The following is a 57311-nucleotide window of genomic DNA, read 5'->3' as shown; positions in this document are numbered from 1 at the left end:
GAAGTCGTCCACCTGGGTCGTGTTGATCCACACACCACCGTCGTTGTACGTGAACTCGTACCAGTCGTAGCGCACGCCGATATTCGGATCGGTCCCGTTGAGCGGATTGGGGCCGGCGAAACCGACGTTGCCATTGGCATCCGTCAACGTCGTCATGTACAGCGGTTCGCCGAGCGAGATAAAGATGCGGCCGGAATCCATCTCGGGCAACTTCATCAGCTTCGCTTGCGCCAACGTAAAGGCGTAGTTCGGATAGTTCTGGCCGTTCTTGGTCAGATGACCGGATGCGTTGTTGTCGGCAGCGGACATGTGCGTGAACGTACCGTCCGGCTTCAGCCACGAGAACACGTGCGTAGCCGGATCCTGCGCGATGACTTCCACGTAGATTTGGTCGTCCGTGTAAGCGCCGTGCGTGTTGTTCACCAGCGTCGTGCCGATGAAGCCCGGGTACACCGTGTAGTCCGGCGTCTGGCCCGAACCGCTGTCACCACCGCTGCCTGTGCCCGGATCGGTGCCGCCCGGCTGACCCGGCTGGGTCGGTGCCGTGCTGCCGTCACCGTAGATCTCCATCTCCCACAACGAGTAGCCGTACTGCGTATTGCGCTTGGTGCCGTACATGCGCACGTAGCGGGCGGAGGTGGACGGGAAGGTCACGGTTTCGATGCCGCCCTGCCCGTTCGGCTGGTCGGATGCAACGGCCCAGTTCTGCTCGTCCGTGGAGACCTGGATCTGATACGCCGTGGCGTGAGCATTTTCCCAATTGAGCACCACGCGATTGACCGACTGCACCGAGCCGAGATCGATCTCGACCCACTGCGGATCGGCGAAGGCCGACGACCAGCGCGTGCCGGTGTCGCCATCGTTGACGTTGGCGCCCTTGAAGGCGACATCGTTTTCGGTGCCCGACACCTTCACCGGCATGTTGAGTGCCAGGTTGGTGCCTGCCGGCTGCTGGCCACCTGTGCTGCCGGTGCCCGTACTGCCGCTACCACCCGTGCTGCCACTACCGTTGTTGCTGCCGGCGTTGCTGCCACCGGTGTTGTTGGTCCCCGTGTTGTTGGTTCCAGTGTTGCTTGCTGCCGTCACGGTGAGCGTAGCCGGCTGACTCGTAGCCGTGTTGCCGTTGCCATCGGTGATGACCACGTCGAACGAGGCGCCGGAATCGGCCTGCGCAGTGACAAAGCCATACGTGGCCTGCGTGGCACCATTGATGGCGGTACCGCCGCGACGCCACTGATAGGTCAATTGACCGGCAGCCTGCACGCCCACACTGAACTGCACACTCTGACCGGCCACGACAGACTGCGTCTGCGGCTGCGTGGTAACGACCGGACCAGCCGTCGCGTAGACCTCGAACTCATACAGCGAGACGCCGTACTGCGAGGAACGAGCGAAGCTGTGCATGCGTACATAACGCGCCGTCTGCGGAGCGAAGCTGATGCGCTCGGTACCACCCAGGCCCGGATTCTCCGAGTAGAACGGCGTCTTGGTGTTCCAGGTGATGCCGTCGACCGAGGTCTCCAACTGGTAGTTGGTCGAGAACGCACGTTCCCAACGCAGGACCGCGTGGTCGAAGGTATGCACCGCACCCAGATCCACCGCAATCCACGTCTCGTCCTCGAACTCCGAGGACCAGCGCGTGTTGGTGAAATCACCGTCGAACGCCTGCGCGGAATCCAGATAGCCGGCGTCCGCACCGTTGTTGCCGCTCTCGCTGCCGCTTGCACTGGCGGTCTTGCCCAGCGCGAGGTTCACGCCGTTGTGGCCGTCACCCGGGGTGTTGTCGTTGTTCTGACCACCGCCCGTGTTACCGCCACCGTTGTTGCCACCGCCGTTATTGCCGCCACCATTGTCACCGCCCGGATTGCTGGCGTTGTTGTTATTGGTGTCGGGCGCAGGCACGTTGCCGTTGGTGGAGTTGTCCACCGCCACGGTAGCCGCGGTACTGGCCACGGTCAGGCCCTGGGCACTCGTCACCTGGACCACGTAGCTGTCGTTGGCACCGAGCACGCCGGCGGGCGTGTCGTAGAACGCGTCGGCCGTAACGAACACCGACTTGCCATTGCGGAACCACTCGTAGCTGAGCGGACCGGTGCCGGTAGCGGCCACGGTCAGATGCGCACTGCGACCCGCACCCACAGTCTGCGACACCGGCGAGTTCACGACCACCGGCGGCAATACCTGCGCACCGCTGACACACATCGCCTGACCGGGGAAGTTGGTGGCCACTTCGGTATTGACGATACCCGCCGACGACACCACCAGACCGTTGTTGGCGTTGTTCGGATCGGTTTCCGACGTCCACGTATTCCACTGCGACGGGAAGGCGCAGGTCACAGCGTTGGCACCGCTGATCGCCTGGGCTTCGGCCACGCTGGGCAGACGTGCACCGATACCGGCACAGTACTGAGCCGCCTTGTCCTGGGTCAGCTGTGCCGAGACGTCCGCCGGGATGTGCGGCGTGCGTGTCCAGATCAGCTGGCTCAGGTTATCGGTGGCCGTTTCCGTGTCGTTGACCGTGAAGCGCTCGTTCGTCGTGCCCGCGGCACCGCAATTGGCACCGTCGTACACCTGCATCTCGAGCAACGAATAGCCGTACGCGGTACCGCGCTTGATGCCCTGCATGCGCACATAACGAGCCTGCACGCTCGGGAAGGTCTTGTCTTCGGTACCGCCCGTGCCGACGGAATCGCAGTTGGCGCCGTCGCCTTCGCAGAACGCATCCGTCCAGGTCTGGCGATCGTTGGAGTACTGCAGCTTATAGGCCGAGCCGTAGGCCGCTTCCCATTCCAACACCACGCGATTGAAGGTACGCACCGAACCGAGGTCGATATCGAGGTACTGGTTATCCGGGTCGGCAACATTGTTGAACGCCGAACCCCAGCGCGTGATCGGCGTGCCGTTCTGACCGTCCTGGCCGTCGTTGGCATACTCGCCGCGCGTACCGCCGACACCCGTGTTTTCTTCACTGGAGTCGAAGGTCTTCTTGTTGAGCGCAAGGTTGGCGCCCGGAGGTGCCAGCTTGAGCGTCGCCGGCTTGCTGACCGCGGTCTGGCCGGTGATGTTGGTCACCGAGACCTGGTAGCTGCCGGTGTCGCTGGGTGCGACCTTGGCGATCGTCAGCGTCGACGAGTCGTCACCGACAATCACGCCATCCTTGGACCACTGGTAATGGAACGGCGCCGAACCATTCACAGCCACGCTGAAGGTAGCGGGCTGGCCCGGGTTGGAGACGACACTGGCCGGATCTTGCGTCACCACCGGCGGACGCGCCGCATTGACGGTCAACGTGACCGGCGTAGTGGTGATCTGATTGACCGGGTTGGTGACGGTTACCGAGTAGCTGGCGTTGTCCGTGGTGGCGAGCACCCCGGTATCGAACGTCGGACTCTGCGCACCAGCAATGGCCTGATTGTTCTTCAGCCACTGATAGCTGACCGTCGGCGAGCCGGTGGCCACCACCGCGAAGTGAGCCGACTGGCCCGCATCCACGTTGACCGCCTGCGGCGCCTGCTGGATCACCACCGGTGCCGGAGCGAAGACGTGCAAGACCGCCTGCGACGAGAGCTGATCGCCCAGCCCGTTGACCACGTCTACCGTGTAGATCGCGCCATCGTCGGCCTGGGTGGTCGGATCCGTCGTCAGTACTGCGGTGTTTCCGCCCACCGGCTGGTTGTTCTTGAACCAGTGGAAGCTCATCGGCTGCGCACCCGATGCGGCCACGCTGAACTGCGCCGGCTGACCGGAGGTGACGTCCTGCTCGATCGGCTGCGCGATGATCGACGGCTTGCCCAGCGTCACGACCGGATTGGGAACCGGGTCGATGTTGAAGCTGATCTGCGTCGAACCCAGACCCGGCGCACTTGCCGTGACGGTCACCGGACCGGTCTGGAACAAGGTACGCATCGCGATCTTGGTCAGACCACCTTCGGTCTGCAGCTCATGATCGCCCGGGGCGTGATAGTTCAAGCCCTGGCCAGGCGTCACCAACTGCTCGGAGCCACCGTGATACTCGACCGGGCCGTCCACCGCAAAGGTGACGTTGACGTTGGAGCCGTCGCCGGTCATGACGAGGTTGTTCTGCGCATCGGCGATACCGACGACGACAAAGGCCGCGTCCGAACCGTTGGCAGTCAACTGGAACGAGGTGCCATCCGGGCGCACCAGTTCGTCGACTACTTTCAGCACGATATGATCGGCCTTGCCCGACGTGCTCAGCGTATCGGACGCCTGCACGGCGCCCGTGTCGTCAAGACACTGCGCGGTGATCTTGCCGGGCTGGAAGGTCGTGTCCCAGAACACCTGACCCGGCAGCTTGGTCGTCTGCTGGGCCTGCTGCACATCGGCCGGAACCGGCGCCCGCGTCGGATTGCCTTCCAGATCTGTACCCGCCTGCGCGGTGCCGACCAGGCCGTTATCGGCGGTGGTATCCGAATCCCAGCTATTGGGCGTCTTTGGACCTTGGAACGGCGTGCCATTGATCAACAACTGCACCGAGGGGCAGTTACTGAAGGCGTTGATGCGCGTCGCGCCCGCCGGGCGGTTCCAGGTACCGGCCAGCTTGATCGACTTGATCTGCGGGTAGTTCGACCAGTTCGCCTGATAGATGTAATAGAGCAACCGCGGGAAGCGATTCATGTCGACCATCGACTGGCCCATCGAACGCACCAGCGTCTGATCGGTGCCGTCGACGAATTCGAAGATCTCACCCGGACTATCGGCAAAGTACCACTGCGTCATGCCGAAGGTGTTCGCCTTGCGGCCCTGCATCCAGGGCGTCAGGTACTGCAACGCGAACGCTAGTTCGTAGTCGTACGACGTACGCTGCACACCCCAGTTGGACCAGTACTCCGCACCGTAGGTCGGCTTGCTGGCTGCATCGTGCTGATGCAGGTTCACTTCGCAACCGGCACCGTCGCAGGAGATCACGTCGCCGTTGTTGACGTCCGGCGTGCGATCGGTCTGCGCGCGGCTGTTGATCGAATCCCACTGCAGCGAGATCTGCTTGAGCCCCGCGGCGAAATCCTCGTGCATGGTGCCGTTATTGGCTTCCCAGGCGAGGATCGACGGATGGCTACGATCGCGAATGATCATGTCGCGATGCAGTTCCTTCTTCAGCGTTTCCTTGTCCACGCACTGCTGGACATTGTCCGTGCCGGGACACGGGTTGGCGAAACCGTTCTCGCCATCGCCCGAGGGCTGCACAATGAACACGCCGTACGCGTCGGCAGCCGCGACAAACTCGGGACTGGCCGACGAATGACCCGGACGCCACAGGTTGCCACCCGCGGCAGCCAGCTGCGCGAGGTCGCGCCACTGTTGTTCTTCCGGCACCGACGAGGCGAGGCCCGGATAGTCGTAGCGACCGGCCGCGCCCCACAAGTAGTGCTTGTGACCATTGATATACGGGAAATCCTTGTCCCAGGTAATGACGCGGATACCCAGCGTGCTCTGCTTGGCGTCGATCACCTGGCCATTGATGCTGACCGTGTGGAACACCTTGTAGAGATAGGGTTTGCCCCAGGTGCTGTTGTTCGGATACCAGAGCGTCGGCTTGGTCACCGTCAGCGTCTGGTCGAACACCGGTGTCTCGTCGGTACCGGGGATCGAATGCGCCGGCAGGCTCTTCTGATCCTGCTGGGTCGCCACGACCTTGCCGCTGGCGTCCACGATCTGCGTGGTCAACGTGGCGGTAACCGTCGCGTCGGACTCGTTGGCGACATTGGTCTGAACGCGCACCGTCGCCTGATCGTCGCTGGCAGCGACGGTAGCGACATAGGTGCCCCACGACTTCTGGCCGGAATAGACGTTCTCCGGGATGTAGACCTTGTCGGTCACATGCAGACGCACCGGACGGAAGATGCCGGTATCGGACTGGCCGAAGCGGAACGAGCCGGAGATCTGCGGATCCTCGAAGAAGTCGCCATTGCGGGCGACCTTGACCGCCACCGTGTCGGTGCCGTCGAAATGCAGATATGGCGTCAGGTCGACGATGAACGGCAGGAAGCCGTTCACGTGGGTCGCCGTCGCATCCTTGGCCACCGCACTGGTGGTCGGGACGAACGTGCCGTTGACGTAGACCTGGGCACCCATATGGGCACCCTCGAACTCGACGGTGACTTTCTTGCCGACGTAGTTCGCCGAGTCGGTCAGCTTGGTGCGGTACCAGCCGATGGTCCCGTGCAGTTCGCCGTCACCGCCACCGGACTTCTCGTTGATGAAGGTGGTGAACTGGGTGGTCGAGTAAGGCAGGCCGACGCTCTGCCAGCCCGAATCATTGAAGTTGACTGCCGCCGCGGGCGGAGGCGCCGAGGCGTTGTTGCCGTCGACTGCGTTGTTTCCGTTGTCCTCGGAAAGGAACTTCCAAGGTTGCGCGCCGAGATTGATCTCGGTGCGGTGCGAGGGGGCCAGCGTCACCGCGTCCGCGAAAGCGGGAACGGTACTGGCCATAGCCAACGCGGCACTGACGATGGCGCCCAAATGGCGCCATCGCCTGCCACGCAGCCGATTTGCGACTACGACAGGGTAGTTCATGGAGAGCCCCTAATGCCCAGGGAGTGGGTGCGCGGATCATCCGCGTTGCATATGAACGTAGCAATGCACGAAACGAACTTGCGCACGCAAAAACCGGGCGACTTTTTGATATTGCGATGCGGTTGGTGTTTTGACTGACTTATTGATAGGGCAAACTGATCACAGCGATAGACCGAACAAATTCCAACGGCAACTAAATAGACGGCTATACGCCCATTCAAGACTTAGACGTTTTATTGGAAACATAAAAATCGTCCAAAGCCGTTACATTCGATTACTTTCGAATGAATAAGCAAACTAATGAAAGTTGTTATAGCAGGATGAACGATTAAGCAAACCGACAGCTGTTTTTCACCCGAGGTTGATCCCCACCAGCGAAAACTTTCAGCTCCACGTAAGTTTGAGAGGTATCCCATGAAAAAGATCGCTCCTTTGATCGTTGCGCTGGCACTGGGGGTTGCCGGGGTTGCCGTGGCGCAGGACGCGTTGACGGAGCGCCAGGTACGCGTACAGCTGGAACAGCAGGGCTACACCAAGGTGCACGACCTCAAATTCCGCGACGGCATGTGGAAAGCCTATGCCCGTAGCGGTGACGGCACCAAGGTCACCGTGCGCATCGACCCGAAGACTGGCCAGGCCTTTCCGGATGCCCAGGTATCGCGCCTGAGTGAACGCGACGTACGTGCCTCGCTTTCCTCCGAAGGCTATACCCACGTGCACGACGTCGATTACCGCGATGGTATGTGGCGTGCCCGCGCCGAGAACAACGCCGGCAAGGACGTCAAGCTACAGATCGATGCCGAATCGGGACGTGTGGTCGGAACCGATTGACCTGTTCATCACAGTTATTTGCGATAACCTCGACATGGCTCAATTCGACGTCGGACCGAGCCATGGTGAGGTTGCCACAACTGTCTGATACCTCACGAAAATCAGGCATGGGGACATGCTAACCTCGGGGTAAGCCAGGTTCAGCAGCCGCGATATCTGGGGGATGGATGGATTCGTCACTCGAACTCAAGCGCACCGAACGCAGGGCATTCCTGCTGCTGACTATCGCGCTTTTTCCCATGCTGGCCATCGCCATCGTGGTGACCTACGGTTTTATCGTCTGGTTCTGGCAGATGTTCATTAGCGGGCCACCGGGAGTTTGACGGTGGCCGCTCGCGCTCCCGATCCCTTGCGTCGAGCACTGCTGCGAGGGAGAGCACAGCCGAGCACGGTGATCCGGCCGCCATGGGCATTGGCTGAACCCGAATTTCTCGATGCGTGCAGCCGATGCAACGACTGCATCGACCGCTGCCCTGAGCAGGTGCTTGCGCCGGGGTCGGGCGGCTACCCGGCATTCGATCCCTTGCGCGGCGAATGTACCTTCTGTGGCGAATGTGCGAGTGCCTGCTCTACCAAGGCTCTCGATCGCCAGGCTATACACCCTCCGTGGCATTGGATCGCCGACATCAGCGGTGACAGCTGCCTCGCCCAACGAGGCGTGGTCTGCGCCAGTTGCCAGGATGGGTGCGGTGAACGCGCCGTTCGATTTCAGCCCGCGCTCGGCGCCGTGCCCACCCCCATCATCGATGCCATGCGCTGCACCGGCTGCGGCGCCTGCGTCGGGCTGTGCCCGACACAGGCGATCACCCTGAAGAGTAAGCCCTGGAAGGAATCGAGCGATGCCACGTGAACTGCATATCTCCAGCCTGCTCATCCAGCACCGTCACGATGCCCTGCCCCGACTGCAGGCCTTGATCGATCGACACGCCGAGCTCGAGATCGCACTGCAGGAGGCGTGCCGCTGCGTCGTGTTGTGCGAGACCGATGACCAGCGCGGCTTGATGGACCACATCGACGCCATGCAGGACTTGAGCGGCGTACTGAGCGTATCGCTGATCTATCACCACGCCGAACCTCGCGCGGAACTGGAAAAGCCGTTGCATGAGGTGTCCGCAGCAGGAGCCAATGTATGACGATGACGCGACGGGAATTCATCCGCAATACGGCCGTTGCCACCGCGGCGAGCGCCGCCGGCATGACCTTGCCGGCCAACGCCACCAACGTGCTGCTCGAAGGCGACCAGACCCAGCTCAAATGGGACAAGGCACCTTGCCGCTTCTGCGGCACCGGCTGTGGCGTCAATGTTGCGGTCAAGGACGGACGCGTAGTTGCCACGCATGGCGACGTGCATGCCGAGGTCAATCGCGGCATCAACTGCGTCAAGGGTTATTTCCTGTCCAAGATCATGTACGGAACCGATCGCCTGACCCAGCCGATGCTGCGCAAGCGCAACGGCGTCTACGCCAAGGACGGCGAGTTCGAAGCTGTCTCGTGGGACGAGGCGTTCGACGTGATGGCCGCACAATTCAAGCGCGTTCTCAAGGATAAGGGCGCGGACGCTATCGGCATGTTCGGCTCCGGCCAATGGACCGTGTGGGAAGGCTACGCCGCCAACAAATTGATGAAGGCAGGTTTTCGCAGCAACCACATCGATCCCAATGCACGCCATTGCATGGCGTCGGCGGTGATGGGCTTCATGCGTTCTTTCGGTATGGACGAGCCGATGGGTTGCTATGACGATATCGAAGCGGCCGATGCCTTTGTGCTGTGGGGTTCGAACATGGCCGAGATGCATCCGATCCTGTGGACGCGCGTCACCGATCGACGCCTTTCCAATCCCAAGGTCAAGGTCGCGGTGCTATCGACCTACGAACACCGCAGCTTCGAGCTGGCCGATATCCCGATCGTCTTCACACCGCAGACCGATCTGGTGATTCTCAACTACATCGCCAACCACATCATCAAGAGCGGACGTGTCAACAAGGACTTCGTCGACAAGCACACCGTGTTCAAGCAGGGCGTGAACGATATCGGCTACGGCCTGCGCCCGGACAATCCGCTGGAAGTCAACGCCAAGCACGCCAAGAACCCGGGCGACTCGCGCCCGATCGATTTTGCTCAGTTCGCGGCCTTTGTCGAACCGTACACGTTGGAAAAAACCATCGAGATGACCGGCGTGGACCGCGGCTGGCTCGAACAGCTCGCGGAGTTGTATGCGGACCCGAACATCAAGGTCATGTCGTTCTGGACCATGGGTTTCAATCAACACACGCGCGGCGTGTGGGCCAACAATATGGTCTACAACCTGCATCTGCTGACCGGCAAGATCTCCACGCCCGGCAATAGCCCGTTCTCGCTGACCGGACAACCTTCTGCCTGCGGTACGGCGCGCGAAGTGGGCACCTTCAGCCACCGCTTGCCGGCCGACATGGTGGTTACCAACCCCGAACACCGCAAGCACGCCGAAGAGATCTGGAAGATCCCCCACGGCATCATCGTGGAGAAACCGGGTTATCACGCGGTCGAACAGAACCGGGCATTGCGCGATGGCAAGCTCAACGCGTACTGGGTCATGGTCAACAACAATATGCAGGCCGGCGCGAACCTGCTTGAAGAGACGTATCCGGGCTACCGGCGCCCCGGCAACTTCATTGTTGTTTCCGACGTGTACCCGACCGTGACCGCGCAGGCTGCCGACCTGATTCTTCCGGCGGCCATGTGGGTGGAAAAGGAAGGCGCCTACGGCAACGCCGAGCGGCGCACGCAGTTCTGGCACCAGCTGGTCAAGGCGCCCAACGATGCGCGTTCGGATTTGTGGCAGCTGATGGAATTTTCCAAACGCTTCACGACCGACGAATGCTGGCCCGCTTCGATCCTTGCGGCCAATCCCGCATTCAAGGGGAAAACGCTCTACGAGGTGCTGTACAAAAACGGCAAGGTGGATCGCTTCCCGGTATCGGACATCGAGGCGGGCTATCTCAACGACGAAGCCGCGGCGTTCGGCTTTTATCCGCAGAAGGGTCTGTTCGAGGAATACGCCGAGTTCGGTCGCGGACACGGACACGACCTGGACAACTTCGATGCCTACCATCGCGCACGCGGTATTCGCTGGCCGGTGGTCAAGGGCAAGGAAACACTCTGGCGTTATCGCGAAGGCTCCGACCCCTATGTCAAGGCCGGTAGCGGCTTCGAGTTCTATGGCAATCCGGATGGACGCGCGGTGATATGGGCCTTGCCATATGAGCCACCCGCCGAGTCGCCCAACGACGAATACGATCTTTGGCTGGCGACCGGCCGCGTGCTCGAACACTGGCACTCCGGTTCGATGACGATGCGTGTACCGGAGCTCTATCGCGCCGTTCCCGCAGCCGTGGTGTTCATGCATCCCGATGACGCGGTGGCACGTGGGCTCAAACGCGGCGACGAAGTGCGCGTGGTGTCGCGACGCGGCGAAATGCTCTCGCGTATCGAAACGCGCGGGCGCAACCGGATGCCGCGTGGCGTGGTTTTCGTGCCCTGGTTCGATGCCGGCCAATTGATCAACAAGGTGACCTTGGACGCGACCGATCCGATCTCCAAGCAGACCGACTACAAGAAGTGTGCCGTCAAGGTCCTGGCCGTCTAGGAGCACAGCCATGAACAACAAACCCCTGATCGTTGGCGGCCTGTTGATCGTGCTGGTTTCGGCCTTCGTCGTCGGACTGATCGCTGGCCGGACCTCCGAACTGCACTCGGGCATGCCCGCACCCGAACCGGCGCAGGTACCGCCGTTGCCTGCGGTAGCGATCGTGCCCGGGCCGGCCAGCCAGCAGATCGACGCTATTCGCCGCGGCGTGCCGATCGACCAGGAAGCCGCACCACCGGCCATGGCACGAGTGGAAAACACGGATATCAAGCGCAATCGCGCGTACCCGATGCAGCCGCCGACCATTCCGCACAGCATCGACAATTACCAGGTCGACAAGAACTCCAATCGCTGCCTGCTCTGCCATTCGCGCGCCAACGCGGACAAGTTCCAGGCGCCGCCGATCAGTGTGACGCATTACATGGATCGCGACGATCAGTTCCTCGCGACGATTTCGCCACGACGTTATTTCTGCAACCAATGTCATGTCGTGCAAACCGGCGCCAAGCCGCTGGTCGAAAACGGCTTCCAGGACATCGACACCGTGTTGTCCCACGGAAAGGCCAACTGACATGTGGCGGCGACTCAAGGCATGGCTGCTTTCGTTCTGGCACACGCTGCGCCGGCCCAGCGTGCATTACAGCCTGGGTTTTCTCACCCTTGGGGGATTTATCGCAGGCGTGATTTTCTGGGGTGCGTTCAATACCGGCCTCGAGGCCACCAATACCGAAGCCTTCTGCACCGGTTGCCACGAAATGCGCGACAACGTTTTCCAGGAACTGAAGACCACGATTCACTACAGTAACCGTTCGGGCGTGCGTGCCACCTGCCCCGACTGCCATGTCCCGCATAAGTGGACCGACAAGATCGCCCGCAAGATGCAGGCGTCCAAGGAGGTATGGGCGAAAGTATTCGGTACGGTCGATACGCGCGAAAAGTTTCTCGATCACCGGCTGGTGCTCGCCGAACACGAATGGGCGCGATTGAAAGCCAACGATTCGCTCGAATGTCGAAACTGCCACAACTACGCATCGATGGACCTCACCCGGCAATCGCCTCGCGCGGCGCAGATCCACAAGCTCTGGTTGGGGACGGGCGAAAAGACCTGTATCGACTGCCACAAAGGCATTGCCCACCACTTGCCCAATATGGCTGGGATACCGCAGGGTTGAGAAAAGTCGCCCCACACCATGTAAAGGACACTTGACAGGCAAGGAGCGGAAGCCTAGCCTGCGCATGTCAAGCGACCTTGACACACAAGGAGACCCAAATGCGTAGCTTCGCCCGCCTTATCCATGTAGTCGGCAGTGCCCTGCTTGTCGCGTCCTTCCTCGTCGGCGCAAACGCTTTTGCCGCCGGCTCACCGCAAACCACTACCGTAGGAAGTTTGAAGATCGAGCGCCACGGCAACCACGGCAGCCCGATCGTGCTGATTCCCGGGCTGGGAGGCGGGCCTTGGGTCTGGCAGAACACCATCGGCAACCTTGAAAAAAATCATGTCGTCTATGCGCTCACCCTGGCCGGCTTCGACGGTACACCGATGCCCAAGCAGGGCGGCAACCTGTTCGACCTCGCCGACCAGTCGCTCGGCAACTGGCTGCAGAGCGCGCATATCGGCAAACCCATCCTGGTCGGTCACAGCCTGGGCGCCACGCTTGCGCTGCGCTTTGCCAGCGAGCATCCGGAACTGATCGCCGGTGTTGTCGCCGTCGACGGCCTGCCGCTGTTCCCCGGCATGGATCGCATCAGCGAAGAACAACGCAAGACCATGGCGACCAAGATGCAGGAACATATGACGTCGTTCACGCCCGGGCAGTTCAAGGCGGAACAGCTCACCTATATGCGGCAGACCGGCATGATCGATCAGGAGCAGGCCGAGCACTATGCGTTCTTGAATGCACGCAGCGACATACAGGCAACCGCGCAGTACATGGCCGAGGACCTCGCCAGCGATCTGCGCCCTGGCCTGAAGAACGCCACGGTGCCGATTTTGGAAATCTCGCCTTACAAAGAGTCCGATTTCAGCACGGGCCCGATGAAAATGAGCGAACAGCAGAAAGCTGACTACTACAAGAGCCTGTTGGCCAATGCGCCTAATGCCAAGGTCGTTTCGATTTCGCCGGCGCGGCATTTTGTGATGCTCGATCAGCCGGTGAAGTTTCAGCAGGTGTTGGATGAATTTATCGCGTCGGTGCATTGATGGGCTACGGTTACGCCACGGGTGGTCGCGACTGAAGCCGCTCCTACAAAATAGGGAAGGCCTGGCTAGCTTGCAGGAGCGACTTCAGGGAACCTCGAAAGATCTCCTACTCGTCATTCCGGCGTAGGCCGGAACCCAGTGGCCTTGCGAACGGTTATCGCGATAGCCTGAAAACGTCAGCTCTATCGCGAGAACCGAAAACTGATGCCACTGGGTCCCGGCCTGCGCCGGGATGACGATAAGAAAATCTGAGGTTATTAGAGGCTCCCTTCAGTCGCGACCATCCGAAGCGGATGGATGTCGCTCCTACAATTACCTTCCACAGGTGCTTTACTATCGGCAGGTAACCCCACAGAGGTAGCCGACAGTGCAACGACTCGCCTTAACCCTGCTTGCCTTCTCCATCGTCTCGGCCGTGTACGCCGCCGACGCACCGACCATCGATCCCCAGCGTCTGTCGTCGGACGTCAAAACGCTTTCCTCCGATGCGTTCGAAGGTCGCGGTCCGGATACGGCCGGTGAGACCAAAACCATCGACTTCGTCGTCTCCCAGTTCAAGGCCGAAGGCATCCAGCCCGGCGGCGACCTGAAAAACGGCAAGCGCGAATGGACCCAGGCGGTGCCGCTGCTGCGCACCGAGATCGTCGGCACGCCGGCGCTCAGCTTCAACCTGGCAGGCAAGACACAGGCCCTGACGCAGGGCGAGCAGATTGCCTTGCGCGCGCCGCTGGACGGCAGCAAGAGCGTATCGATCAAGGATGCGCCACTGGTCTTCGTCGGCTACGGCGTCAGTGCGCCGGAACGCAAGTGGGACGACTTCAAGGGCGTGGATCTGCACGGCAAGATCGCCGTGGTGCTGATCAACGACCCCGATTTCGAAACCGGCCAGGGCGATTTCGGCGGCAAGGCCATGACCTATTACGGCCGCTGGACCTACAAGTTCGAAGAAGCCGCGCGTCTGGGCGCGCTCGGCGTGATGGTGGTGCACGAAACCGCACCGGCATCGTACGGCTGGGCCACGGTGAAAAACTCCAACACCAATGCGATGTTCGACATCGTGCGCGACAAGCCGCCGAGCGTGCATCCGCAGATCGAATCGTGGATCCAGCGCGATCAGGCCATCGCCATGTTCAAGGATGCCGGGCTGGATTTCGAAGCCTTGAAAAAGCTGGCGCAAACGCGTGACTTCAAGCCGGTGGTGCTCAAGGGCGAAAGCTTCTCCGCGTCGTTCAAGGTCGATTCGAAAGTGATCACCTCGCACAATATCGTCGGCCGCATCGAAGGCAGCAAGTATCCCGATCAGACGGTGATCTACAGCGCGCACTGGGATCATCTCGGCGTCGGCGCGCCGGATGCCAAGGGCGACCGTATCTACAACGGCGCGGTCGACAACGGCACCGGCACCGCTTCGCTGATCGAATTGGCGCGTGCATTCGCCAAGGCGCCCAAGCCGGAACGATCGATCGTGTTTCTCAATGTCACCGCCGAGGAAAAGGGCCTGCTCGGCTCGGAGTACTACGCGAACAAGCCGCTCTATTCGCTGGGCAAGACCGTGGCGGTGATCAATATGGACGCGCTCAGTCCGAACGGCCCGGCGCGCAACTTCGCCATCTCCGGCAATGCCAAGCTGGATCTGCTGGACCAGCTCACCGCGACCGCCAAGCGCTGGAACCTGACCTACTCGCCCGATCCACGCCCCGAGGCCGGCGGCTTCTTCCGCTCCGATCACTTCTCGTTCGCCAAGCGCGGCGTGCCCGCCTTGTCGTTCGAATCGGGTGACGACTGGGTCGATGGCGGCGTAGCGGCCGGCAAGAAGGCAGCGGAGGAATACACCACCAACCACTATCACCAGCCCTCGGACGAATGGCAGGCAAGCTGGTCGTTCACCGGCATGGCGCGCGATCTGCAGATTCTCTACACGCTGGGTAGCGATCTGGCCAATTCGAACGCCTGGCCGAACTGGAGCTCCGATTCGGAGTTCCGCGCGGCGCGTGACGCGTCCGCGGCGGATCGGAAGTAAACGGCGCTGCAAGGCGGGGCGGTCAGACGCCTCGCCTTGTTTCCGGGGCCACCAACACCGGCCACTCGCCTAGCCCGCGCCACAGCACTGTAACCTCCCCCCGCCACCCTGCCGGCATCCTTTCGACGGATTGCCCGCGTGCCCGGCTCACTGTTCCGCCTGCGACACCACCCACTCGCCACCAGCCTGCTGGCCGGCGCCGCGGCGTTTCTTGCCTACGCGTCGATGTATGCGTTTCGCAAGCCGTTCACCGCCGCCTCCTTCGACGGCATGCACTTCGCCGGTGTCGACTACAAAGTCTGGCTGGTGATCGCACAAGTGTTCGGCTACATGCTTAGCAAGTTTCGCGGGATTACCTGGATCGCCCAGATGCAGCGCGAAAGCCGCGCGCTGGCGCTGGCCAAACTCATCGGCGTGGCATGGCTCGCCCTGCTCGGCTTCGCCTTGACGCCTGCACCATGGAATATCGCCTTTCTGTTCTTGAATGGCCTTCCGCTAGGCATGGTATGGGGCGTGATCTTTGGCTATCTCGAAGGCCGCCGCGGGACCGAGCTGATGGCAGCCTGCATGTGCGCGAGCTTTATCGTCGCCTCGGGCGTCGTCAAATCGGTGGCCATGTGGTTGATGGTGTCGCATGGCGTAAGTGAGTTCTGGATGCCGTTTGCTACCGGCATGCTGTTCGTACCACCGCTGTGCCTCGCCACGTGGTTGCTCGAACGGTTGCCGGCCCCGGATGCGCGCGATATCGCCGAACGCCATGTGCGCGTGCCGATGGATGCCGCGGCGCGGCGCGCGTTCCTGGCACGCTTTCTGCCTGGCGTGGCCATGATCGTGGTGGCGTATATCGCGCTGACAGTGGCGCGTGATTTCCGTGACAACTTTGCCGCCGAAATATGGGCCGATCTCGGCTACGGCGGCGACGCATCGATCTTCAGCAAGACGGAAATTCCCATCGCCATCGCCGTGCTGCTGATCACCGCCGCGACCATGGCGGTGCGCGACAACTTCAAGGCGCTGATGCTCAACCATGTGCTGATCTTCAGCGGCTTTGCCATCGCCATTCTCAGCACGTGGCTGCACAGCCATCGCCTGATCAGCCCGCTGCTGTGGGTCGGTGGCAGCGGCTTCGGCCTGTATCTGGCGTATGTGCCTTATAACGCCACGTTCTTCGAACGCATGCTGGCCAGCTTCAAGGTCGCCGGCAATGTGGGTTTCGTGATGTATATCGCCGATGCCAGCGGCTACCTGGGCAGCGTCGCCGTGGTACTGCTCAAGCAGTTCAGTGGCCTGCAGCTTTCCTGGGCCACGTTCTACGCACAGACCGTCATGGTGCTGTCGAGCCTGGGCCTGCTGGTGACCTTGGCGTCGATGCTCTATTTCAGGGCAAAGGCGCGCAGCGCCACCGCGGCCCTGCCGCTGCCTGCCGCCGCCTGACCGTTAGCGCCGCGGCGCTACCGGTACATCAGGGCAGCTGTAAGACCTCTCCTATTCGTCATTCCGGCGCAGGCCGGAACCCAGTGGCTTCGGTTCGCGGTCTTCGCGATAGAGCAAATCCTTGATGGCGCTCGCGACAACCGGCCACCAAGTCACTGGGTCCCGGCCTACGCCGGGATGACGATGGGAAAAACTGAGGTTATTCGAGGTGCCTTTCAGCTAGCGTGACGCATCCGTATCGTATCGAGCAGCAAGGATCCCGCATGGGCCAGGCTGCCGTCGTTCTGGATTACCAGCGCCCCCGGCGGTACCGCATAGGCCGCGCTACGCGCCACACGTGCGTCGATCTCCGCCTGGCTCTCGCGGCCTCGTGCGCCAAGACGCGCGGCGAGGGTCTCTACATTGGCGGTAATCACTACCGGCTGCAGATTCGGAAAGCGCTTCAGCGCGTCGGCAAACGCGCCGCGTGAGCCATTCACCAGGACGTCCGCTCCGCGGTTCATCCAGTGCTCGATTTCGCGGCCGATGCCATAGCGCAGGCCATGTGCCGTCCACGTCAGTACGAACAGGCCGCGTTGCTCGCGCGCGGCAAATTCCTGTTCGCTGAGCGCGACGTGATTCTCGCCGCCGGCCAGGGCCGGACGGGTGATGTAACGATGCGCGCACACCACGCCCAATGGCACGCCATGTTCGCGTACCCAGCCCAACACGCTGTCCTTGCCGGCGCCGGAGGGGCCCATCACATAGTAGAGACGTCCGTTTGTCATGCCGCTTCCTTGATGACCAGGGGTATCTGTTCCAGCTCTTCGAAATCCGCGCCCGGAAAAGGTTCGCAACAAATCGCCAATGCATCGATATGCGCTATCGCAGCGTCCATGCCATGGCCGGCGATGGCGACACGCAAGGCACGCTCTTCTGGCGGAGACGCGGGTGCGGCCAACGTCATGTGGAAGCGGTAGCGGTCCAGCACATAGGGGTAACCGTAACGACGCAGCAATTCGCGTTCGACCGGATCCAGGCCATGCGCACGCCGACGACGCGTCTCCTCGTCCAGCGGCGCACACAGCGGATGCAGGGCATGCAGGCAGGTGGCCGCCAGCGCCTCGATGCGCCCGCTGGCGCTCTCCGGCCGCAAGGCGAGAAAACCAGCGAGCGAGTCCAGGCGCAGCGGCAAGTCGAACGCATGCATGGTGTTGGCGATCGACACCACCACGCGCCGCAGATCATCGAACGTGTGACCGGTCATGAGGCTGAAAGGCGCACGAATCGTCGCATGCCAGCCATAACGGCGTGCATCGCGCAGAAGTTCGTCCAGGCGCTGCGGCGCGATGCTGGCAACTCTGGCATGGGCGCTCAGCCACGCCTGGCCCATGCTCGCCAACGCGGTCCCGGCTTGCGGACAGTAGTAGATCGCGTAGCGCATCAGTCGTCGGCCATCAGTACCAGTTGCACCCAGTCTCCGGAAAAGCGCGTCACGCCGTATTGCACCGGCATGCCGCGAGTGTCGGCATTGATCGACTGCACATGGAGCACCGGGCGGCCGATCGGCTGCTTCATCAATTTGGCTGCGTGTGCATCGGGCAGGCGAGCACAGACGCGGGTGTGCTTGCGCACGTAATCGACGACGCCGAATTCTCCCAGTGTGCGCGTTACCGATTGAAGACGCCTGTATACAGTTGGCAGACCCGGAAAGCGTGCCGCCGGAAAGTAAGCCGTGCTGTAGTCGACGATATGGCCGTCGGCATGGCTGAGCGTCTCGATGCGATAGACGTACTCCTTGCGCCCCAGGCCCAAGGCCTCGGCCACTTGTGACGGCGGTATTTCACGGATGTCCTCCAGTACTTCGATATCCGCCTCGACATTGAGGTTGCGCATGTTCTGGGTGAACCGCGTGCGCCGGCTGATGGCATAGTCCAGCGCCTGCTCCTGCACGAAACTGCCGCGTCCCTGTTCGGTACGCACCAGGTTGCGCTGTTCCAGTGCGGCGATGGCGCGACGCACGGTGTGGCGGTTCACATCGAATCGCGTGGCCAGCTCCTGCGCCGACGGCAATTGCTGGCCCTGCGGCAGGCGCCCCTTGAGGATGTCTTCGGCCAGGATGTCGCCGATCTGGCTCCACAGCGCGACGCCGCGGCCACGTTCTACCTCGCTCATACCACTTCACCCGCCTGTCTAGTCATCGTCATGGCAGCTGCACGCTCCGTTGCTTGAATGCTCACGCCGGAGCCTGCGTTTCGGTCTGTCTAGATAACTAGACATTTGTTACAAGCCCGGGAACAGACATGTACACCCTCCCCCACATGGCTCGTGCGCAATGGATGTCCCTGCTCGCGCAAGCCCCGCTGACCGAGCTGGCCGACGCCATGCACGGCCTGGAACAACCCACCGACGTCACCTGGCTGCGGCCGCCGCAAACCGGTCTGTACATGCTGCGCGGGCGTATCGGCGGCTCCGGCGCGCCGTTCAACCTGGGCGAAGTCAGCGTTACCCGCTGCAGCCTCCAGCTCGGCGACCGCATCGGTCATGCCTGGGTCCGCGGCAGCGACCGTCGACATGCCGAACTGGCCGCCCTGGCCGATGCCTTGCTGCAAGACCCGGCCCGGCACGAACAGGTCAGCACCCAGGTGCTGGCGCCACTGCAGCGATCCCAGCAGATGCGGCGCGAGGACCAGAGCCGCAAGGCCGCCGCAAGCAAGGTCGAATTCTTTACCGTCGTGCGAGGCGAATGATGCTGGCTGCTTTTGAACACCCTGTTTTCGAATCCCAGGCCACCTTTCGCGAACTGCTGCAGGCCATGGCCCGCCCGGCCCAGCCGCGTTCGCTGCCGGCACTGCCGCCGTCTCCGCCACCGATAGCGCCGGCTGTCATGGCTGTGTTGCTGACCCTGTGCGATGCCGACGTCACGCTGTGGCTGCAGCAAGCCGACGCGCAGGCCCTGCACTACCTGCGCTTTCACACCGGCGTAAAGATCGTGCCCGATCACGCGCAGGCGGATTTCGCCCTGGTCACCATGCCGGAAGCGATGCCCGCGCTCGACACCTTCTCGCTGGGTGATCCGTATTACCCGGACCGCTCTACCAGCCTGATCGTGCAGGTTCCTGCCATGCATGCCGGCCAGGGTGATCGCTTCAACGGCCCCGGCATCGAGCACGAACAGCGACTGGCGATCGAAGGGCTGCCGGCTTCGTTCTGGCAGCAACGCACTGCGCTGACATCGCGCTCGCCGCTGGGCCTGGATATGTATTTCGCCGATGCCACCCGGGTTGCCGCCTTGCCGCGCACCACCCATCGTCTGGAGAGTTGAATGTACGTAGCCGTCAAAGGTGGCGAACGCGCCATTGCGCGTTCGCTCGATCTGCTTGCCGAGGCGCGACGTGGCGACACCGCGCTTCCCGAGCTGGGCATAGCGCAGATTCGCGAGCAGTTGCGCCTGGGCGTTGCGCGGGTGATGCAGGAAGGCTCGCTCTACGACGAAGAACTTGCCGCCCTGGCGATCCGCCAGGCCGCGGGCGACATGCTGGAGGCGATCTTCCTGCTGCGCGCCTATCGCACCACACTGCCGCGCTTCGGCTACACCTTGCCGATGGATACCGCCGCCATGCGCGTGCAACGCCGCGTCTCGGGCACGTTCAAGGACGTCCCGGGTGGCCAGGTGCTGGGGCCCACGTATGACTACACGCAGCGGCTGCTCGACTTTCAGGCCACGGGCGAGGTCTCGATAGAACGCGCGGACGAACCGCTGGCCGAACGCATGCCGCGCGTGCTCGACCTGCTCGACGCCGAAGCCCTGATCGAGCCGGTCGATGCGCAAGGCGACCCGCAACCGGTCGACCTCACCCGTGAGCCGCTGATGTTTCCCGCCGACCGCGCCACGCGTCTGCAGAACCTCGCACGTGGTGACGAAGGCTTCCTGCTTGGCATGGCCTACTCCACCCAGCGCGGCTACGCCGAGAGCCACCCGTTTGCCGGCGAAATACGGATGGGCGAAGTCGATGTGATCATCTGTCCGGAAGAACTCGGCTTCGATATCGAGATCGGCAGCATCGTGCTGACCGAATGCCAGATGATCAACCAGTTCCAGGGCGGCAACGGCCTGCCGCCGCAATTCACGCGCGGCTATGGGCTGAGCATGGGCGAAGGCGAACGCAAGGCGATGTCGATGGCCCTGGTCGATCGCGCACTGCGCTGCGACGAGCTGGGCGAAAGCGAGCAGGCCCCGGCGCAGAACCAGGAGTTCGTGCTGTCGCATTCGGACAACGTGGAGGCATCCGGTTTCGTGCAGCACCTGAAGCTGCCGCACTACGTGGATTTCCAGGCCGAACTGTCGCTGCTGCGCACGTTGAGCGAACAACACGCACGGCAGACAACCGACGTGCCCGAACAGAAAGCCGTGCGCGAACCGGCGGAGGCCGCATCATGAGCCACGATTACAACTTCGCCTTTCTCGACGAAAACACCAAGCGCATGCTGCGCCGCGCGCTGCTCAAGGCCGTGGCCATTCCGGGCTACCAGGTACCGTTCGGCAGCCGCGAAATGCCCTTGCCCTATGGCTGGGGCACCGGCGGCATCCAGGTCACCGCCGCCCTGCTCGGCCCCGATGACGTGCTCAAGGTGATCGACCAGGGGGCGGACGACACCACCAATGCGGTCAATATCCGGAAGTTTTTTTCCCGCGTGGCCGGTGTGGCCACCACCGAACGTACCGGCGAGGCCACGGTGATCCAGACCCGCCATCGCATTCCTGAAACACCGCTACGGGAAGATCAAATCCTGGTGTTCCAGGTCCCCGAGCCTGAACCGCTGCGTACGCTGGAGCCGCGTGAATCCGAAACCCGGACGATGCACGCCCTGGCCGACTACGGATTGATGCACGTGAAGTTGTACGAAGACATTGCCCAGTACGGCCATATCGCCACCAGTTACGATTACCCTGTGCTGGTCAACGGACGGTTCCTGACCTCGCCCTCACCGATTCCCAAGTTCGACAATCCAAAACTCGATCGCGCGCCCGCGTTGATGCTGTTCGGCGCCGGACGCGAAAAGCGTCTGTACGCCATACCGCCGTATACCCGCGTGGAAAGCCTGGCGTTCGATGACCATCCTTTTGAAGTGCAGCGCTGGAAAGAACATTGCGCCTTGTGTGGCTCGGGCGAGAGTTATCTCGATGAAGTGGTCACCGATGACCGCGGCACGCGCATGTTCGTCTGCTCCGATACCGATTATTGCGGCCAACGCCGCACGGAGGCGGCGGCATGAGCGCATTGCTTGAAGTACGCAACCTGAGCCGTCACTACGGCGACCGCATCGGCTGCGAGCAGATCGATTTCGATGTACACCCCGGCGAACTGCTATGCATTGTCGGCGAGTCCGGATCGGGCAAGTCGACCTTGCTCAACACCGTCGCGGGCCAACTCGCGCCCACGATGGGCAGCATGCGCTATCGACAGCGCGATGGCGGCTGGCTCGACCTGCATGATCTGAGCGAAGCCGATCGGCGGCGCCTGTCGCGCGAGGAATGGGGTTTCGTCACGCAGAATCCGCGCGATGGCCTGCGGCTCAATGTCAGCGCCGGCGCAAATGTCGCCGAGCGCTTGATGGCCCTGGGCTCGCGCCACTATGGCCAATTGCGCGACACTGCCATGCAGTGGCTGGAGCGGGTAGAGATCGATCCGGCGCGTATCGACGATGCGCCGAGCAGCTTCTCCGGCGGCATGCAGCAGCGCCTGCAGATCGCCCGCACACTCGTAACGCAGCCACGCCTGGTATTCATGGATGAACCGACCGCCGGACTGGATGTGTCGGTGCAGGCACGTATTCTCGACCTGCTGCGCCGCCTGGTCGGCGAGCTTGGACTGGCCGCCGTCATGGTGACGCATGATCTGGCCGTGGCGCGCCTGCTTGCCGCCCGCACGATGGTGATGCAGCGTGGCCGCGTGGTGGAAACCGGCCTGACCGACCAGATCCTCGACGACCCGCAACATCCCTATACGCAACTGCTGGTTTCATCGGTGCTGACCACATGACCCCTTCGTATCCCCTGCTCGAACTGCGCAGCCTGGGCAAACACTTCGAGCTGCATCACCAGCACGATACGCATATCAACGTGCTCGAAGACCTCGATCTGCAGCTATTCCCCGGCGAATGCGTGGTGCTGGCCGGGCCCTCCGGCGCCGGCAAAAGCACCCTGCTGCGGGTGATCTATGCCAACTACCGCATCTCCAGCGGCGCGCTGTTTATTCGCCACAACGGCGAACTGCTGGACATGGCCACCGCCTCGCCGCAGCAGATCATCGATGTGCGCCGACGATCGCTGGGCTATGTGAGCCAGTTCCTGCGCGTCATCCCGCGCGTACCGGCGCTGGACATCGTTGCCGAGCCACTGATCGAAAGCGGTTGCGATATCGCCCAGGCACGACAGCAAGCCGGCGCATTGCTGCACCGGCTCAACGTGCCCGAGCGGCTGTGGCAGCTGCCACCGGGAACGTTCTCGGGCGGCGAGCAGCAGCGGGTAAACATCGCGCGCGGGCTGATCGTGCCGCGTCCGATTCTCTTGCTCGACGAACCCACCGCCTCGCTCGACGCCGCCAATCGCCATGTCGTCGCCAGATTGCTGGAGGAAGCTCGCGCGAAGGGCGCGGCCATCCTCGGCATCTTTCACGACGAGGACATGCGCGACCGTGTCGCCACCCGATTGTTTTCCATGCGCCCGCTCGAAGCGGCCTGACCTATTTCTTGCCGATCATCATGATGAATGACCTGATTCTTACCAACGCCCATATCGTGCTCGACGACAGCGTGATACACGGCACGCTGCATATCCGCGACGGCCGCATCGCGCATGCCGATACCAGCCAGACTCAGACTGCCGGCGCTATCGATTGCGAAGGCGACTACCTGATCCCCGGCTTGATCGAACTGCATACCGACAACCTCGAAAAACACCTGATGCCACGTGCCGGCGTTATCTGGCCGTCTTTGCCCGCAGTGCTCACGCACGACGCGCAGGTCGTCGCCGCCGGCATCACTACCGTATTCGATGCGCTTTCGGTCGGCGACCTCGAAGAAGAAAGCGTGCGCATCGAAACGTTGCGCAGCACCTATGATGCCATCCTCGATGGTCAGCGCAGCGGCGCCTTGCGCGCCGACCACTGGATACACCTGCGTTGCGAACTTGCGTACCCACGCCTGCTCGAAGCACTGGAGCCTCTGCTCGATCACGACAGCGTGCGCCTGGTGTCGCTGATGGATCACACCCCCGGTCAGCGCCAGTACCGTGACATCCAGCAGTACCGCAAGTACTACAGCAAGCACCACGCGAGCTGGACCGAAGCGCAATTTGCCGATGTAGTGGAGCGGCGCCTGCAGCAACAGCAGACCTATAGCGACAAGCACGAGCGTGCCGTTCTCGACCTGTTGAGTGACAGGCAAGTGATACTCGCCAGCCATGACGACACAGAGTTGGCGCACGTGGAACATGCCCACGGCATCGGCATCACCATTTGCGAATTTCCCACCACTGCCGAAGCCGCCACGGCAGCACATCAGCGCGGCATGAGCACGGTCATGGGCGCACCCAATGTCGTACGCGGCGGCTCGCATTCGGGCAATGTCGCCGCACTGGATCTGGCGAGACTGGATCGATTGGATATGCTCTCGTCTGACTACGTCCCTGCCAGCCTCTTGCACGGCGCGTTCATGCTGCACAGCGAAGCCGGCTGGTCGATGCCGCGTGCCATCGCCACCGTCACCGCCAATCCCGCACGTGCATTGGAACTATCCGATCGCGGCGCGCTTGCAGAAGGCCTGCGTGGTGATGTGGTTCGCATGAAGGTGATAAACGACTTGCCGATCATTCGGCAGGTCTGGGTTGAAGGCGTGCGCGGTTTCTAACTCCACCAAGAGCCCCCCTCACCCCAACCCTTTCCCCCGGCAAAGCCAGGGGAGAGGGAGCAAAAGCTCGCAGTGTTGAAGGCTCACCTCAGTCAGCCCCCTCTCCCCTGGCTTTGCCGGGGGAGAGGGTTGGGGTGAGGGGGAACGCTTTAAGCCCTCACCGCCACGACGCCTCGCGCACAAATCCGGCGCACGTCCACTGGGTTCCGGCCTACGCCGGAATGACGAAGTTGAGAAACTTCGAAAATGAACGAAGCCAACGTTCACTCAGAAAACACCCCCAACAAAACCCATCTAGACAACTAGCCACCCCTGTCGCCTCCGCGCCCAACGCCCGCAACGCCCCCTAAACCATCATGCAACCCGCACTCGTTGAAATGAGTGCCATCCCGTGCTGCGCCGCCAAGCCGACGCACACATGACATCTCACCACTCCAGGGTCTGCCCCATGACGTTGTCCCGTACGCCCATCTGCCTGGCGCTGCTGCTGGCTTTTCCGCTGCTTGCCCACGCTACCGATGACGCACCCGCCACCGCCGCGGCCACTACCGATAGCGCTAAAACACTGGACACGATTTCCGTCGTCGGCCAGAACGCAACGCGCCAGGTGCAACAGCTCGACAAAGCTCAGATCGACCAGCAGACGCCGGGCACCAGCCCGATTCAGATGCTGGCGAAAATGCCAGGCGTGCATTTCGTCTCCGACGATCCATTCGGTACCGACGAATGGTCTTCGCGCATCAGCCTGCGTGGCTTCAACCATACCCAGCTCGGCTACACGCTCGATGGCATCCCGCTCGGCAATACCGACTATCACACCGGCGACGGCCTCAGCGTGACGCGTGCATGGATCGGCGAGAACCTTGGCGAAATCGAACTCTCGCAAGGTGCCGGCGCGCTCAGCACCGCCTCGACCAGCAATCTCGGTGGCACCGTGCAGGTGCATACCGACGACCCCAGCAAACAGGCCGGCGTGCGCTTGAATGCCACGGGCGGTTCGTACGGCTTTCGACGCGGCTATCTGCGTGCGGACACCGGTGACCTCAATGGCTTCAGCGGCTATGTCGCAGGCATGTATGTCGACGCGCCAAAGTGGAAAGGCGACGACGAGCAGCGCCAGCGGCAGTTCAATGCCAAGGCTCAGTACGAGTGGAATGGCGGCCGCATTACCGGCATCGCCGATGTGGTGCGTCGCGTTGAACAGGCCTATCTGGACCTGTCGCTCGATTCGCTCAAGCGTTGCGGCTACAACTTCGACTACATCGCACCCGACTGGCAGCAAGCGGTCAATATCGCCAACGGCAAATACAGCGGCTGCGTGAAATCGGCCGACGATACCTATTTCAACGGCAACGGTATCCGCAACGACGAGATCGGCTCGATCAAGGGCGAGTTCTTTCTCAATGACCGCCTGACCTTGAACGTGCAGCCGTATTACCACCATGACCTTGGCCAGGGTCATTGGTACTCGCCCGCTTCCGACCTGCCCTATACACCGGCACCGGGCGACGCGCCGATCGCGCTGCGCCTTTCGCATTACCTGATGACTCGCGGTGGCGCAGTCAATTCGCTCAGCTACGACCTGGATCAGCATCATATCGAGGGCGGTTTCTGGTTCGAAAACAGCCATTACACGATCGCTCGCAGCTTCGAGCCGATTCCGGCCAATGGTGGCCCGATCAATCAGAACATCATCTACGACACCTACTACAACACGATCTTCCGCCAGCGTTTCGAAACCTTGACGCGCCAGTGGTATCTGCAGGACACCTGGACGGGTCTCGATGACGCGTTACGCATCGAGGCCGGGTTCAAGGGTCATAACGTGAGCACCAATGCGATCGCGCTGCTGCCGGGCCGGGCCAGCGGCGCACTGACCGCGAAGAGCAACTTCCTGCCGCAGATCGGCGCCAACTACAAGCTGGGTGGCGGTTGGGAAACATTCGCATCGTTTTCGATGAATCAGAACGCGTACGAACCGGGTGCCAACGGTGCATGGTCGTCCGATCAGGCAACCTTCGACGCGTTGAAGAATCATCTGCGGCCAGAACGTTCGGCCAATAGCGAACTGGGCGCCCGATATATCGGCGACACGATCCAGTCCTCGCTGGCCTTGTACAACATCGATTTCAAGAACCGCCTGCTGGTGATCGTGCCTTGCGCCGGCGTGGTCAGCTGCCCCAACCAGATCGCCAATGTCGGTAAGGTCAATTCGCGCGGCGCCGAACTCACCTTTCTGTGGCAGGCCACGCAGAACCTGAGCTGGTTCAACTCGGCCACTTACAACGATGCCAAGTACAAGGACAACTATCTCGATGGCGGCCAGCTGATCGACACCAAGGGCAAGACCGTCGTCGATTCGCCCAAGGAAATGTTCGCCAGCGAGCTGCAATACCAGTTCGGTGAGTTCCACGCCACGCTCGGCACCAAGTACACCGGCGCCCGCTACTACACCTACGTCAACGACCAGCGCATCGCCGGTTACTGGCTGTGGGATACAGGTCTGTCGTGGGAGCGCAAGAACCTGAGCTTCGCCAAGCGCCTGAAGGTGTCGCTGACGGTGAGCAACCTGCTCAACAAGAAATACATCGCAACCATCGACAGCAATGGCTTTACCACCAGTGACCCGAATGGCACGTTCCAGAGCTTGCTGGTCGGCGCACCGCGCCAGGGCTTTCTGACCGTGGATATGTCGTTCTAAACCAAGTGTGGGTTTTCCGAGGGAGCGGCCTTAAGCGCTCCCTCGGCTTTTTAGAACACGTGCCCGACGGTGAGGAGCCAGGTGCCGGCTATCGGATAGGACGTACGGATACGGCCTTGCGCGTCGGGCACGCCGGTGGTGTAGTCGCGAAAGACACCGGCGCTGTTCCAGCCGCGCGAGTAACTGGCCGTCACGTCGAAGCCGGCCAATCCCCGCGATACGCCGATGCTGGCATCGGTCCAGCTATACGAGCTGAAGTGATTCACCCGTTGCCAACCGTAGTGTAGCGCCAGCGCGTAGCCGTGACCGAGATCGAAGCGATGCCCTGCGCTCAGATAGCCCGAGCCACGTGAATGCGAGCGTTGGCCCAAGCCCAGCGTCTGGCTGTTGTAGCCAAAGAAATCGCGCGTCACCGTGAGCGAGTAATCCAGCGACCAATCGCGCCAGTCGATGCCCAGTACCACCTCACCGTAGTTCATGCTGGTCCGTGTCGCGCTGACTTCGGCACCCGGGTAGCGGTAGTAATACAAACCCGCCTTGTAATGGAGATCGCCATGGCTGGCGGCGTAACCGCCATAAAGATCCCACTCCACGTGACCGCCCTCCACGAAGTACGGGCTTACGGTCGACGCCCATGTGCCGGCGAACCAGCCACTGGGTGACGCGTAGTCGATACCGCCCTGCAACGCCGGCTGGCCCCAGGTTTCCCGAAAGCCACGCGATACGTACTGCGATGCGACAGTGACGTTACCACTCCATGCAGAGGGCGCGACCTCCTGGGCATGCGCTTGCGGCGCCAGGGCGAACCCAAGCGCGGCGCTGACCACGGCCCATCTCATGGGTCGATCTGTACGCGGCTGTGTTCTTCGTGCAGCGCCTTTTGCAAACCGCGCATATACAGCAGCACGACGAACGAGAACGGCAGGCCGCACAGCACCACCGCCGTCTGCATCGCATCGAAATTGCCGGCGCTATACAGCAGGCCGATCGTCACCACCGTGGTCGCCGCCGCCCAGAATATACGCAGCCAGATCGGCGCATCGTCTTCGCCATCGCCGCCCTTGGTGCAAAGCGAGGCGATCATCAAGGTGCCCGAATCGACCGGCGTCAGGAACAGCACAAAACCGATCAGCACCGTCACCGCTGCGACGAATCGCGTCGCAGGCAGATACGTCAACAACTGGAACAACGTATCGGGCGGATCGTTCTTCGCTGCCTCGGCCAGTAGGGTCGCGCCATGATTGAAGACCAGCTCGATTGCCGTATTGCCGAAGATCGACAGCCACGCGAGCGTGAAACCTAGCGGAATCAGCAGCACGCCGACGACCAGCTCGCGAATGGTGCGGCCGCGCGAAATACGCGCGATAAACATGCCTACAAACGGTGCCCAGGCGATCCACCAGGCCCAGTAGAACAGCGTCCAGCGCCCCAACCAGTCGCGCGCGTGGCTATAGATATAGAGATCGAAGCTGTTGCCGGCCACCGAGGTGAGATAGTCGCCTACGTTCTGCACCAGGCCATCGAACAGATGCAGCGTCGGCCCAAAGATGAAGACGAACAGCAACAAGGCGCACAGCAGCCGGACATTGAGATTGGACAGAAAGGCAATGCCCTTCTCCACGCCGGTGACCGCCGCGATCGTCGCCACGATCATCATCACCACGACCAGCATGACCAGCGTGGTCGGTGTCTGCGGGATTGAGGGAAACAGGAAGTGCAGGCCGGACTGCAGGATCAATGCACCGATACCCAGGTTCGTCACCATCGAGACCAGTGTCGCGAGAATGCCGAAACCATCGACGAGGTGGCCGATCGGCCCGTGGATGCGCTCGCCGAACAAGGCATGCAAGGGCGAACGAAGTGCCAGCGGCAGGCCACGACGAAAGGCGAAGTAGCCCAGCGCGATCGCCATCAGCGCATACAACGCCCAGCCATGCAGGCCCCAATGCAGGAAGGTGATCTCCATCGCCTTGCGTGCCGCTTCGGTCGTGCCGCCGGCGCCTTCGGGCGGTGCAAGAAAATGATCGAGCGGCTCGTACGCGCCGTAATAGAGCAGCGCGATGCCGATGCCCGACGAAAACAGCATCGAAGTCCACGCGGCATAGCTGAAGCTGGGACGTTCGTCGTCCCGGCCCAGCCGCACGTGGCCATGACGCGAGGCGGCCAGCCAGAACACGAAGATCATGGCGCCAACCATCACCACCATGTAGTACCAGCCGAACGCGCCGGAAACCCATTCCTGGGCGGCGGCAAGCCACTGCATGCTGGCTTGCGGGTAAAGCACGGTCAGGCCGGCAAGCAAAAGAATCACCACCGCCGAGCAGAAAAAGACCGGCGGGTTGAGCCGCACCCGAGAGTGCACGGCGGGGGTATGGGGCTGGTCCATGGCGACAGCTTCCAGGGGAAAGGAGCGCATCCGGTCGCTTCGGGGATCAGGCCAGGGCGGGGAAACCCAGGCGCAGAGCGGAATCCGGACACGGTGGCGAAGTCTATCGTTTTATAATTGAACGTTCAATCAAAATAAACTATGCTGTTCCGACCCAAGCCAGGGCGAAGCGGTCCCAGCCCTGGCCCCTCCCCATGACGCGAGGCCGTGACGATGCCCAAGCTCGGCATGCAACCGATCCGGCGCGAGCAATTGATTCGCGCTACTTTCGAGACGATCGAACAGGTCGGGCTTGCCGATGCGACGATCGCGCAGATCGCGTCGCAGGCGGGCCTGTCGACCGGCATCGTCAGTCACTACTTCGGCGACAAGGACGGCCTGCTCAACGCGGCGATGCGTCATGTGCTGCGGCAGCTGCGCGACGCGGTAGCCGAATGCCGCACTCACGCCGGCAGCGATCCTCGTGCGCAGTTGCGCGCGATCATCGACGGCAATTTTCATGAGACCCAGGTCAGCAGCACCGCCATGCGCGTATGGCTGACCTTCTGGTCGGCCAGCATGCATCACGCCGGGCTGCGCCGCCTGCAACGCGCCAACGACAAGCGCCTGTACTCCAACCTTACCTATCAGTTCCGCCGCGTCCTGCCGGCGGAACAGGCACGCGCGGCCGCCCTCGGCCTCGCCGCGATGATCGATGGCTTGTGGCTGCGCGGCAGCCTCGCCGGCGGCGAGTTCGACGATGCGCAAGCGCGCCGCCTGGCCTACGACTATCTCGACCACCACTTGCCGCCGGATGCCTCCTGAAGTCTCAAGGACGCACCGACGGCCGTACGTATGGAAGCACCATCATGGCTAAGTTCGACCTTCAAAAACTCTATATTCACGGTGCGCTGGTCGATGCGACCAGTGGCGAAACCTTCAAGACGATCAACCCCGCCAACGGCGAGATCCTTGCCGAAGTGCAGATCGCATCGCAGGCCGACGTCGAGCGCGCCGTCGAAAGCGCCGAAGCCGGCCAGCGCGAATGGGCGGCCATGACGGCGATGCAGCGCTCGCGCATCCTGCGCCGGGCAGTCGAGCTCCTGCGTGCGCGCAACGAAGAACTGGCGCTGCTGGAAACCTTTGACACCGGCAAGTCGTTCTCGGAAACCTCGACCGTCGACATCGTCACCGGCGCCGACGTGCTGGAGTACTACGCTGGCCTCGCCCCCGCCATCGAAGGCGAGCAGGTGCCGCTGCGCGAGTCGAGCTTCTTCTATACCCGCCGCGAACCGCTCGGTGTCGTCGCCGGTATCGGCGCGTGGAATTACCCGATCCAGATCGCCTTGTGGAAATCCGCGCCGGCACTGGCCGCGGGCAACGCCATGTTGTTCAAGCCCAGCGAAGTCACTCCACTGACTGCGATCAAGCTGGCCGAGATCTACACCCAGGCCGGCGTCCCGAACGGCGTGTTCAATGTGCTCAACGGCCAGGGCCGCAACGTCGGCCAGTGGCTCACCGATCATCCGCGCATCGAAAAGATTTCCTTCACCGGCGGCGTCGCTACCGGCAAGAAGGTGATGGCCAATGCGGCGATGTCGTCATTGAAGGAAGTGACGATGGAGCTGGGCGGCAAGTCGCCGTTGATCGTATTCGACGATGCCGACGTCGCACGCGCCGCCGACATTGCCGTGATGGCGAATTTCTTCAGCTCCGGCCAGGTCTGCACCAATGGCACCCGCGTGTTCGTACACAACACGATCAAGCCGGCGTTCGAAGCGGCCGTGGTCGAACGCGTCAAGCGCATCCGCCTGGGCGACCCGGTGCAGCCGGAAACCAACTTCGGTCCGATGGCCAGCTTCCCGCACATGGAAAAAGTCCTGTCGTTGATCGAATCGGGCAAGAGCGAAGGCGCGAAGCTGTTGATCGGCGGCCAACGCGAAACCGCTGGCGAGTTCGCGAAGGGTGCCTACGTGCAGCCGACGGTGTTTACCGATTGCCGCGACGACATGACCATCGTGCGCGAAGAGATCTTCGGGCCGGTGATGAGCATCCTGGGTTTCGACGACGAAGCGGAAGTCATCGCGCGCGCCAACGACACCTACTTCGGCCTGGCCGCCGGCGTGGTCACGCCCGACCTGTCGCGCGCACATCGCGTCATTCATCAGCTTCAGGCCGGCATCTGCTGGATCAATACCTGGGGCGAATCGCCGGCGGAAATGCCTGTCGGCGGCTACAAGCAATCGGGCGTCGGCCGCGAAAACGGCATCAGCACGCTCGCTCACTACACGCGTATCAAATCGGTGCAGGTCGAACTCGGCGCATTCGCGTCGGTGTTCTAAGTCTCGACCTTGAAGCCAAGGGCCGGCCGCATCCCCACGGCCGCGCCCGCCTTTTCCCTGGAGTTCTCCCTTATGTCCTCGTCCACGTTCAAGGAATACGACTACATCATCATTGGTGCAGGCTCGGCCGGTAATGTGCTGGCCACCCGTTTGACCGAAGATGCCGGCGTCAGCGTGCTGCTGCTCGAAGCCGGCGGCCCGGATTATCGACTCGACTTTCGCACGCAGATGCCTGCCGCGCTGGCCTATCCGCTGCAGGGCCGCCGCTATAACTGGGCGTATCTGACCGATCCCGAGCCGCATATGAACAATCGTCGGATGGAATGCGGACGCGGCAAGGGCCTGGGTGGTTCGTCGTTGATCAACGGCATGTGCTACATCCGCGGCAATGCGATGGACTACGACCACTGGGCCAAGCGTCCCGGCCTGGAAAACTGGACCTACGCGGACTGCCTGCCCTACTTCAAGAAGGCCGAAAACCGTGACATCGGCGCCAACGACTACCACGGTGCCGGCGGCCCGGTGAGCGTGACTACGCCCAAGGCCGGCAACAACGTGCTGTATCACGCGATGGTCGAGGCCGGTGTGCAAGCGGGTTATCCGCGCACGGACGACTTGAACGGCTACCAACAGGAAGGCTTCGGCCCGATGGATCGCACGGTGACACCGCAGGGCCGCCGCGCCAGCACCGCACGTGGTTACCTGGACCAGGCGCGTTCGCGCTCGAATCTCACCATCGTTACGCACGCCGTGACCGATCGCATCCTGTTCTCCGGCAAGCGTGCCATCGGCGTGGCTTGGCTGCACCGCGGCGAGCAGAAGATGGAGGCGCGTGCGCGCCGTGAAGTCTTGCTGTGCGGTGGCGCGATCGCCTCGCCGCAGATACTGCAGCGCTCCGGTGTCGGTCCCGCCGACCTGCTGCGCAGCCTCGACATCCCGGTCGTGCACCACCTGCCGGGTGTGGGCGCCAATCTGCAGGACCACCTGGAAATGTATCTGCAGTACGAGTGCAAACAGCCGGTATCGATCGCGCCTGCGCTCAAGCTGCATAACCAGGCGAAGATCGGTGCGGAGTGGTTGTTCTTCGGCACCGGCCTGGGCGCCAGCAACGAATTCGAAGCTGGCGGCTTTATCCGCTCGGAAGAAGAATTCGAGTGGCCGAACCTGCAGTATCACTTCCTGCCGATCGCGGTGAACTACAACGGCTCCAATCCGATCAAGGTGCACAGCTTCCAGGCACACGTCGGTTCGATGCGTTCACCCAGCCGTGGCCGTATTCATGTGCGTTCGCGCGATCCGAACGAACATCCGAGCATCCTGTTCAACTACATGTCGCACGAACAGGACTGGCGCGAGTTCCGCTCCGCCATCCGCATCACCCGCGACATCTTCCGCCAGAAGGCCATGCAGCCCTACACCGGCCGTGAAATCTCCCCCGGCGCCGACCTGACCACTGATGCCGAACTCGACGCCTTCGTGCGTGCGCACGCGGAAACGGCCTATCACCCGTCGTGCTCCAACCAGATGGGCGATACCGACATGTGCGTTGTCGACGGCCAGGGGCGCGTGCACGGCCTGCAAGGTTTGCGCGTCGTCGATGCTTCGATCATGCCGCAGGTGATTACCGGCAATCTGAACGCGCCGACCATCATGATCGCAGAGAAGATTGCCGATGCGATTCGTGGACGCCCTGCGCTCGCACGTGCCAAGACGGCTTATTACAAAGCCAACGGCGCACCGCTACGTCGCACCGAAGCTGTACCGGCATAAATGGCTGGATGGAACTATGGGCCTCGATTTTGGTCGAGGCCCATAGTTTCTTAACAGCCTGAACCGCGAAATTAAAACGTCACCCTCTGCTGACAAATTAGTCACACGCGATGCGTAAAGTACGCCGGCCCCCAAAGCCAAAGACGTACCCGCTGTGCTGGCTCAATATATTTATCCCGCAAAAACCGGATTGTTCCGCATCGTGCAGCACGGCCGCCGCTGGCGCAGTCTGTGCGACGAACAAGAAATCGGCCGTCACGATTCGCTGGACGCCGCGCTTGAATCGTTGCGTAACGATTGGCCACAGGCCCGTCTTCCGCAGGACATCGCCGCGTGGCGCCACCTGCCTGCGCTGGCGCTGACTCACTCGCGACCCGCCGATGAACCGGTGATGCGCTGGCAGCTCGCTGGCTGAAGGGCACCTCCAACAACTTCAGATTTTCCTATCGTCATCCCGGCGCAGGCCGGAGGAGCTTTTCAACAGCGAAGCTGGTCATCCAGTGGCTTCGGTTTTCGGTCTTCGCGATAGAGCAAATGCTTGAACGCTCTAGCGATAGCCGATCGCAAAGTCACTGGATTCCGGCCTGCGCCGGGATGACGAATAGGTAAGGTTCAGAGGTTCCCCGATGTCGCTCCTACAAGGATTTGGGTGCTGTTTCGATAACACCATTAAGCCATGGCAGGCCGTGGTTCGGTCCCTGAAGGCGCTTCGAGCTGGCTGACCATGACCCGCGCAAGTTCGCGCTCCATCAGCAGCACCACATTGGCACCTTGCGCGCCCAGATGCTCGAAACATTCCTGCGAATCGGCACGCGCAATGATGCGCAGATCCGGATTCAACGTACGCGCCGCACGCACCACCTCGCCACTTTCGAACGCATCGGGCAGCGTCACCAGCAGCGCGCGTGCGTGGCCGAGATTGGCCGCGTCCAGCACATCGTCGTGCGAAGCATTGCCGGGAATCGTTTCGATGCCACTGGCATTGAGCAATTCGAGCCGGTCTTCGCCCTCTTCCAGCACCAATAGAGGTTGACCGCTGGCCCGGATCTTGTCGCCGAGCAATTGGCCCAGGCGACCGTAGCCGGCAATCACCACGTGCCCGGTCTGAGTGGTCTTGTGCCATACCACGGCCGCCTTTTCGGGAACCGCGTCAGCCGCGGCTGCATCGCGCGCGTCCATGCGGCGGTCCAGCCACTTGAACAGAAAGGGATTGATCAGGATCGAAAGAATGGCTGCAGCCAGCAGCACGTCCTGCGCCTCGCGCGAGACCATGTTCTGCGTCACGCCCATGCCGATCAAGATAAACGAGAACTCGCCGATCTGCGCCAGACTGACGGCAATCGTCAATGCCGTGCGCAGCGGCCGCTTGAACGCCAGCACGATACCGAGCGCGGCGGCCGACTTGCCGATGACGATAATGCCCAATGCCGCCAGCACCACAAACGGATGCTCGATCAGCACGTGGTAATTGAACAGCATGCCGATCGATACGAAGAACAACACGGCGAACGCGTCGCGCAATGGCAAGGTCTCTTCGGCCGCGTCGTGCGCCAGCTTGGACTCGCCCATCATCATGCCGGCGAAGAACGCACCCAGCTCGAACGACACGCCGAACAGCCCGGCCGCACCGAACGCCACGCCGAGCGCGATCGCCAGCACGGCAAGACGAAACAGCTCGCGCGAGCCCGTGCGCGACACTGCCGCGAGCATCCAGGGAATCAGCCGCTTGCCGACCACCAGCATCAACACGATAAACAGCGCGACCTTGCCCAGGGTGATGCCGACGGTTTCGAGCAGCGCGAGTATCGACGGTGATGCCTGCCCATCGCCCGATGCCGCGCCGATGGCCGGCAGCAGCACCAGCGCAAGCACCATGGCGAGGTCTTCGACGATCAACCAACCGACCGCCAGCCGGCCGCGCTCGGTGTCCATGAGGTGCCGCTCTTCCAGTGCACGCAGCAGCACCACGGTACTGGCTACCGATAGCGCCAGACCGAACACGAAGCCTTGCGCGAACGGCCAGTCCAGGGCCCAGCCAAGCACCATGCCGAGCACGGTCGCCACGGCCATCTGGCCGAGCGCCCCGGGGATGGCGATGCCTTTTACGGCCAGCAGGTCTTTCAGGGAAAAATGCAGGCCGACCCCGAACATCAGCAGCACCACGCCCAGCTCGGCCAACTGGTGCGCCAGGGCACCATCGGCGACAAACCCCGGGGTGAAGGGGCCGGCGACCACACCGGCAAACAAATAACCGGCCAGGACCGGCAGCTTCAGTCGATGTGCGATCGCGGCAAAGATAAACGCCAGCACGATGCCACCGACCAGGGTCAAAATCAGCGGGGCGTCATGCATGGCGTCGGTCCTTAAGGGGTGGGCGCTAAGTGCAAAGCCGACAGCGACATCATCCTGTGCCGGCTTGAGTTACATAACCTAGTGTTTTAAGGCCGAACACCTTCAGATACAAGCGCCAGGCTGAAGCAGGAATTCAGATTGATGCCCGCGCGCCGCCGATACGCGGCAGCTAATCGGCCTCGGCGTTGATCACGGCGAGAAAATCCTTGCCGTAGCGCTTCAATTTCGCTTCGCCCACACCGCTGACCGATGCCAGTTCCTCTTCGTTCGAGGGCAGCGCACGCAGCATGCCGAGCAAGGTCGCGTCGTGGAAGATCACATAAGCCGGCACGCCATGCTGCTTGGCCAGCTGCGCACGCAGGGCACGCAACGCATCCCACATCGGCTGCTCGTAGGCTTCGATCCCAAGGCTGCCACCGGTCACCAGCTTGCTGTCGGCACGGCGACGCGAACGCCGCTCGGGACGCATATCCTCACGCAACAGCACACGCTGGTTGCCGACCAGTACGTTTCGGCTGATCTTGGTCAGACGCAGCGTGCCATAGCCTTCCGCGTCGGCCTCCAGCAGGCCTGCGGCCAACAGCTGACGCAACACCGAACCCCATTGCTTGGCATCCATGTCGGCACCGATCCCGAACGTGCTCAGGCGATCGTGACCCAGCTGGGACATCCGTGCATTGTCCACACCGCGCAGAATGTCGATGACATGGCCGGAGCCATAGCGCTGCCCGCTGCGATAAACGCACGACAAGGCTTTTTGCGCAGGCACCGTGGCGTCCCAGGTCTTGGGCGGTTCACGGCAGTTATCGCAATTGCCGCATGGGCCTTGATAGGTTTCGCCGAACGCGCCCAGCAACAGTTCGCGACGGCAGTGCGTGGCTTCCGCATAGGCCAACAGCGATTCGAGCTTCTGACGCTCGACGCGCTTGCGTTCGTCGGCCGACTCGGACTGCGCGATCATCTGACTCATCGTCACGACGTCGGACAGACCGTAGATCATCCACGCTTCGGCCGGCAGGCCATCGCGCCCGCCACGTCCGGTCTCCTGGTAATAGCCTTCCATGCTGCGCGGCAGATCGAGATGCGCGACGAAACGTACGTCGGGCTTGTCGATGCCCATGCCGAACGCCACCGTCGCCACCATCACCACGCCGTCTTCGCGCAGAAAACGCTGCTGATGCGCCGCACGTGTCGGCGCATCGAGACCGGCGTGATAGGGCAACGCGGCGATGCCCTCGGAGGCCAACCACTCAGCGGTTTCGTCCACTTTGCGCCGGCTGAGCGCGTAGACGATGCCGGCTTCCCCACGATGGCCTTCGAGAAAATCCAGCAATTGTCGCTTGGCGTTATCTCGCAGCGCGACCTTGTAGCGGATATTGGGTCGATCGAAGCTCGAAATAAATTGACGCGCATTCTGCAGCGCAAGGCGTTCGACGATCTCTTCGCGTGTGCGTGGATCGGCGGTGGCGGTGAGCGCAATGCGCGGCACGTCGGGAAACCGCTGATGCAGCACCGCAAGCTCGCGATACTCCGGACGAAAGTCGTGCCCCCATTGCGATACGCAGTGCGCTTCATCGATCGCAAACAATGCGACTTCGGTACGTTCGAGCTGGCTCAGGAAACGCTGGGTCAGCAGGCGTTCGGGCGCGACATACAGCAGGTTCAGCTCGCCCGTCAGCAGACGGCGCTCCACGTCGCGCTGGTCTTCCGCGCTCAGGCTGGAATTGAGATAGGCCGCCGCGACACCCGCTTCGCGCAAGGCGTCGACCTGATCCTGCATCAAGGCGATCAAGGGCGACACGACGATGCCGGTGCCTTGACGCAACATGGCAGGGATCTGATAGCACAGCGACTTGCCGCCGCCGGTCGGCATCAGCACCAGGGCGTCGCCGCCTTCGGCTACCTGATCGACGATAGCCTGTTGCTGATCGCGAAAATGCGCGTAACCGAAAACGCTTTGAAGAATGTCCAGAGGTGAGGCGTGCATCGTGTCCATGCTAACAAATCGATTCGGGCGGCCTGTCCGACATGCCGTCGGCACAGCGCAAGATCAATCCACCATCCCCCATAGGGCTCGGTCGATATCCGCATCCAGGCCAAAGCGCGACAAGGGCACGCGCCCGTTCTTGACCTCCACGCCTTCCGCCCGCAGCAGGCGGCTCTGCTCGCGGAAACCGCGACTGCCTGGCGGGAACGCGATCTGGCCACTGGAACGCAGCACGCGGAACCAGGGCAGCACCATACCGTCGGGCACCTCGCCCAGCAGCTTGCCGACCAGCCGGGCACGCCCGGGCAAGCCGGCCCGTTGGGCGATGGCGCCATAGCTGGCCACCCGCCCGGGGGGAATCGCGGCGATCGCGGCAAAGACGCGGGCATGAGCTTCATTCATAGCCGCACATCGTAACCCTAACCATTGCCGGGCGAACTCGTGGCACAGTTCGCATGTTGTCGCAGCCGCCGGGGCTCGCGGCAGCTCAGATTCCCGCAAGTTTCAGGATGTCACACCATGCGCCACTTCGAAGCCGTACGCTCGCACATCGGCAGCCAGCATCAGCTGCAACACAACGACCCCTATTTGATCAGCTTCGACCTCACCCTGCCGCAGGATCGCCACCAGGGCATCTATCTGGCCGAGCTTGAGGACGAATCGGGACGCCGCTTTCTGCGCATATCCACCCCGATCGGCCCGCTCGCCGGCGCCGACGCGCGCCGCTGCCTGCGTTTCAACTGGGAACAGCGCACCGGCTTTCTGGCCGTCACCGACCTGGACGGCTCGCCGTTTCTGCACCTGTGCGAGAACCGTCCCTACGATCTGCTCAATGCCGCCGAGTTGAAGCGGGTGATTGAGGAATTGGGGGATTTGGGGGACCAGTTGGAGCAGTTGGTCGCCACCGGGGGCGATGACCTGTGACATCTTTGTAGGAGCGACTTCAGTCGACCTCGAAAAGCCCTTCCTACTCGTCATTCCGGCGTAGGCCGGAACCCAGTGGCTTTGCAATCGGTTATCGCAGAGAGTCTGCAAAACTCGGCTCTACCGCGAAAGCTGAAAACTGATGCCACTGGGTCCCGGCCTGCGCCGGGATGACGACAATCAGTACTGAGGTTATTCGAGGCTCCCTTCAGTCGTGACCTGCCGTGACGTAACCGCGGGTCGCGACTGAAGTCGCTCCTACAAACTAGCTACTGGGTGAAGAGCTGAGAGGCCCGCACCAATCCGTAAGCCAGCAACGCCGTCACCGGCAGCGTGAGGATCCACGCCCATACCATCCGCTCCACGATCGACCAGCGGATCGCGTTCCAGCGTTTGGCGGCGCCCACGCCCATGATCGACGCGGACACGTTATGCGTGGTCGACACCGGAATGCCCAGCACCGAGGCGGTCAGGATCACTGCCGCCGAACTGCCTTCGGCCGCAAAACCGTTGATCGGATGCAGCTTGACCATCTTGTGGCCAAGCGTCTTGATGATGCGCCAGCCGCCGCCGGCGGTGCCGGCCGCCATGGTCAGTGCGCAAACCACCTTGACCCAGATCGGCACGACAAAGCCACCGTGCGCGTCGCCCTGGATGCGCAGGAAATCCAGCCAGACCGGCAGATGGTCGAACTGACCGGCCGCGGTGGCCCCGGCCAGGGCGAGCGCGATGATGCCCATGCTTTTCTGCGCATCGTTCATGCCATGCGCCAGCCCCATCGCACTGGCCGACAGGATCTGCGCCTTGCCGAAAAAGCCGTTGACGAACGGCGTGCGGCCGAAGCGATGCAGAAAGCCCTTCTGACTGGAGAACCAACCCAGCAAGGCATACAGCGCGCCCATCAACAGAAAGCCCATGACGAAGCCGAGGAACGGCGACACCACCATCGGCACGATCACCTTGGGGATCACACCCTTGCCGGCCCACCAGTGCGCGCCGCCCTGAAACCAGATCACCGCGTTGAAGTTATTCGCCGAGGCGGCCACGGCCGCGCCCACCAGCGAACCGACCAGGGCATGGCTGGAACTGGATGGCAGGCCCAGCCACCAGGTGAACAGATTCCAGATCGTCGCGCCGAGCAACGCGCAGATCAGCAACTGCGGACCGACGTCGATGATGCCGGTATCGATCAGACCCGAGGCGATCGTTACCGCCACCGCGGTGCCCCATAGCGCACCGATCAGATTGGTGATGGCGGCCATCAGCACGGCCTGCCCCGGCGTCATCACCTTGGTCGCCACCACGGTGGCGATGGAGTTGGCGGTATCGTGAAAACCGTTGATATACGTGAAAGCAAGCGCGATCAGCACCACGATGAGAACCAGGCTCATGCGCTAACTCCAGCAAGCTGGCATCGACAATCGGCGAAAAGCATCGGTCGGCGCCTTCAGGAGTTTTTCAACACGATCGAGTAAACGATGTTGCCGACATCGCGGCACTTGTCGATCGCTTTCTCCAGCAGCTCGAACAGATCCTTGGCCAACATCGCGCGCATCGCATCGTTGCCTTCCACGTATAGCGTGCGGTACGGCGACAGCAGCATGCGGTCGCCCTCCGCTTCGAGTGTCTGCAAGCGGTCCTGCAGCTTCTTGACCGGATCGATGCGCAGGCCACGACGCAGCTCGCCGATCATCTCCTCGACCACGGCGGTGGAACGCTCCAGCACCAGCGAGCGCGGCGCGAAATCGATATCGGCGAGACGCTCGCCGACGATGTCGTAACGCTCGGCAAACTTCTCGATGGTCTTGGGAATCTTGTACAGCGCCGAGTTGAGCGCCTCGATGTCCTCGCGATCCAGCGCGGTGACAAAGGTATTGACCAGCTCTTCGCTGATCTGCGCGGCCAGTGCTTTTTCCCGGGCCCGGCTGGCCGCGAAAGCGGTCATGACCGGAGCATGATCCTTACGCGAAACCAGATCATGCAATGCCCTGGCGCTCTCCCGGGCCGCCTCGGCGCTCTGTTCGAGCAGGCCATAGAACTTGTCGCCTTTGCCGAAAATAGTTTGCAGTGAAAACATGTTGCACGGTCCGGGGAGAGGGTAAATATGTCCAATATGTTACAGGACCGCACCCCGGGGCCGCATCCAGGCGCCCTTCCGGCCCTTGAGCCTGCGCCCGCTGCCTTTACACTTATCCCCATGTCTCCGAAACCACAGCCGCCGCGATGCTGACCGAAATCGCGCTAGTCATCGTCCTCGCGCTGTGCAACGGCTTTTTCGCCCTCTCCGAAATGGCGCTGGTGGCCTCGCGCAAGAGCCGCCTGAAGCAGATGGCCAAGACCAGCCGCCGCGCGCGGATAGCCCTGCGCCACGCCGAGGCGCCGGAATACTTCCTTTCCACGGTGCAAGTCGGCATCACCCTGGTCATGCTGGTCACCGGCGCGGTGGCCGGCGACGCCCTGGGCGGGCATATCGCCGATGCGCTCCACGGCGGCCGGGCCGCCTGGCTGGAGCCGTACGCCCGCATCATCGGCGTCGTGCTGAGCTTCGTGCTGATTTCCTTTATCCAGATCGTGATCGGTGAACTGGTGCCCAAGCGCCTGGCGCTGGCCTCGCCCGAGCGCGCCTCCGGCTATGTCGCCATGCCGATGCTGGTGCTCTCGCGCATAACCGCCCCCTTCGTCTGGCTGCTCAACGCCTCCAGCAACCTGCTGCTGCGGCTGCTCGGCATCAACCGCATCAGCCGTGAAGCGGCCACGGAAGAGGAAATCCGTCTGCTGGTAGCCGAAAGCGCCGAGCAGGGCGTGCTCGACCGCGACGAGCACAACATGGTCAACCGGGTCCTGCGCCTGGGCGACCGCAGCGTCGACAGCGTCATGACTCCGCGCATGCGCATTGCCTGGCTGGATATCAACGCGCCGGCAGCCGAGAACGACGAAGTGCTGCGCGATACGCCTTATTCGCGCTACCCGGTCTATCGCGGCGACGAAAGCGATGTCGTGGGCGTGGTCGAAGTGAAAAACCTGCTGCGCAACTACCGCGGTGGCCATCCGGACATGTTTGCCAAGATGGCCAAGCCGCTGTTCGTGCCGGCGACGGCGCGTGCGCTGGATCTGCTCGAGGAGTTTCGCGATGCCGAGACACCAATGGCGCTCGTGGTCGACGAATACGGCGATATCGAAGGCCTGGTGACGCTGAACGACCTGCTCGCCGCCGTGGTGGGCGCTACCCAGCTCGGCCACGGTCATGGCCACAAGAACGAAGAAAACTCGCCCATCGTCGAACGTGCCGATGGCAGCTGGTTGATCGACGGCTCACTGTCCAGCGACGACCTGCGCGAACTATTGGGCCTGGACCACCTGCCGGGCGAGGAAGAACACGAATACCGCACCGCCGCCGGCATGGTGATGGCGGCGCTGGGCCATATCCCGCAGACCGGCGAGGTGTTCGCCTGGCAGGGCATCCGGTTCGAAGTGATCGATCTGGACGGAGCGCGTATCGACAAGCTGCTGGTCACGCCGCCGTCGCGCAATGGCCCCGCCGAAGACGAGCAGTAGGCCCTTTTCCTCACCCGGCGTTCAAGCCGGCGTGGTGATGATCCGGGCATGCCCGCAAAATCTCACGATCCACGTACCACCGAGCTGCTCGCCGCCGTCGTCGCCTCTCACGACGGCGAGCGAATCTCGCTCGACGAGCTCATGGCGCCGCTGCAACGGCGCGCCTTCGGCTTTCTGTTGTTATTGATCGCGGTGCCGAATTTCATCCCCGTGCCGCTGGGCGTCGGCGGTATCACCGGCACCTTGGCGAGCCTGCTTGGCCTGCAGATGCTGATCGGCCTGGAGCAACCCTGGCTGCCGCGCTGGCTGAAGCAACGCTCGTTGAAACGCAGCTCGCTGCAGCACTTCCTCGAACGCATTGCGCCGATTACGCGCTGGCTGGAGAAGCTGTGCAAACCCCGACTTGAGCGGCTGACCACCCACCCGCTCACCATCGCCTCGGGCCTGATGATGATCTTCCTCGGCGTGCTGTTGATGCTACCGATCCCCTTCACCAACTACCTGTTCGGCGTGATGTTGCTGGCCTTTGCGTTTGCCTTGATCGAACGCGACGGAGCGCTATTGCTGGTGGTGTGGGGAGCGACGGGAGCCAGCGTGGGATTGTCGGCGGGCGTGGCGCGATCGTTGTGGACGATGGTGAGGGATTGGTTTTAGGGGCATAGGCGAGCGAAGCGCGTAACGCCCGACTCATGAATCCCTCTTCGCAGAGCCTCTAAAAATTCCCTCCTATCCGTCACCCCGGCAAAGGCCGGGGTCTAGCGCCTTGTGCCTCGACGCACTAAAGACGCTGGGCCCCGGCCTTCGCCGGGGCGACGATGAAAACTGAGTTTATTTGAAGACTACTCTCGCTCCCGCGCCAGCCTTGCCATACGCTGCGCATCCGCAAAAATCCCATGCAGCATGCGCAACTCACGCTCATCCATCTGCGCGCGCTGAAACAGCTTGCGCAAACGCAGCATGATCGTCGTCGGTGCACGGCCTTTGTGGAAGTCGATATCGTCCAGCGTCTGCAGCAGGTGCTCGTAGAAGCGTTCCATCTGTGCCGCGTCGGCCAGCGGCTCGGCGTCCTCGCGCGGCGGCGGTGCCTGCGGTGCATCGCCCAGTTGCGCCATGCGCACTTCGTACGCCATGACCTGGACGGCCTGCGCCAGATTCAACGAGCTGAAATCGTCGACGCTGGGAATGCGCACCATCGCATGACAACGGGCCAGTTCCTCGTTCTCCAGGCCGGTGCGTTCGTTGCCGAATACCAGCGCCACCTGCTCGCCGCGCGCGACCGCGGCCAAGGCCTGGCTGGCAGCTTCGCGGGGGGAGATTTCCGGCAGGTTCACACCGCGGCGGCGGGCCGATAGACCCAGCGCCAGGCTGCAGCCGGCCAGACCATCGACCAGTTCGTCGTGCACCCCGGCGCTGCCAAGCACGTCGTCCGCGCCGGCGGCGAGCGCCGAGGCCTCGGCATGGGGAAACCGGGAGGGGGCGACCAGCTCCATTCGCGAAAAGCCCATGGTCCGCATGGCCCGAGCCGCACTGCCGATATTGCCGGGGTGCGAGGTGCGGACGAGGACGAAGCGAAGAAGATCGGCGGAAATGGCGGCTGGCATGGCTGCGGAGACAGGGTTGGGGCGGCAAGGATAGCGGCCCTTACTCCTCGACGCATTGTCCTCTGCTAGAATCACCGGCCGTAACCCGCTCTTTTGAAAGCCCAAAGCCATGCCAAGACCCGCCGTTAACGTCGCGGTGCGCGCCGCACGCGCCGCTGGAAACGTGATCCTGCGCTATATGAACCGCATCGACGGCCTCAATGTCGTTGAAAAGCAGCGTATGGACTTCGCCTCCGAAGTCGATCGCATGGCCGAAGCCGAGATCATCAAAGAGCTGCGCCGCGCCTACCCCACCCACGCCATCCTCGCCGAAGAAAGCGGCTCGATCGGCAAGGGACCGCTGGTCTGGGTGATCGATCCGCTCGACGGCACGCATAACTACCTGCGCGGCATCCCGCATTTCTCCGTCTCGATCGCCCTGCTCGACCGCGGCGAGCCGGTCTATGGCGTGGTGTTCGATCCGCTGCGCGACGAGCTGTTTACCGCCAGCAAAGGCGATGGCGCCTACCTCAACGATCGCCGCCTGCGTGTGGGCAAGCGCGAGAACCTGGGCGGCGCGATGATCGCCACCGGCTTCCCGTTCCGCCAGCGCGAGCACCTGACCCCGCAACTGGATATCACCCGCGCCATGCTTGGCCAGGCCGAAGATATCCGCCGCTCCGGTTCGGCCGCGCTCGACCTGGCCTATGTCGCCGCCGCGCGCTATGACGGTTATTTCGAGATTGGCTTGAAGCCCTGGGACATGGCAGCCGGTGTGTTGCTGGTGCGCGAAGCGGGCGGGCGCTACTGCGATTTCGCCGGTCGCGAAGGCATTCCGGAAAGCGGCAATATCGTCGCGGCCAACCTCAATGTGGCGCAGGCGATGCTCGATGCGATCGGCCAGCAGGCCACGCCGGCGTTGCTGAAGGCATAAGCAGCCCTTCCTATTTTGGAACCTCTAGAACCTTTTCCTAGTCGTCATCCCGGCGAACGCCGGGATCCAGCGCCTTACGCTTCAACGTGCTAAAGACGCTGGGCCCCGGCGTTCGCCGGGGCGACGATGAAAACTGAGGTTATTCGATGCTCCTAATAGCTCTGCCCGACAGCTACTGCTGCTCTTGCTTCAACAACTCACGCAAGAACGGCACCGTCACCCGGCGCCGTGCCGCCAGCGACGCCTGATCCAGCCGATCGAGCAGATCGAGCAAGGCGCCCAGGTCGCGCACATAGCGCGCAAACAGCCAATCCAGCACGTTGTCGTCCAGCTCGATGCCGCGTGAAGCCGCCTGCGTCTTGAGCACGAGTCGCCGCTCCTGATCGTCGAGCGGCTTGAGCACGGCCTGCTGGCAAGCACCGAGGCGCGAGCGCAGATCGGGCAAGCTCAAACCCAGTTGTGTCGGCACGTTTTCGGCCGCAAACACCATCGCCAGTCCGTCCGCGCGCGTGCGGTTGTAGACATCGAACAGGGCATGCTCGGCTTCGCGATCGCCTGCGATGGCATCGAGATCGTCCAGCGCAAGCAGATCGCTGCCGGCCACGCCACGAATAGCGGCAGCACGGTCGCTCAATCGCGACAGCGGCAGGTATTGCACCGTGCGGCCCAGTTCATTGGCCGCCTGGCAGGCAGCCATCAATAGATGGCTTTTACCGCTGCCAGCCGGGCCGCTGACATAGAGCCATGCCGCACCCGGCTCATGCGCCAGCGCTTCGAGCGAAGCGACCGCGGGAGCGTTTGCACCGGCATAAAAATGTTCAAATCGCTGGCGACGTGGCCAGCGCAAGGCAAGCGGCAACTGCGGAATCATGGCGAGGACTTGCCATCCTTGTTGTCGCCTTCCCTGATGACGGTGGTTTCGGTTTCGACGTCGCCAGTTTTTGTATCGACGGTGACATCGACTTCGGTAATGACCGGATCCTGCACGCCTTCGACCGTATACAACTCGCTCTGTCGATAACGCTCGCCGAGATAGCGCAGCAGCACCATGATCACCGACGCCGCTGGCAAGGCCAGCAGCACGCCGAGAAAGCCAAACAGGTAACCACCGGCAAGCACCGCGAAAATCACTGCTACCGGATGCAAGCCGATTTTTTCGCCAACCAGGCGCGGCACCAGCACATAGCCTTCAAGCAGCTGACCAACCACGAACACGCCGACCACGATCAGCAGATGCGTCCAGTCGCCGTATTGCACCAGCACGGCGATCACCGCCGAACCGAAACCGACGATAAAACCCAGGTAGGGCACGAAGCTCAACAGGCCCGCGACCATGCCGATCAACGGCCCCACGGACAAGCCGGCTATACCCAGTGCGCCGCCGTAAAAAATACCCAGCGCCAGCATCACCAGCAACTGGCCGCGCACGAAGGCGCCCAACACCTTGTCCGATTCGCGCGCGAGATAGGCAATCGTCGGCTCGATCGAGCGCGGCAGCATCTGGTCGATCCAAGCCGTCAGGCGGTCCCAGTCGCGCAATAGATAGAACGCCACCACCGGGATCAGCACCAGATTGGTCAGCCACATCACCACGCCGATGCTGGAGCGGGATATCTTGCCCAGCACGGTGGAGGCGACACCGCCGATCGAATCCATGTGCTCCTTGATCGTCTGCACCAGACGCTGGGTATCGAAGACATCCGGATCAAGACGTAACCGGTGCTGTATCCATGGCAGTGCCGTATCGCGGATCCACTCCACATAGCGCGGCAGGTTCTGAACCAGGTTCTCGACCTGACGAGAAATCAGCGGTATCAACAGCAGCAAGGCACCGACGGCAAGCAGCGAGATCACGACAAAGACGATCGTGACGGCGAGCGTGCGGCCCAGACCGATGCGTTCGAGGCGGTCGGCAAGCGGATCGCCCAGATAGGCCAACATGCCCGCGACAGCGAACGGCATCAATACTGGCGCAAGCAACCACAGCAAATAGCAGATCACCGCCGCGATGGCCAAGATCTGCCAGCGGCGGGAAACGTCCTGATTCATCGGCGAGTGAGTCGACACACGGCGTCCTTACGCAAGAAAAACAACGTCGGACCGTTGCGGCGCGATCATGGCCTCCGCGTCAACGATCCGCTGCAAATCATGACCAGCGATCAATGCAGCCAACGCAGGCTGGCATCGGCGCCATCGTGGTTTTCGCCCTGCAACAGGCGTCCGCCAGCAGCGAGGTTGGCCGACAAGGCATCCATCGGCAGGCCGGCCTTAACCGCGAACAGCATGCCATCGCCCTGTGCACTCAGCGTGGTCACCTGACGCACCATCGGATCGGCACGCAAGGTGGAAAGCAGGTTGGCATAGTCCATCGCCGTATTGAGCCCGGTGATCCACAGCTTGCCGTCGACGTTAGCAGTACCGATCGTATTGAGTTGCTTGCCCAGACGATCGGCAAGATTGTTGCCCGCATCGGCCTGCATCGCATTTTCATCGGCAGCCTTGGTCGTCCAGCGCTGCTGCGGGCCGCCCGATACCAGGTTCCAATCGGCTGTATTGCCATGAATCTGACCGACCAGCATCAGGCCGGTACGGTACTGCTTGGCCAACGCCATCACTTCTTCGGCATCGACACTGGACACGGTGGGCGTATCGCCGACTTTCTCCGGATCAGCCAAAACCGCGCCGTAGCCGCGGGTCGAGATGGTCTGGGTCAGCGTCGCCAGCGCGTCTTTGCCCAGCACCTTGTTATCGTCGCCGCGTACCACCAGCAGGATCGGCGGTTTCACGCCCGCGCTGGCCACGCCCATCTGCGATACGGCGCGCTGCACCGCAGCCTGATCGAACGTCACCGACAGGCTGAGACCGGTTGCCACGCCAGGGGCGCCGCGCTGATAACGATACTGCTGCACCAGGCCCGGCGCGCCCTTGATGACGTCGCCATAACCGGCGCGACTACGCAGATCCTGCCCGCCAGCAACGCGCGTCAACACCTGGCCCAGCCCCTCGCCAAATGCCTGATCGCGCACCGGCTCGGTGGTGTCCTTGACCGGCACGACCACGGTGTACGGCGACACCTGGGACTGGGCGTGGACCGCCGACAGCAGCATGAACAGGCTCAGCACGAAGCCGACGAGAAGCTGGCGAGGGAAGCGCATGGGGAGGGCTTGATCCAATGGGAAACGGGGAGAGTCTGCCGAATCTGGGCGTGAGCGTCCAATGACGGCTGGGCGACAGGGAATGGGAAACGGGGAACGGAGGCGGCAAATTCGGCCGCCGGACATCCCCCTCTGCTAATATTGACCGTTTCCCAGCTACCCTCGCCGGAACCCGTCATGTCCGACGCCCTTACCTATCGCGCCGCCGGTGTCGATATCGATGCAGGCAATGCCGTCGTCGAGCGCATCAAACCCTTGGTCAAGCGCACCTTCCGCCCCGAAGTCATGGGTGGCCTGGGCGGTTTTGGCGGCCTGTTCGACCTGTCCGGCCGCTACAAGGAGCCGGTGCTGGTCTCCGGTACCGACGGCGTGGGCACCAAGCTCAAGCTGGCCCAGCAATTGGGTCGCCATGACACGATCGGCATCGACCTGGTCGGCATGTGCGTCAACGACGTGTTGGTACAGGGCGCCGAGCCGCTGTTCTTCCTCGATTATTTCGCCACCGGCAAACTCGACGTGGACACCACCGTTGCGGTTGTCGGCGGCATCGCCAAGGGTTGCGAACTGGCCGGGTGCGCGCTGATCGGCGGCGAGACCGCCGAAATGCCGGACATGTATCCGCCGGGCGAATACGACCTGGCCGGCTTTACCGTCGGCGCGGTGGAAAAATCCGAGATGCTCAGCGGTGAGGGCATCGTCGCGGGCGATGTCATTCTTGGTGTCGCCTCCAGCGGCCCGCATTCGAACGGCTATTCACTGGTGCGCAAGATCGTCGAGCGCGCCGGCAGTCCGCTCGAGCTCGACCTTGGCGGCGTCAAGCTGGTCGATGCCCTGATGGCGCCGACCACGATCTACGTCAAGCCGATCCTGGAGCTGATGAAGTCCGTGCAGGTTCATGGCATGGCGCACATCACCGGCGGCGGCTTGAAGGAAAACATCATCCGCGTGGTGCCGGATGGGCTAGCGCTGAAGCTCGATGCGTCGGCGATCGTGTTGCCGCCGGTATTCGACTGGCTGATGCGCGAAGGCAATGTCGCTCGCGAAGAAATGTGGCGCACCTTCAATTGCGGCGTCGGCTTCACGGTGATTCTGCCGTCCAGCGCGGTTGCGGCAGCGGCCGATTTGCTTAAGAAGCACGGCCTCGCCACCGCGGTGATCGGTGAAGTTGTCGCCGCTTCGGGCGACGAACGCGTCCATATCGGCTGATTCGGCCGCCAGTCGCCCCGGCCACGGCCGGGGTCCAGCGTCTTCGACACCACAGCATGCCGACACCTTTGCGTATAGCCGTCCTTGCTTCGGGACGCGGCAGCAATCTGGCCGCGCTACTGGCCGCGCGCGAGCGTGGCGAGTTGGCGATCGAACCCGTCCTGGTCGCCAGTGACAAGCAAAGCGCCGGTGCGCTGCGTCTTGCCGAAGCGGCCAACATTCCGACGGTGGCGCTCAATCCACGCAGCTACGCTCAGCGCCGGGATTTCGATGCGGATCTTTTTGCACGCGTCGCCGACAGCGGCGCGGAGTTGATCGTGCTTGCCGGCTTCATGCGCATCCTCGACGGCGACACGTTGCGTCCCTGGGTCGGGCGGATGATCAACATCCACCCTTCGCTGCTGCCCAAATACCGTGGGCTGCATACGCATCGACGTGCGCTGGAAGCGGGCGATACCGAGCACGGTGCCAGCGTGCATTACGTCACCGCCGAACTCGATGGCGGCCCGGTCATCGCGCAGGCACGTGTTGCCATCTCGCCACAGGACGATGAGGACAGCCTGGCGCAGCGGCTGCTGGCCCATGAGCATCGGCTGTTGCCTGCGGTGGTGGACTGGATTGCGCGGAGGCGTCTGGCTTTAGGCGAAGCCGACCGCGTCATGCTCGATGGCGTGGCGTTGTACGCCCCTCTGAGGTTGCTTGACCGCCACCTGCAGGTGTAGGAGCGGCTTCAGAACTCTCCAAAAGACCCCTTCTTATCTCGTCATCCCGGCGCAGGCTGGGACCCAGTGGCTTCTGTTTTCGGTTTTCGCGCTGGAGCAAATGCGTGATGACTCTCGCAACAACCGATCACAAAGCCACTGGGTCCCGGCCTGCGCCGGGATGACGATAGGAAAAACTGAGGTTAGTGACATAAAGATCTCGCGGCGTTTTCGCAGAACGCTACGGCCATTCACATTGTCTGTTCAGGATCGCCGCGTAGACTCCTGAACCTTATGAAGACACCTAACCGCGTTCGTATTATCGCCGCCGGCCTCCTGCTGGCGCTCACCACCACCGCCGCCATGGCAGCCACGCCCGCGCCGTTTACCGCCAGGTATCAGGTATTGCAGGGCGGTCAGGCCATCGGTGAGGCAACCATTACCCTGAAGTCCGCCGGCGGTGGCAGCTGGGTCTACAGCAACGACGTGAAAAGCACTGGCGGCCTGGCCGCGGCGCTGGGTGCCAGCTCGAACGAGAGTTCGCGCTTCCGCATCAACCAGGGCGCACCGGAAACCCAGGTCTATGACTCGACCGTCAAGGCGCTCAAGACCAAGACGCGCCATGTCGAAGTCGACGCGAATCACCAGGTCAGCGTCGACGAAGGCAAGGGTCCGTCGACCTACGCCGGCACCGCTGGCATGGTCGACCGCAACCTCGCCCCGCTCGCCGTGGGCTGGGCGCTACGCGACGGCAAACAGGCGATCACGCTGCCAGTCGCCGTAAAGCGCAATGTCGAAAACCAGCAGTTCAAGGTCACCGGCAAGGAAAGCGTGCAAGTTCCGGCCGGCACCTTCCAGGCCGAACGCGTCGAACGCACCGACGCCGACAAGGCTTTCAGCGCCTGGTACGTCCCGCAGAAATACCCGGTGCCGGTAAAGCTCGCGCAGAGCGATGGCGGTGACCTGACCTTGCAGCTGATCAGCTACCAGGGCGGCAAATAACGGGTTAAGAGTGGGAGGAGTGAGAGAAGAGCAGTAACGCCACGGCGTATGGCACTCACTCCTCACTCCTGTCACGACGGCAGGCGGCGAATCTTCGCACCCAACACGCCCAACTTCTCTTCGATGTTCTCGTAACCACGATCGATGTGATACACGCGGTCGACGGTGGTATCGCCCTGCGCGACCAGACCGGCAAGCACCAGACACGCCGAAGCGCGCAGGTCGGTGGCCATGATCGGCGCACCGCTCATCTTTGCCACGCCCTGGATGATCGCGGTGTTGCCTTCGAGGCGGATGTCCGCGCCCAGACGCTGCAGCTCATGCGCGTGCATGAAGCGGTTTTCGAACACAGTTTCGGTGATGACGCCAACGCCTTCGGCGATGCAGTTCAACGCGGTGAACTGCGCCTGCATGTCGGTCGGGAATGCCGGGTAAGGCGCCGTGGTGATGTTCACCGCCTTCGGACGACGGCCCTGCATGTCCAGCTCGATCCAGTCCGGACCGGTGGAAATATGCGCGCCGGCGTCTTCAAGTTTGGACAACACGGATTCGAGCGTACTGGCCCGCGCGTTACGCGCACGGACCTTGCCGCCGGTCATCGCGGCACCGACCAGGAAAGTACCGGTTTCGATGCGGTCCGGCAGCACTTCGTATTCGGCGCCATGCAGGCGCTCCACGCCATGGATCACCATGGTCGAGGTGCCGGCGCCTTCGATCTGCGCGCCCATCGCGATCAGGCAGTTGGCCAGGTCGACGACTTCCGGTTCCTGCGCGGCGTTTTCGATGATGGTGGTGCCCTGAGCCAGGGCTGCGGCCATCATGATGTTCTCGGTACCAGTCACGGTGACCATGTCCATGGCGATGCGCGCGCCCTTCAGACGCTTGGCCTTGGCCTTGATGTAGCCGTTCTCGACGACCACCTCGGCACCGAGCGCCTCCAGGCCGCGGATGTGCTGGTCGACCGGACGCGAGCCGATCGCGCAGCCGCCCGGCAGCGAGACTTCCGCCTCGCCAAAGCGGGCCACCAGCGGGCCGAGCACCAGGATCGACGCACGCATGGTGCGCACCAGGTCGTACGGGGCGAAATAACGGTCGGTCGAGCGCGGGTCGACCTGCATCTTCATGCGGTCGTCCAAGGTGAGCTGGGTGCCCATCTGGCCGAGCAGTTCGATGAAGGTGGTGACGTCGTGCAGGTGCGGCACGTTGCTGATCGCTACCGGCTCGTCGGCCAGCAGACAGGAAGCGAGGATCGGCAACACGGCGTTCTTGGCACCGGAAATGCCCACTTCGCCATGGAGCGGCTCACCACCGCTGATCAGAATCTTGGCCATCAAAAGTCCTTAAAGAGAATGTCTGGAGGGCGGTAGCGCGGTCGTCAGCGACGCGCGGCCACTTCCTCGGGCGTATAGGTTTTCAGCGCCAGGGCATGAATGGCCCCGCCCATCAGGTCGCCGAGGGTCGAGTAGACCAGGCGGTGGCGGGCCAAAGGCAACTTGCCGGCGAACTGGCTGGCGACTACTTCGGCCTCGAAGTGCACGCCGTCATCGCCGCTGACATCGGCGCGCGCGCCGGGCAGGCCGGTTTCAATCATTGCCTGAATAGTGGCTGCGTCCATGGGGTTCCTGCTTGGAGCTGATGCGGCGACGCCTGCGATAGAAGTGCATACTTCCATCCAACGCGCCGTCATATAACGGTAAAATGCGAATATGCCATGGTAATGGAAATCTTCTGTCGCAGAAACGACAGCGGTGTCCGCTTCAGCCCGGCACAAAGGAGTGAGCCGAGCAGCCGATCCCCCGGTCGGCAAGCTTACGGACCGCCGATCCTAGCCCCCGAGGACGCATGAACGCCCATATCGCACGCCCCAGCCAGCCCGCCTTGATCGACGCAGACGCCATCATCCAAAGCGCCCGCACCGTGATCGCCACCGAGGCGGACGCGATCCGGGCGCTCGAGCCGCGCATCGGCCAGGATTTCGTCGAAGCCTGCCGGTTGATCCTCGGCTGTGCGGGCCGCGTGGTGGTGATCGGCATGGGCAAGTCTGGGCACATCGCCCGCAAGGTGGCGGCCACCCTCGCCTCAACCGGTACGCCGGCGTTCTTCGTCCATCCGGGCGAGGCCAGCCATGGCGACCTGGGCATGATCCTGCCGCAGGACGTGGTGCTGGCCTTGTCGGCCTCCGGCGAAACCGACGAAATCCTGTTCATCCTGCCAGTCATCAAGCGCCAGGGCATCCCCCTGATCGCCATGACCGGCAACGATCAATCGTCTCTGGCCAAGCAGGCCGACCTGCATCTGGACACCAGCATCTCGGTCGAAGCCTGCCCCCTCGGCCTGGCGCCCACCGCCAGCACCACGGCCGCCCTGGTGATGGGCGACGCGCTGGCCGTGGCCCTGCTCGAAGCCCGTGGCTTTACCTCCGAGGACTTTGCCCGTTCGCATCCGGCGGGCAGCCTGGGCCGGCGTCTGCTGCTGCATATCAGCGACATCATGCATACCGGCGAGGGCATCCCGACCGTGGCGCCCGACGCCAGCCTGACCCAGGCGCTGGTGGAAATGACCCGCAAGCACCTGGGCATGACCGCGGTGATCGATGCCGACCGCCGCCTGCTCGGCGTGTTTACCGACGGCGACCTGCGCCGCGCCCTGGACGACGACGACGTGGACCTGCGCGGCGCCAGCGTCGCCGAGGTGATGACCCGCGGCCCCAAGACCATCGGGGCCGACAAGCTGGCCATCGAAGCGGCTCAACTGATGGAAAAGCATCAGATTCACGCCCTGCTGGTGGTCGATGAGCAGCAAAAAGTGGTCGGCGCGCTTAACATTCATGATCTGCTCCGCGCCCGCGTGGTGTGATGGCGTGATATCTGGGGATGGGAGACGGGTTGTGGGGGCGCTTGATGTAGGCCACCGCGAGCCTCGTGCGTTAAGAAGCTGCCGCAAGGCCTGAGCCTGGCGCCCCCACTGCCCGTCCCCATCTCCATCAAGTTGTCTTCGTCCCAGCCAGGCTATCGTGAACGTGTCTACCTATCTCGCTGACGTCCCCGCCGAAGTCCTCGCTCGCGCCGCCAAAATCCGGCTGGCCGTGTTCGACGTGGATGGCACGCTGACCGACGGCCGGCTCTGGTACGGCGAAGACGGCCATGAGGCGAAGATTTTCCACGTGCACGACGGTCTCGGCCTGAAACTGTTGCAAAACAACGGTGTACAGGTAGCGATTTTGTCCGCGCGAATCAGTCATCCGGTTGCCCTGCGCGCCGAAGAGCTCGATATCGCCCACGTCTACCAGGGCCAGAACGACAAGCGCGCCTGCCTGAATCAGCTGATCGATGCGCTGCAGCTGAGTCCGGATCAGGTCGCCTTTGTCGGCGACGACCTGCCCGACCTGCCTGCCATGGCCATCTCGGGCCTGGCGGTGGCAGTAGCCAACGCCCATCCCTGGGTAGCCGAACGCGCCCACTGGCAAACCCGTCGAAGCGGTGGCCAGGGCGCGGCGCGCGAAGTGGCCGATCTGATTCTTCTCGCCCAGGGCCGCGTCGCCGCGGAACAGGAGCGCTGGCGATGAGATTGCCGGGGTTTCTGCGCGATCGCGGCACACCCGCGCTGATCGTGCTGCTTGCGCTCGGCATCGTCGCCGCGCAAGGCGTGTATTGGTGGCTGGCGCCTTCACCCAAGGTGAGCGACTTCGTCGGTCCGCCGCGTTCGGGCTATGTGCTGACCAACTTCCGCTTGTGGTCCTACGACGAGGACGGCCAACCGAGCTTCGGCATGAATGCGCCGCACCTGGAGCGCCGCGAGGGCGACGAGTCGTTGTATATCAACGCGCCCAAGTACGACCTGCCTTCCAATCAGCCCGGCGTGCCGGACTGGTCGGGCGATTCGACCTATGCCTGGGTCGACAAGGCCGGCACCCTGCTGAAGCTGCAGGGCGCGGTCTATATGCACCGCCCGGCCTTTGCCGATACGCCGCCGGCCGATCTGCATACGTCCGAAGTGACCGCCTGGCCGAAAGAAAATCGTATGCAAACCGACGCCCCGGCACAGTTGACCCAGGGCGACAGTAGAATGAACGGCATCGGCATGCGTGCCAACCTCAACGACAATCATCTGGAGCTCCTCAATGACGTCCACGGCACATTCGTCCCGCGCCCGCGGAGTCGTCCGGTACAGCCTGCTGCTCCTGGGGCTGCTCGCGCTGCAACCGGCGCTGGCAAGAAAGGATGACCGCGACAAGCCGATGAACGTCGAGCACGCCAATTCGTTCGACGGTTTCAACGCGCCCAACAGCATCACCACCCTCACCGGGAACGTGGTGATCACCCAGGGCACGATGAAGGTCACCGGCAATCTGGCCAAGATCTATTTCGATGGCGACCAGAACGTCAGCCGCATGGTGATGACGGGCACGCCCGCGCACATCCAGCAGATCGACGATTCGGGCAACCTGATGACCGGTGACGCCACGCAGCTGGACTACGACAACATCAACGGCATTGCCGTGCTCACCGGCAATGCCGTGGTCAAGCAGCAGGGCCGTGGCGAAGCCCACGGCGACAAGCTCACCTACAACACCCAGACCAGCCAGATGAATGGCGAGAGCGGTGGCGACGGACGCGTGGCGATGACCTTCGTACCCAAGCCGCGCACCGACAAGGGCGCCAAGCCGGCGACGCCGCCGGCCAAGCCTGCGAGCAGCGCGTCGGCACCGGCGCCTGCCCAATCCACGTCGACCAAGCCGCAGGGACAACCGTAATCCATGCTTTCTGCTGAAGGTCTGCAAAAGAGTTTCCGTACCCGCCAGGTCGTGCGCGACTTTGCCTTTTCGATTCGCGAAGGCGAGGTCGTCGGTCTGCTCGGCCCGAACGGCGCGGGCAAAACCACCTGCTTCTACATGATCGTCGGCCTGATCGAGGCCGATGCGGGCTTGATCAAGCTCGACAAACAGGACATCACCGGCCTGCCGATGCATGCTCGCGCCAAGCTCGGCATCGGCTATCTCCCGCAGGAAGCCTCGGTGTTCCGGCGCCTGACGGTGTCGGACAACATCATGGCGGTGCTGGAATTGCGCGAAGGCCTGGATCAGCGCCAGCGCAATACCGAGCTGGAAAGCCTGCTCGACGAGCTGAAGATCGCGCACATCGCCGAACAGAAAGGCATCAGCCTGTCGGGCGGCGAGCGCCGACGCGTGGAAATCGCCCGCGCCTTGGCCGCGCAGCCGCGTTACATGCTGCTCGACGAACCGTTCGCCGGCGTCGACCCGATTTCGGTAGGCGAAATCCAGCGCATCGTCCGTCATCTGAAAGAGCGCGGTATCGGCGTGCTGATCACCGATCATAACGTTCGCGAAACACTCGGAATCTGTGACCGAGCCTACATTCTCAACGATGGCGAAGTGCTATCGCGTGGTACGCCGGCACACATCCTGGCCGACGAGAAGGTGCGTGAAGTCTATCTGGGCCGCGAATTCCGGTTGTAATCCGAATACCTGCCCGGTTTGCAGGTGCGCCGCCATGACACGACGTTTTAACGTAACCCTGATCCAAATCACATTCGACTGTACGCTCTAGCCTCCCCTGGCGACTAGGGCTATGGTCGCACCCGTTTATAGGGGTTAGGATGACCCCAGTTCATCTTTTCCCGGCTGGCATGAAAACCGGACTGCAGTTTCGCCTCAATCAGCAACTTACGCTCACGCCTCAACTTCAACAGGCTATCCGCCTGCTGCAGCTGTCGCAGTTGGAGCTGGAGGCCGAGCTGCGCCAGATTGCCGAGAGCAATCCGCTGCTCGAGTTCTCCGAAGAATCCACCGACAACGAAAACGCCGAAGACGGCAGCTTCGAAAACGCGGTCGAAGTACCGGTGCCATCCAGCACCAAGAGCAGCGACGATAGCGGCCCGGGCGATGATGCCGAAGCGCCAGACTGGAGCGACGGCCCCGGCGATCAGCCGATCGACTTTTCCAGCAGCGGTAGCGCCAGTTCCAGCCGCAACAACGGCAATGGCGACGAAGACGGCTTCGAGCCGCAAAACGCCGCGCCGGAAACGTTGCACGAACACCTGATGTGGCAGCTGAATCTGACGCACATGACGCCGCGTCAACGCACCATTGCAACGGTGCTGATCGATGCGGTCAATGCGGACGGTTACCTGAGCGAAGGCCTGGAAGCCGTCGCTGCCGCCATTCCCGCCGACTTGAAGGCAAG

Annotated in this window: 52 protein-coding genes (2 of these 52 cut by a window edge); 35 read left to right on the top strand and 17 right to left on the bottom strand. The window is 62.6% G+C overall.

Going from position 1 to position 57311, the window contains the following annotated elements; genetic code table 11:
- Positions 1 to 6534 carry the 5' portion of a beta-1,3-glucanase family protein gene (locus ACZ6WW_RS20900; RefSeq protein ID WP_465275912.1) on the bottom strand. The gene continues 669 nt to the left of window position 1, outside the view, so 6534 of the gene's 7203 nt are visible here — the first part of the coding sequence; the start codon lies at positions 6532 to 6534; its stop codon lies beyond the left edge, outside the window.
- A gap of 414 nt (positions 6535 to 6948) precedes the next feature.
- On the opposite strand from ACZ6WW_RS20900, the gene ACZ6WW_RS20895 reads away from it, so the two are divergent.
- The 10 genes from ACZ6WW_RS20895 (at position 6949) to ACZ6WW_RS20850 (ending at position 16644) form a co-directional block, all read left to right on the top strand.
- Positions 6949 to 7365, top strand: a complete 417-nt coding sequence (locus tag ACZ6WW_RS20895) for a PepSY domain-containing protein (RefSeq protein WP_281850069.1) — start codon at positions 6949 to 6951, stop codon at positions 7363 to 7365.
- Between the two features lie 167 nt (positions 7366 to 7532).
- Entirely contained in the window at positions 7533 to 7688 is a 156-nt protein-coding gene (locus ACZ6WW_RS20890; protein WP_281850070.1) for a periplasmic nitrate reductase, NapE protein, read from the top strand.
- A gap of 2 nt (positions 7689 to 7690) precedes the next feature.
- Positions 7691 to 8215 carry a ferredoxin-type protein NapF gene (napF, locus tag ACZ6WW_RS20885; RefSeq protein ID WP_465275911.1) on the top strand — a complete coding sequence of 175 codons (525 nt, stop codon included), beginning with the start codon at positions 7691 to 7693 and terminating at the stop codon, positions 8213 to 8215.
- The gene (locus ACZ6WW_RS20880; RefSeq protein WP_465275910.1) at positions 8205 to 8498 is read left to right on the top strand and encodes a chaperone NapD; all 294 of its coding nucleotides are present in this window, start codon (positions 8205 to 8207) and stop codon (positions 8496 to 8498) included. Before napF ends, ACZ6WW_RS20880 begins: the two co-directional genes overlap by 11 nt.
- Positions 8495 to 10990: a periplasmic nitrate reductase subunit alpha gene (gene napA, locus ACZ6WW_RS20875; protein ID WP_465275909.1), complete on the top strand. Its 2496-nt coding sequence runs from the start codon at positions 8495 to 8497 to the stop codon at positions 10988 to 10990. The genes ACZ6WW_RS20880 and napA overlap by 4 nt, the downstream gene beginning before the upstream one ends.
- Positions 10991 to 11000: 10 nt before the next feature.
- A complete protein-coding gene (locus ACZ6WW_RS20870; RefSeq protein ID WP_465275908.1) occupies positions 11001 to 11561 on the top strand; it encodes a nitrate reductase cytochrome c-type subunit in 561 nt (186 codons plus the stop codon).
- A gap of 1 nt (position 11562) precedes the next feature.
- Positions 11563 to 12162, top strand: a complete 600-nt coding sequence (locus tag ACZ6WW_RS20865) for a cytochrome c3 family protein (RefSeq protein WP_465275907.1) — start codon at positions 11563 to 11565, stop codon at positions 12160 to 12162.
- Between the two features lie 98 nt (positions 12163 to 12260).
- The gene (locus tag ACZ6WW_RS20860; protein WP_465275906.1) at positions 12261 to 13190 is read left to right on the top strand and encodes an alpha/beta fold hydrolase; all 930 of its coding nucleotides are present in this window, start codon (positions 12261 to 12263) and stop codon (positions 13188 to 13190) included.
- Positions 13191 to 13557: 367 nt separating this feature from the next.
- On the top strand, positions 13558 to 15210 hold the full coding sequence (locus ACZ6WW_RS20855) for a M28 family metallopeptidase (RefSeq protein ID WP_465275905.1): 1653 nt from the start codon (positions 13558 to 13560) through the stop codon (positions 15208 to 15210).
- Positions 15211 to 15348: 138 nt separating this feature from the next.
- On the top strand, positions 15349 to 16644 hold the full coding sequence (locus ACZ6WW_RS20850) for a DUF5690 family protein (protein WP_465275904.1): 1296 nt from the start codon (positions 15349 to 15351) through the stop codon (positions 16642 to 16644).
- A 215-nt stretch (positions 16645 to 16859) separates the two neighbouring features.
- Here ACZ6WW_RS20850 and phnN read toward each other — a convergent pair whose 3' ends face one another.
- Genes phnN through phnF form a run of 3 tightly spaced genes read right to left on the bottom strand, consistent with a single transcriptional unit; the run spans position 16860 to position 18798 of the window.
- The gene (gene phnN, locus ACZ6WW_RS20845) at positions 16860 to 17411 is read right to left on the bottom strand and encodes a phosphonate metabolism protein/1,5-bisphosphokinase (PRPP-forming) PhnN (protein WP_465275903.1); all 552 of its coding nucleotides are present in this window, start codon (positions 17409 to 17411) and stop codon (positions 16860 to 16862) included.
- A complete protein-coding gene (locus ACZ6WW_RS20840; protein WP_465275902.1) occupies positions 17408 to 18067 on the bottom strand; it encodes a DUF1045 domain-containing protein in 660 nt (219 codons plus the stop codon). Before ACZ6WW_RS20840 ends, phnN begins: the two co-directional genes overlap by 4 nt.
- Positions 18067 to 18798 carry a phosphonate metabolism transcriptional regulator PhnF gene (phnF, locus tag ACZ6WW_RS20835; RefSeq protein WP_281850082.1) on the bottom strand — a complete coding sequence of 244 codons (732 nt, stop codon included), beginning with the start codon at positions 18796 to 18798 and terminating at the stop codon, positions 18067 to 18069. Before phnF ends, ACZ6WW_RS20840 begins: the two co-directional genes overlap by 1 nt.
- 128 nt (positions 18799 to 18926) lie before the next feature.
- On the opposite strand from phnF, the gene phnG reads away from it, so the two are divergent.
- From phnG to ACZ6WW_RS20795, 8 genes are all read left to right on the top strand, one after another.
- Complete coding sequence (gene phnG / locus ACZ6WW_RS20830) at positions 18927 to 19373, top strand: phosphonate C-P lyase system protein PhnG (RefSeq protein ID WP_465275901.1); 447 nt, start codon at positions 18927 to 18929, stop codon at positions 19371 to 19373.
- On the top strand, positions 19373 to 19948 hold the full coding sequence (gene phnH, locus ACZ6WW_RS20825; protein WP_465275900.1) for a phosphonate C-P lyase system protein PhnH: 576 nt from the start codon (positions 19373 to 19375) through the stop codon (positions 19946 to 19948). Before phnG ends, phnH begins: the two co-directional genes overlap by 1 nt.
- Entirely contained in the window at positions 19949 to 21064 is a 1116-nt protein-coding gene (locus ACZ6WW_RS20820) for a carbon-phosphorus lyase complex subunit (protein ID WP_465275899.1), read from the top strand.
- Complete coding sequence (locus tag ACZ6WW_RS20815; protein ID WP_465275898.1) at positions 21061 to 21900, top strand: alpha-D-ribose 1-methylphosphonate 5-phosphate C-P-lyase PhnJ; 840 nt, start codon at positions 21061 to 21063, stop codon at positions 21898 to 21900. Before ACZ6WW_RS20820 ends, ACZ6WW_RS20815 begins: the two co-directional genes overlap by 4 nt.
- The gene (gene phnK / locus ACZ6WW_RS20810; protein ID WP_281850087.1) at positions 21897 to 22667 is read left to right on the top strand and encodes a phosphonate C-P lyase system protein PhnK; all 771 of its coding nucleotides are present in this window, start codon (positions 21897 to 21899) and stop codon (positions 22665 to 22667) included. The genes ACZ6WW_RS20815 and phnK overlap by 4 nt, the downstream gene beginning before the upstream one ends.
- The gene (gene phnL / locus ACZ6WW_RS20805; RefSeq protein WP_465275897.1) at positions 22664 to 23368 is read left to right on the top strand and encodes a phosphonate C-P lyase system protein PhnL; all 705 of its coding nucleotides are present in this window, start codon (positions 22664 to 22666) and stop codon (positions 23366 to 23368) included. Before phnK ends, phnL begins: the two co-directional genes overlap by 4 nt.
- 23 nt (positions 23369 to 23391) lie before the next feature.
- The gene (locus ACZ6WW_RS20800; protein WP_465275896.1) at positions 23392 to 24534 is read left to right on the top strand and encodes an alpha-D-ribose 1-methylphosphonate 5-triphosphate diphosphatase; all 1143 of its coding nucleotides are present in this window, start codon (positions 23392 to 23394) and stop codon (positions 24532 to 24534) included.
- A 448-nt stretch (positions 24535 to 24982) separates the two neighbouring features.
- Entirely contained in the window at positions 24983 to 27235 is a 2253-nt protein-coding gene (locus tag ACZ6WW_RS20795; RefSeq protein WP_465275895.1) for a TonB-dependent receptor, read from the top strand.
- A gap of 50 nt (positions 27236 to 27285) precedes the next feature.
- Here the strand turns inward: ACZ6WW_RS20795 and ACZ6WW_RS20790 are convergent, their stop codons facing one another.
- Together ACZ6WW_RS20790 and ACZ6WW_RS20785 are read right to left on the bottom strand one after the other, a co-directional pair.
- Positions 27286 to 28074, bottom strand: a complete 789-nt coding sequence (locus ACZ6WW_RS20790; protein ID WP_465275894.1) for a TorF family putative porin — start codon at positions 28072 to 28074, stop codon at positions 27286 to 27288.
- Complete coding sequence (locus tag ACZ6WW_RS20785) at positions 28071 to 29621, bottom strand: BCCT family transporter (RefSeq protein WP_465275893.1); 1551 nt, start codon at positions 29619 to 29621, stop codon at positions 28071 to 28073. The genes ACZ6WW_RS20790 and ACZ6WW_RS20785 overlap by 4 nt, the downstream gene beginning before the upstream one ends.
- Positions 29622 to 29834: 213 nt before the next feature.
- Between ACZ6WW_RS20785 and betI the strand changes: the two genes are divergently transcribed.
- The 4 genes from betI (at position 29835) to ACZ6WW_RS20765 (ending at position 34127) form a co-directional block, all read left to right on the top strand.
- Positions 29835 to 30425, top strand: a complete 591-nt coding sequence (gene betI, locus ACZ6WW_RS20780; RefSeq protein ID WP_465275892.1) for a transcriptional regulator BetI — start codon at positions 29835 to 29837, stop codon at positions 30423 to 30425.
- 44 nt (positions 30426 to 30469) lie between these two features.
- Positions 30470 to 31942: a betaine-aldehyde dehydrogenase gene (betB, locus tag ACZ6WW_RS20775; RefSeq protein WP_465275891.1), complete on the top strand. Its 1473-nt coding sequence runs from the start codon at positions 30470 to 30472 to the stop codon at positions 31940 to 31942.
- A gap of 72 nt (positions 31943 to 32014) precedes the next feature.
- Positions 32015 to 33712, top strand: a complete 1698-nt coding sequence (gene betA / locus ACZ6WW_RS20770; RefSeq protein WP_465275890.1) for a choline dehydrogenase — start codon at positions 32015 to 32017, stop codon at positions 33710 to 33712.
- Between the two features lie 154 nt (positions 33713 to 33866).
- On the top strand, positions 33867 to 34127 hold the full coding sequence (locus tag ACZ6WW_RS20765; protein ID WP_465275889.1) for a hypothetical protein: 261 nt from the start codon (positions 33867 to 33869) through the stop codon (positions 34125 to 34127).
- Positions 34128 to 34381: 254 nt separating this feature from the next.
- Here the strand turns inward: ACZ6WW_RS20765 and ACZ6WW_RS20760 are convergent, their stop codons facing one another.
- The 3 genes from ACZ6WW_RS20760 to ACZ6WW_RS20750 form a co-directional block, all read right to left on the bottom strand.
- Positions 34382 to 36064 carry a cation:proton antiporter domain-containing protein gene (locus ACZ6WW_RS20760; RefSeq protein WP_465275888.1) on the bottom strand — a complete coding sequence of 561 codons (1683 nt, stop codon included), beginning with the start codon at positions 36062 to 36064 and terminating at the stop codon, positions 34382 to 34384.
- A gap of 169 nt (positions 36065 to 36233) precedes the next feature.
- Positions 36234 to 38051, bottom strand: coding sequence for a DNA helicase RecQ (gene recQ / locus ACZ6WW_RS20755; protein WP_465275968.1), 1818 nt, complete (start codon positions 38049 to 38051; stop codon positions 36234 to 36236).
- Positions 38052 to 38114: 63 nt separating this feature from the next.
- Positions 38115 to 38453, bottom strand: coding sequence for an MGMT family protein (locus ACZ6WW_RS20750; RefSeq protein WP_465275887.1), 339 nt, complete (start codon positions 38451 to 38453; stop codon positions 38115 to 38117).
- Positions 38454 to 38570: 117 nt separating this feature from the next.
- Here ACZ6WW_RS20750 and ACZ6WW_RS20745 point away from each other — a divergent pair, with 117 nt between their 5' ends.
- Complete coding sequence (locus tag ACZ6WW_RS20745; RefSeq protein WP_281850099.1) at positions 38571 to 38975, top strand: hypothetical protein; 405 nt, start codon at positions 38571 to 38573, stop codon at positions 38973 to 38975.
- Between the two features lie 269 nt (positions 38976 to 39244).
- Here the strand turns inward: ACZ6WW_RS20745 and ACZ6WW_RS20740 are convergent, their stop codons facing one another.
- Positions 39245 to 40366, bottom strand: coding sequence for an inorganic phosphate transporter (locus ACZ6WW_RS20740; protein ID WP_465275886.1), 1122 nt, complete (start codon positions 40364 to 40366; stop codon positions 39245 to 39247).
- 56 nt (positions 40367 to 40422) lie between these two features.
- Complete coding sequence (locus ACZ6WW_RS20735) at positions 40423 to 41052, bottom strand: DUF47 domain-containing protein (RefSeq protein WP_465275885.1); 630 nt, start codon at positions 41050 to 41052, stop codon at positions 40423 to 40425.
- A 146-nt stretch (positions 41053 to 41198) separates the two neighbouring features.
- Here ACZ6WW_RS20735 and ACZ6WW_RS20730 point away from each other — a divergent pair, with 146 nt between their 5' ends.
- Together ACZ6WW_RS20730 and ACZ6WW_RS20725 are read left to right on the top strand one after the other, a co-directional pair.
- On the top strand, positions 41199 to 42530 hold the full coding sequence (locus ACZ6WW_RS20730; RefSeq protein WP_465275884.1) for a hemolysin family protein: 1332 nt from the start codon (positions 41199 to 41201) through the stop codon (positions 42528 to 42530).
- A gap of 48 nt (positions 42531 to 42578) precedes the next feature.
- A complete protein-coding gene (locus ACZ6WW_RS20725; RefSeq protein ID WP_465275883.1) occupies positions 42579 to 43184 on the top strand; it encodes an exopolysaccharide biosynthesis protein in 606 nt (201 codons plus the stop codon).
- A 185-nt stretch (positions 43185 to 43369) separates the two neighbouring features.
- Here ACZ6WW_RS20725 and ACZ6WW_RS20720 read toward each other — a convergent pair whose 3' ends face one another.
- Positions 43370 to 44131, bottom strand: coding sequence for an RNA methyltransferase (locus ACZ6WW_RS20720; protein WP_465275882.1), 762 nt, complete (start codon positions 44129 to 44131; stop codon positions 43370 to 43372).
- Positions 44132 to 44240: 109 nt separating this feature from the next.
- On the opposite strand from ACZ6WW_RS20720, the gene ACZ6WW_RS20715 reads away from it, so the two are divergent.
- Positions 44241 to 45044 (top strand): inositol monophosphatase family protein, encoded by an 804-nt coding sequence (locus tag ACZ6WW_RS20715; protein ID WP_465275881.1) that lies wholly within the window; start codon positions 44241 to 44243, stop codon positions 45042 to 45044.
- Positions 45045 to 45216: 172 nt separating this feature from the next.
- Here ACZ6WW_RS20715 and hda read toward each other — a convergent pair whose 3' ends face one another.
- From hda to ACZ6WW_RS20700, 3 genes are all read right to left on the bottom strand, one after another.
- Positions 45217 to 45915, bottom strand: coding sequence for a DnaA regulatory inactivator Hda (hda, locus tag ACZ6WW_RS20710; RefSeq protein WP_465275880.1), 699 nt, complete (start codon positions 45913 to 45915; stop codon positions 45217 to 45219).
- A complete protein-coding gene (locus ACZ6WW_RS20705) occupies positions 45912 to 47093 on the bottom strand; it encodes an AI-2E family transporter (RefSeq protein WP_465275967.1) in 1182 nt (393 codons plus the stop codon). The genes hda and ACZ6WW_RS20705 overlap by 4 nt, the downstream gene beginning before the upstream one ends.
- Before the next feature lie 110 nt (positions 47094 to 47203).
- Positions 47204 to 48199: a DUF2066 domain-containing protein gene (locus tag ACZ6WW_RS20700; RefSeq protein WP_465275879.1), complete on the bottom strand. Its 996-nt coding sequence runs from the start codon at positions 48197 to 48199 to the stop codon at positions 47204 to 47206.
- Positions 48200 to 48376: 177 nt separating this feature from the next.
- Here ACZ6WW_RS20700 and purM point away from each other — a divergent pair, with 177 nt between their 5' ends.
- The 3 genes from purM to ACZ6WW_RS20685 all read left to right on the top strand — a co-directional run bounded on the left by purM (position 48377) and on the right by ACZ6WW_RS20685 (position 51108).
- Complete coding sequence (gene purM, locus ACZ6WW_RS20695) at positions 48377 to 49405, top strand: phosphoribosylformylglycinamidine cyclo-ligase (RefSeq protein ID WP_465275878.1); 1029 nt, start codon at positions 48377 to 48379, stop codon at positions 49403 to 49405.
- Between the two features lie 56 nt (positions 49406 to 49461).
- Positions 49462 to 50127 carry a phosphoribosylglycinamide formyltransferase gene (purN, locus tag ACZ6WW_RS20690; protein ID WP_465275877.1) on the top strand — a complete coding sequence of 222 codons (666 nt, stop codon included), beginning with the start codon at positions 49462 to 49464 and terminating at the stop codon, positions 50125 to 50127.
- A gap of 273 nt (positions 50128 to 50400) precedes the next feature.
- Positions 50401 to 51108, top strand: coding sequence for a DUF3108 domain-containing protein (locus ACZ6WW_RS20685; protein WP_465275876.1), 708 nt, complete (start codon positions 50401 to 50403; stop codon positions 51106 to 51108).
- A 71-nt stretch (positions 51109 to 51179) separates the two neighbouring features.
- Here ACZ6WW_RS20685 and murA read toward each other — a convergent pair whose 3' ends face one another.
- Positions 51180 to 52439 (bottom strand): UDP-N-acetylglucosamine 1-carboxyvinyltransferase, encoded by a 1260-nt coding sequence (murA, locus tag ACZ6WW_RS20680; protein ID WP_281850110.1) that lies wholly within the window; start codon positions 52437 to 52439, stop codon positions 51180 to 51182.
- Positions 52440 to 52483: 44 nt separating this feature from the next.
- Positions 52484 to 52723, bottom strand: coding sequence for a BolA family protein (locus ACZ6WW_RS20675; protein ID WP_281850111.1), 240 nt, complete (start codon positions 52721 to 52723; stop codon positions 52484 to 52486).
- A gap of 227 nt (positions 52724 to 52950) precedes the next feature.
- Between ACZ6WW_RS20675 and ACZ6WW_RS20670 the strand changes: the two genes are divergently transcribed.
- The 6 genes from ACZ6WW_RS20670 to ACZ6WW_RS20645 form a co-directional block, all read left to right on the top strand.
- On the top strand, positions 52951 to 53964 hold the full coding sequence (locus ACZ6WW_RS20670; protein ID WP_465275875.1) for a KpsF/GutQ family sugar-phosphate isomerase: 1014 nt from the start codon (positions 52951 to 52953) through the stop codon (positions 53962 to 53964).
- Between the two features lie 163 nt (positions 53965 to 54127).
- Entirely contained in the window at positions 54128 to 54673 is a 546-nt protein-coding gene (locus ACZ6WW_RS20665; RefSeq protein WP_465275874.1) for a KdsC family phosphatase, read from the top strand.
- Positions 54670 to 55332, top strand: coding sequence for an LPS export ABC transporter periplasmic protein LptC (lptC, locus tag ACZ6WW_RS20660; RefSeq protein WP_465275873.1), 663 nt, complete (start codon positions 54670 to 54672; stop codon positions 55330 to 55332). Before ACZ6WW_RS20665 ends, lptC begins: the two co-directional genes overlap by 4 nt.
- Complete coding sequence (gene lptA, locus ACZ6WW_RS20655) at positions 55229 to 55861, top strand: lipopolysaccharide transport periplasmic protein LptA (RefSeq protein ID WP_465275872.1); 633 nt, start codon at positions 55229 to 55231, stop codon at positions 55859 to 55861. Before lptC ends, lptA begins: the two co-directional genes overlap by 104 nt.
- A 3-nt stretch (positions 55862 to 55864) precedes the next feature.
- A complete protein-coding gene (gene lptB, locus ACZ6WW_RS20650) occupies positions 55865 to 56584 on the top strand; it encodes an LPS export ABC transporter ATP-binding protein (protein WP_281850116.1) in 720 nt (239 codons plus the stop codon).
- Between the two features lie 170 nt (positions 56585 to 56754).
- Positions 56755 to 57311 carry the beginning of an RNA polymerase factor sigma-54 gene (locus ACZ6WW_RS20645; protein ID WP_465275871.1) on the top strand. It continues 919 nt past the right edge of the window, so only the first 557 of its 1476 coding nucleotides appear in the window; the start codon lies at positions 56755 to 56757; its stop codon lies beyond the right edge, outside the window.

This window comes from Dyella sp. NPDC103356 (assembly GCF_055584465.1).
This window is presented reverse-complemented; position numbering and strand designations above follow the sequence as displayed.

What these genes read in the sequence shown, in the direction of transcription:
- phnG (WP_465275901.1), top strand. Translation starts at nt 18,927, where the DNA reads ATGTACACCCTCCCCCACATGGCTCGTGCGCAATGGATGTCCCTGCTC.
- phnF (WP_281850082.1), bottom strand. Translation starts at nt 18,798, where the DNA reads ATGAGCGAGGTAGAACGTGGCCGCGGCGTCGCGCTGTGGAGCCAGATC.
- ACZ6WW_RS20790 (WP_465275894.1), bottom strand. Translation starts at nt 28,074, where the DNA reads ATGAGATGGGCCGTGGTCAGCGCCGCGCTTGGGTTCGCCCTGGCGCCG.
- ACZ6WW_RS20880 (WP_465275910.1), top strand. Translation starts at nt 8,205, where the DNA reads ATGCCACGTGAACTGCATATCTCCAGCCTGCTCATCCAGCACCGTCAC.
- ACZ6WW_RS20745 (WP_281850099.1), top strand. Translation starts at nt 38,571, where the DNA reads ATGCGCCACTTCGAAGCCGTACGCTCGCACATCGGCAGCCAGCATCAG.
- phnK (WP_281850087.1), top strand. Translation starts at nt 21,897, where the DNA reads ATGAGCGCATTGCTTGAAGTACGCAACCTGAGCCGTCACTACGGCGAC.
- ACZ6WW_RS20870 (WP_465275908.1), top strand. Translation starts at nt 11,001, where the DNA reads ATGAACAACAAACCCCTGATCGTTGGCGGCCTGTTGATCGTGCTGGTT.
- betA (WP_465275890.1), top strand. Translation starts at nt 32,015, where the DNA reads ATGTCCTCGTCCACGTTCAAGGAATACGACTACATCATCATTGGTGCA.
- betI (WP_465275892.1), top strand. Translation starts at nt 29,835, where the DNA reads ATGCCCAAGCTCGGCATGCAACCGATCCGGCGCGAGCAATTGATTCGC.
- napA (WP_465275909.1), top strand. Translation starts at nt 8,495, where the DNA reads ATGACGATGACGCGACGGGAATTCATCCGCAATACGGCCGTTGCCACC.
- ACZ6WW_RS20730 (WP_465275884.1), top strand. Translation starts at nt 41,199, where the DNA reads ATGCTGACCGAAATCGCGCTAGTCATCGTCCTCGCGCTGTGCAACGGC.
- ACZ6WW_RS20895 (WP_281850069.1), top strand. Translation starts at nt 6,949, where the DNA reads ATGAAAAAGATCGCTCCTTTGATCGTTGCGCTGGCACTGGGGGTTGCC.
- ACZ6WW_RS20890 (WP_281850070.1), top strand. Translation starts at nt 7,533, where the DNA reads ATGGATTCGTCACTCGAACTCAAGCGCACCGAACGCAGGGCATTCCTG.
- lptA (WP_465275872.1), top strand. Translation starts at nt 55,229, where the DNA reads ATGACGTCCACGGCACATTCGTCCCGCGCCCGCGGAGTCGTCCGGTAC.
- ACZ6WW_RS20760 (WP_465275888.1), bottom strand. Translation starts at nt 36,064, where the DNA reads ATGCATGACGCCCCGCTGATTTTGACCCTGGTCGGTGGCATCGTGCTG.
- ACZ6WW_RS20785 (WP_465275893.1), bottom strand. Translation starts at nt 29,621, where the DNA reads ATGGACCAGCCCCATACCCCCGCCGTGCACTCTCGGGTGCGGCTCAAC.
- murA (WP_281850110.1), bottom strand. Translation starts at nt 52,439, where the DNA reads ATGGCCAAGATTCTGATCAGCGGTGGTGAGCCGCTCCATGGCGAAGTG.
- ACZ6WW_RS20725 (WP_465275883.1), top strand. Translation starts at nt 42,579, where the DNA reads ATGCCCGCAAAATCTCACGATCCACGTACCACCGAGCTGCTCGCCGCC.
- ACZ6WW_RS20715 (WP_465275881.1), top strand. Translation starts at nt 44,241, where the DNA reads ATGCCAAGACCCGCCGTTAACGTCGCGGTGCGCGCCGCACGCGCCGCT.
- ACZ6WW_RS20820 (WP_465275899.1), top strand. Translation starts at nt 19,949, where the DNA reads ATGTACGTAGCCGTCAAAGGTGGCGAACGCGCCATTGCGCGTTCGCTC.
- hda (WP_465275880.1), bottom strand. Translation starts at nt 45,915, where the DNA reads ATGATTCCGCAGTTGCCGCTTGCCTTGCGCTGGCCACGTCGCCAGCGA.
- ACZ6WW_RS20840 (WP_465275902.1), bottom strand. Translation starts at nt 18,067, where the DNA reads ATGCGCTACGCGATCTACTACTGTCCGCAAGCCGGGACCGCGTTGGCG.
- ACZ6WW_RS20685 (WP_465275876.1), top strand. Translation starts at nt 50,401, where the DNA reads ATGAAGACACCTAACCGCGTTCGTATTATCGCCGCCGGCCTCCTGCTG.
- purM (WP_465275878.1), top strand. Translation starts at nt 48,377, where the DNA reads ATGTCCGACGCCCTTACCTATCGCGCCGCCGGTGTCGATATCGATGCA.
- ACZ6WW_RS20815 (WP_465275898.1), top strand. Translation starts at nt 21,061, where the DNA reads ATGAGCCACGATTACAACTTCGCCTTTCTCGACGAAAACACCAAGCGC.
- recQ (WP_465275968.1), bottom strand. Translation starts at nt 38,051, where the DNA reads ATGCACGCCTCACCTCTGGACATTCTTCAAAGCGTTTTCGGTTACGCG.
- ACZ6WW_RS20740 (WP_465275886.1), bottom strand. Translation starts at nt 40,366, where the DNA reads ATGAGCCTGGTTCTCATCGTGGTGCTGATCGCGCTTGCTTTCACGTAT.
- betB (WP_465275891.1), top strand. Translation starts at nt 30,470, where the DNA reads ATGGCTAAGTTCGACCTTCAAAAACTCTATATTCACGGTGCGCTGGTC.
- lptC (WP_465275873.1), top strand. Translation starts at nt 54,670, where the DNA reads ATGAGATTGCCGGGGTTTCTGCGCGATCGCGGCACACCCGCGCTGATC.
- phnL (WP_465275897.1), top strand. Translation starts at nt 22,664, where the DNA reads ATGACCCCTTCGTATCCCCTGCTCGAACTGCGCAGCCTGGGCAAACAC.
- ACZ6WW_RS20795 (WP_465275895.1), top strand. Translation starts at nt 24,983, where the DNA reads ATGACGTTGTCCCGTACGCCCATCTGCCTGGCGCTGCTGCTGGCTTTT.
- lptB (WP_281850116.1), top strand. Translation starts at nt 55,865, where the DNA reads ATGCTTTCTGCTGAAGGTCTGCAAAAGAGTTTCCGTACCCGCCAGGTC.
- ACZ6WW_RS20860 (WP_465275906.1), top strand. Translation starts at nt 12,261, where the DNA reads ATGCGTAGCTTCGCCCGCCTTATCCATGTAGTCGGCAGTGCCCTGCTT.
- ACZ6WW_RS20800 (WP_465275896.1), top strand. Translation starts at nt 23,392, where the DNA reads ATGAATGACCTGATTCTTACCAACGCCCATATCGTGCTCGACGACAGC.
- purN (WP_465275877.1), top strand. Translation starts at nt 49,462, where the DNA reads ATGCCGACACCTTTGCGTATAGCCGTCCTTGCTTCGGGACGCGGCAGC.
- ACZ6WW_RS20865 (WP_465275907.1), top strand. Translation starts at nt 11,563, where the DNA reads ATGTGGCGGCGACTCAAGGCATGGCTGCTTTCGTTCTGGCACACGCTG.
- ACZ6WW_RS20705 (WP_465275967.1), bottom strand. Translation starts at nt 47,093, where the DNA reads ATGAATCAGGACGTTTCCCGCCGCTGGCAGATCTTGGCCATCGCGGCG.
- ACZ6WW_RS20720 (WP_465275882.1), bottom strand. Translation starts at nt 44,131, where the DNA reads ATGCCAGCCGCCATTTCCGCCGATCTTCTTCGCTTCGTCCTCGTCCGC.
- ACZ6WW_RS20750 (WP_465275887.1), bottom strand. Translation starts at nt 38,453, where the DNA reads ATGAATGAAGCTCATGCCCGCGTCTTTGCCGCGATCGCCGCGATTCCC.
- ACZ6WW_RS20675 (WP_281850111.1), bottom strand. Translation starts at nt 52,723, where the DNA reads ATGGACGCAGCCACTATTCAGGCAATGATTGAAACCGGCCTGCCCGGC.
- ACZ6WW_RS20670 (WP_465275875.1), top strand. Translation starts at nt 52,951, where the DNA reads ATGAACGCCCATATCGCACGCCCCAGCCAGCCCGCCTTGATCGACGCA.
- ACZ6WW_RS20735 (WP_465275885.1), bottom strand. Translation starts at nt 41,052, where the DNA reads ATGTTTTCACTGCAAACTATTTTCGGCAAAGGCGACAAGTTCTATGGC.
- phnN (WP_465275903.1), bottom strand. Translation starts at nt 17,411, where the DNA reads ATGACAAACGGACGTCTCTACTATGTGATGGGCCCCTCCGGCGCCGGC.
- phnH (WP_465275900.1), top strand. Translation starts at nt 19,373, where the DNA reads ATGCTGGCTGCTTTTGAACACCCTGTTTTCGAATCCCAGGCCACCTTT.
- ACZ6WW_RS20700 (WP_465275879.1), bottom strand. Translation starts at nt 48,199, where the DNA reads ATGCGCTTCCCTCGCCAGCTTCTCGTCGGCTTCGTGCTGAGCCTGTTC.